General features: G+C 38.2%; 62 protein-coding genes and 1 pseudogene (2 of these 63 cut by a window edge). 49 read left to right on the forward strand and 14 right to left on the reverse strand.

Annotated features, from left to right (window positions below):
- The 6 genes and pseudogenes from AC0C45_RS15650 to AC0C45_RS15675 form a co-directional block, all read left to right on the forward strand.
- A protein-coding gene (locus tag AC0C45_RS15650; protein WP_173427152.1) for an AbgT family transporter crosses the window boundary here: on the forward strand, positions 1-1,218 show its 3' portion. Its footprint begins 321 nt before the window's first position; the window shows 1,218 of its 1,539 coding nt (coding positions 322-1,539); its start codon lies off the left edge, out of view; its stop codon occupies positions 1,216-1,218.
- A gap of 264 nt (positions 1,219-1,482) precedes the next feature.
- Entirely contained in the window at positions 1,483-2,709 is a 1,227-nt protein-coding gene (locus tag AC0C45_RS15655) for an ammonium transporter (RefSeq protein ID WP_034650955.1), read from the forward strand.
- 14 nt (positions 2,710-2,723) lie between these two features.
- Positions 2,724-3,086, forward strand: a complete 363-nt coding sequence (locus AC0C45_RS15660; RefSeq protein WP_013057611.1) for a P-II family nitrogen regulator — start codon at positions 2,724-2,726, stop codon at positions 3,084-3,086.
- 405 nt (positions 3,087-3,491) lie between these two features.
- Positions 3,492-3,770, forward strand: a pseudogene (locus AC0C45_RS15665) (ATP-binding cassette domain-containing protein); the annotation flags it as partial.
- 257 nt (positions 3,771-4,027) lie between these two features.
- Positions 4,028-4,936 (forward strand): hypothetical protein, encoded by a 909-nt coding sequence (locus AC0C45_RS15670; RefSeq protein ID WP_034650958.1) that lies wholly within the window; start codon positions 4,028-4,030, stop codon positions 4,934-4,936.
- A gap of 216 nt (positions 4,937-5,152) precedes the next feature.
- On the forward strand, positions 5,153-6,250 hold the full coding sequence (locus AC0C45_RS15675; protein ID WP_034650961.1) for an acyltransferase: 1,098 nt from the start codon (positions 5,153-5,155) through the stop codon (positions 6,248-6,250).
- 29 nt (positions 6,251-6,279) lie between these two features.
- On the opposite strand, the gene AC0C45_RS15680 is transcribed toward AC0C45_RS15675, so the two are convergent.
- Positions 6,280-6,567, reverse strand: coding sequence for a hypothetical protein (locus AC0C45_RS15680; protein ID WP_013057603.1), 288 nt, complete (start codon positions 6,565-6,567; stop codon positions 6,280-6,282).
- 221 nt (positions 6,568-6,788) lie between these two features.
- Between AC0C45_RS15680 and AC0C45_RS15685 the strand changes: the two genes are divergently transcribed.
- The 3 genes from AC0C45_RS15685 to AC0C45_RS15695 all read left to right on the forward strand — a co-directional run bounded on the left by AC0C45_RS15685 (position 6,789) and on the right by AC0C45_RS15695 (position 8,442).
- The gene (locus tag AC0C45_RS15685) at positions 6,789-7,277 is read left to right on the forward strand and encodes a GyrI-like domain-containing protein (protein WP_013083710.1); all 489 of its coding nucleotides are present in this window, start codon (positions 6,789-6,791) and stop codon (positions 7,275-7,277) included.
- Positions 7,278-7,368: 91 nt separating this feature from the next.
- On the forward strand, positions 7,369-7,659 hold the full coding sequence (locus AC0C45_RS15690) for a hypothetical protein (protein WP_013057601.1): 291 nt from the start codon (positions 7,369-7,371) through the stop codon (positions 7,657-7,659).
- 324 nt (positions 7,660-7,983) lie between these two features.
- Positions 7,984-8,442: a hypothetical protein gene (locus AC0C45_RS15695; protein ID WP_016764637.1), complete on the forward strand. Its 459-nt coding sequence runs from the start codon at positions 7,984-7,986 to the stop codon at positions 8,440-8,442.
- 41 nt (positions 8,443-8,483) lie between these two features.
- Here AC0C45_RS15695 and AC0C45_RS15700 read toward each other — a convergent pair whose 3' ends face one another.
- Positions 8,484-9,704 (reverse strand): DUF418 domain-containing protein, encoded by a 1,221-nt coding sequence (locus tag AC0C45_RS15700; protein ID WP_472928252.1) that lies wholly within the window; start codon positions 9,702-9,704, stop codon positions 8,484-8,486.
- Between the two features lie 165 nt (positions 9,705-9,869).
- Between AC0C45_RS15700 and AC0C45_RS15705 the strand changes: the two genes are divergently transcribed.
- The 6 genes from AC0C45_RS15705 (at position 9,870) to odhB (ending at position 18,211) form a co-directional block, all read left to right on the forward strand.
- Positions 9,870-10,766 (forward strand): NAD-dependent epimerase/dehydratase family protein, encoded by an 897-nt coding sequence (locus AC0C45_RS15705; RefSeq protein WP_171777037.1) that lies wholly within the window; start codon positions 9,870-9,872, stop codon positions 10,764-10,766.
- A 122-nt stretch (positions 10,767-10,888) separates the two neighbouring features.
- Entirely contained in the window at positions 10,889-11,335 is a 447-nt protein-coding gene (locus tag AC0C45_RS15710) for an OsmC family protein (RefSeq protein ID WP_013083706.1), read from the forward strand.
- 140 nt (positions 11,336-11,475) lie between these two features.
- Entirely contained in the window at positions 11,476-13,020 is a 1,545-nt protein-coding gene (locus AC0C45_RS15715) for an MDR family MFS transporter (RefSeq protein WP_237892472.1), read from the forward strand.
- A 66-nt stretch (positions 13,021-13,086) separates the two neighbouring features.
- On the forward strand, positions 13,087-13,674 hold the full coding sequence (locus AC0C45_RS15720; protein WP_013083704.1) for a PadR family transcriptional regulator: 588 nt from the start codon (positions 13,087-13,089) through the stop codon (positions 13,672-13,674).
- A 363-nt stretch (positions 13,675-14,037) separates the two neighbouring features.
- Entirely contained in the window at positions 14,038-16,899 is a 2,862-nt protein-coding gene (gene sucA / locus AC0C45_RS15725; protein ID WP_047932406.1) for a 2-oxoglutarate dehydrogenase E1 component, read from the forward strand.
- A gap of 16 nt (positions 16,900-16,915) precedes the next feature.
- Positions 16,916-18,211, forward strand: coding sequence for a 2-oxoglutarate dehydrogenase complex dihydrolipoyllysine-residue succinyltransferase (gene odhB, locus AC0C45_RS15730; RefSeq protein WP_014459542.1), 1,296 nt, complete (start codon positions 16,916-16,918; stop codon positions 18,209-18,211).
- Positions 18,212-18,252: 41 nt separating this feature from the next.
- On the opposite strand, the gene AC0C45_RS15735 is transcribed toward odhB, so the two are convergent.
- Positions 18,253-18,861, reverse strand: coding sequence for a TetR/AcrR family transcriptional regulator (locus tag AC0C45_RS15735; protein ID WP_047932405.1), 609 nt, complete (start codon positions 18,859-18,861; stop codon positions 18,253-18,255).
- A 196-nt stretch (positions 18,862-19,057) separates the two neighbouring features.
- Here AC0C45_RS15735 and AC0C45_RS15740 point away from each other — a divergent pair, with 196 nt between their 5' ends.
- The 7 genes from AC0C45_RS15740 (at position 19,058) to AC0C45_RS15770 (ending at position 26,830) form a co-directional block, all read left to right on the forward strand.
- Positions 19,058-20,233, forward strand: a complete 1,176-nt coding sequence (locus AC0C45_RS15740; protein WP_415762046.1) for a YhgE/Pip domain-containing protein — start codon at positions 19,058-19,060, stop codon at positions 20,231-20,233.
- A gap of 35 nt (positions 20,234-20,268) precedes the next feature.
- Entirely contained in the window at positions 20,269-21,783 is a 1,515-nt protein-coding gene (locus tag AC0C45_RS15745) for an FAD-dependent monooxygenase (RefSeq protein WP_230586539.1), read from the forward strand.
- A gap of 131 nt (positions 21,784-21,914) precedes the next feature.
- The gene (locus AC0C45_RS15750) at positions 21,915-22,607 is read left to right on the forward strand and encodes a response regulator transcription factor (RefSeq protein ID WP_043981650.1); all 693 of its coding nucleotides are present in this window, start codon (positions 21,915-21,917) and stop codon (positions 22,605-22,607) included.
- Positions 22,604-24,073: a sensor histidine kinase gene (locus AC0C45_RS15755; protein WP_047932403.1), complete on the forward strand. Its 1,470-nt coding sequence runs from the start codon at positions 22,604-22,606 to the stop codon at positions 24,071-24,073. Before AC0C45_RS15750 ends, AC0C45_RS15755 begins: the two co-directional genes overlap by 4 nt.
- A 25-nt stretch (positions 24,074-24,098) precedes the next feature.
- Complete coding sequence (locus tag AC0C45_RS15760; protein ID WP_095379382.1) at positions 24,099-25,166, forward strand: TolB family protein; 1,068 nt, start codon at positions 24,099-24,101, stop codon at positions 25,164-25,166.
- Positions 25,167-25,326: 160 nt separating this feature from the next.
- Positions 25,327-26,043 carry a M15 family metallopeptidase gene (locus AC0C45_RS15765; protein ID WP_047932401.1) on the forward strand — a complete coding sequence of 239 codons (717 nt, stop codon included), beginning with the start codon at positions 25,327-25,329 and terminating at the stop codon, positions 26,041-26,043.
- A gap of 115 nt (positions 26,044-26,158) precedes the next feature.
- Positions 26,159-26,830 carry a DUF421 domain-containing protein gene (locus AC0C45_RS15770; RefSeq protein WP_047932399.1) on the forward strand — a complete coding sequence of 224 codons (672 nt, stop codon included), beginning with the start codon at positions 26,159-26,161 and terminating at the stop codon, positions 26,828-26,830.
- Positions 26,831-26,857: 27 nt separating this feature from the next.
- Here AC0C45_RS15770 and AC0C45_RS15775 read toward each other — a convergent pair whose 3' ends face one another.
- From AC0C45_RS15775 to corA, 3 genes are all read right to left on the reverse strand, one after another.
- Entirely contained in the window at positions 26,858-27,592 is a 735-nt protein-coding gene (locus AC0C45_RS15775) for a polysaccharide deacetylase family protein (protein WP_053215320.1), read from the reverse strand.
- A gap of 84 nt (positions 27,593-27,676) precedes the next feature.
- Positions 27,677-28,954, reverse strand: coding sequence for a polyamine aminopropyltransferase (locus tag AC0C45_RS15780; protein ID WP_472928253.1), 1,278 nt, complete (start codon positions 28,952-28,954; stop codon positions 27,677-27,679).
- Positions 28,955-29,398: 444 nt separating this feature from the next.
- Positions 29,399-30,361 (reverse strand): magnesium/cobalt transporter CorA, encoded by a 963-nt coding sequence (gene corA / locus AC0C45_RS15785; RefSeq protein ID WP_257062186.1) that lies wholly within the window; start codon positions 30,359-30,361, stop codon positions 29,399-29,401.
- 130 nt (positions 30,362-30,491) lie between these two features.
- Here corA and AC0C45_RS15790 point away from each other — a divergent pair, with 130 nt between their 5' ends.
- The 7 genes from AC0C45_RS15790 (at position 30,492) to AC0C45_RS15820 (ending at position 35,327) form a co-directional block, all read left to right on the forward strand.
- Positions 30,492-31,367, forward strand: coding sequence for an STAS domain-containing protein (locus tag AC0C45_RS15790; RefSeq protein ID WP_372588392.1), 876 nt, complete (start codon positions 30,492-30,494; stop codon positions 31,365-31,367).
- A gap of 220 nt (positions 31,368-31,587) precedes the next feature.
- Positions 31,588-32,658, forward strand: coding sequence for an FMNH2-dependent alkanesulfonate monooxygenase (ssuD, locus tag AC0C45_RS15795; protein ID WP_047932396.1), 1,071 nt, complete (start codon positions 31,588-31,590; stop codon positions 32,656-32,658).
- Between the two features lie 121 nt (positions 32,659-32,779).
- Positions 32,780-33,553 (forward strand): alpha/beta hydrolase, encoded by a 774-nt coding sequence (locus AC0C45_RS15800; RefSeq protein WP_047932395.1) that lies wholly within the window; start codon positions 32,780-32,782, stop codon positions 33,551-33,553.
- Between the two features lie 79 nt (positions 33,554-33,632).
- Positions 33,633-33,833, forward strand: coding sequence for a DUF6501 family protein (locus AC0C45_RS15805; RefSeq protein ID WP_013057578.1), 201 nt, complete (start codon positions 33,633-33,635; stop codon positions 33,831-33,833).
- A 278-nt stretch (positions 33,834-34,111) separates the two neighbouring features.
- Complete coding sequence (locus AC0C45_RS15810) at positions 34,112-34,351, forward strand: YiaA/YiaB family inner membrane protein (protein WP_013057577.1); 240 nt, start codon at positions 34,112-34,114, stop codon at positions 34,349-34,351.
- A 126-nt stretch (positions 34,352-34,477) separates the two neighbouring features.
- Positions 34,478-34,999, forward strand: a complete 522-nt coding sequence (locus tag AC0C45_RS15815) for a hypothetical protein (protein WP_047932394.1) — start codon at positions 34,478-34,480, stop codon at positions 34,997-34,999.
- Positions 35,000-35,108: 109 nt separating this feature from the next.
- On the forward strand, positions 35,109-35,327 hold the full coding sequence (locus tag AC0C45_RS15820; RefSeq protein WP_013083687.1) for a spore germination protein: 219 nt from the start codon (positions 35,109-35,111) through the stop codon (positions 35,325-35,327).
- Positions 35,328-35,376: 49 nt separating this feature from the next.
- Here AC0C45_RS15820 and AC0C45_RS15825 read toward each other — a convergent pair whose 3' ends face one another.
- Positions 35,377-35,514, reverse strand: a complete 138-nt coding sequence (locus AC0C45_RS15825) for a hypothetical protein (RefSeq protein WP_160309924.1) — start codon at positions 35,512-35,514, stop codon at positions 35,377-35,379.
- Between the two features lie 209 nt (positions 35,515-35,723).
- Here AC0C45_RS15825 and AC0C45_RS15830 point away from each other — a divergent pair, with 209 nt between their 5' ends.
- The 7 genes from AC0C45_RS15830 to AC0C45_RS15860 all read left to right on the forward strand — a co-directional run bounded on the left by AC0C45_RS15830 (position 35,724) and on the right by AC0C45_RS15860 (position 39,091).
- A complete protein-coding gene (locus tag AC0C45_RS15830) occupies positions 35,724-36,065 on the forward strand; it encodes a DUF1033 family protein (protein ID WP_013083686.1) in 342 nt (113 codons plus the stop codon).
- 83 nt (positions 36,066-36,148) lie between these two features.
- Entirely contained in the window at positions 36,149-36,706 is a 558-nt protein-coding gene (sigY, locus tag AC0C45_RS15835; RefSeq protein WP_247645707.1) for an RNA polymerase sigma factor SigY, read from the forward strand.
- A complete protein-coding gene (locus AC0C45_RS15840) occupies positions 36,703-37,023 on the forward strand; it encodes a YxlC family protein (RefSeq protein WP_016764613.1) in 321 nt (106 codons plus the stop codon). Before sigY ends, AC0C45_RS15840 begins: the two co-directional genes overlap by 4 nt.
- Entirely contained in the window at positions 37,023-37,223 is a 201-nt protein-coding gene (locus AC0C45_RS15845) for a hypothetical protein (RefSeq protein WP_013057570.1), read from the forward strand. The genes AC0C45_RS15840 and AC0C45_RS15845 overlap by 1 nt, the downstream gene beginning before the upstream one ends.
- On the forward strand, positions 37,224-37,415 hold the full coding sequence (locus tag AC0C45_RS15850; RefSeq protein ID WP_013057569.1) for a PLD nuclease N-terminal domain-containing protein: 192 nt from the start codon (positions 37,224-37,226) through the stop codon (positions 37,413-37,415).
- A 12-nt stretch (positions 37,416-37,427) separates the two neighbouring features.
- Entirely contained in the window at positions 37,428-38,318 is an 891-nt protein-coding gene (locus AC0C45_RS15855) for an ABC transporter ATP-binding protein (RefSeq protein ID WP_472928254.1), read from the forward strand.
- The gene (locus AC0C45_RS15860) at positions 38,315-39,091 is read left to right on the forward strand and encodes an ABC transporter permease (RefSeq protein ID WP_095379392.1); all 777 of its coding nucleotides are present in this window, start codon (positions 38,315-38,317) and stop codon (positions 39,089-39,091) included. The genes AC0C45_RS15855 and AC0C45_RS15860 overlap by 4 nt, the downstream gene beginning before the upstream one ends.
- A gap of 27 nt (positions 39,092-39,118) precedes the next feature.
- On the opposite strand, the gene AC0C45_RS15865 is transcribed toward AC0C45_RS15860, so the two are convergent.
- Positions 39,119-39,922, reverse strand: coding sequence for a lipid II flippase Amj family protein (locus AC0C45_RS15865; protein WP_237892465.1), 804 nt, complete (start codon positions 39,920-39,922; stop codon positions 39,119-39,121).
- A gap of 108 nt (positions 39,923-40,030) precedes the next feature.
- Positions 40,031-40,177 (reverse strand): YuzK family famiily protein, encoded by a 147-nt coding sequence (locus AC0C45_RS15870; protein ID WP_014459567.1) that lies wholly within the window; start codon positions 40,175-40,177, stop codon positions 40,031-40,033.
- A 252-nt stretch (positions 40,178-40,429) separates the two neighbouring features.
- Here AC0C45_RS15870 and AC0C45_RS15875 point away from each other — a divergent pair, with 252 nt between their 5' ends.
- Together AC0C45_RS15875 and AC0C45_RS15880 are read left to right on the forward strand one after the other, a co-directional pair.
- A complete protein-coding gene (locus AC0C45_RS15875) occupies positions 40,430-41,077 on the forward strand; it encodes a VC0807 family protein (RefSeq protein ID WP_013057564.1) in 648 nt (215 codons plus the stop codon).
- A 133-nt stretch (positions 41,078-41,210) separates the two neighbouring features.
- Positions 41,211-41,483 (forward strand): hypothetical protein, encoded by a 273-nt coding sequence (locus tag AC0C45_RS15880; RefSeq protein ID WP_016764608.1) that lies wholly within the window; start codon positions 41,211-41,213, stop codon positions 41,481-41,483.
- A 57-nt stretch (positions 41,484-41,540) separates the two neighbouring features.
- On the opposite strand, the gene AC0C45_RS15885 is transcribed toward AC0C45_RS15880, so the two are convergent.
- Positions 41,541-43,241, reverse strand: coding sequence for an L-lactate permease (locus AC0C45_RS15885; protein ID WP_016764607.1), 1,701 nt, complete (start codon positions 43,239-43,241; stop codon positions 41,541-41,543).
- A 381-nt stretch (positions 43,242-43,622) separates the two neighbouring features.
- Here AC0C45_RS15885 and AC0C45_RS15890 point away from each other — a divergent pair, with 381 nt between their 5' ends.
- The 7 genes from AC0C45_RS15890 to AC0C45_RS15920 all read left to right on the forward strand — a co-directional run bounded on the left by AC0C45_RS15890 (position 43,623) and on the right by AC0C45_RS15920 (position 53,201).
- Complete coding sequence (locus AC0C45_RS15890) at positions 43,623-44,948, forward strand: FAD-binding oxidoreductase (protein ID WP_237892464.1); 1,326 nt, start codon at positions 43,623-43,625, stop codon at positions 44,946-44,948.
- Positions 44,949-46,310, forward strand: a complete 1,362-nt coding sequence (locus AC0C45_RS15895; protein ID WP_047932389.1) for a (Fe-S)-binding protein — start codon at positions 44,949-44,951, stop codon at positions 46,308-46,310.
- Entirely contained in the window at positions 46,294-47,745 is a 1,452-nt protein-coding gene (locus tag AC0C45_RS15900; protein ID WP_237892463.1) for an FAD-linked oxidase C-terminal domain-containing protein, read from the forward strand. Before AC0C45_RS15895 ends, AC0C45_RS15900 begins: the two co-directional genes overlap by 17 nt.
- Positions 47,746-47,917: 172 nt before the next feature.
- Positions 47,918-50,095, forward strand: a complete 2,178-nt coding sequence (locus AC0C45_RS15905) for a malate synthase G (RefSeq protein WP_257062204.1) — start codon at positions 47,918-47,920, stop codon at positions 50,093-50,095.
- A gap of 107 nt (positions 50,096-50,202) precedes the next feature.
- Positions 50,203-50,979, forward strand: coding sequence for a fumarylacetoacetate hydrolase family protein (locus AC0C45_RS15910; RefSeq protein ID WP_034651021.1), 777 nt, complete (start codon positions 50,203-50,205; stop codon positions 50,977-50,979).
- A gap of 51 nt (positions 50,980-51,030) precedes the next feature.
- Positions 51,031-51,825 carry an IclR family transcriptional regulator gene (locus AC0C45_RS15915; RefSeq protein WP_016764601.1) on the forward strand — a complete coding sequence of 265 codons (795 nt, stop codon included), beginning with the start codon at positions 51,031-51,033 and terminating at the stop codon, positions 51,823-51,825.
- Between the two features lie 143 nt (positions 51,826-51,968).
- Entirely contained in the window at positions 51,969-53,201 is a 1,233-nt protein-coding gene (locus tag AC0C45_RS15920) for an aminopeptidase (protein ID WP_257062207.1), read from the forward strand.
- 142 nt (positions 53,202-53,343) lie between these two features.
- On the opposite strand, the gene AC0C45_RS15925 is transcribed toward AC0C45_RS15920, so the two are convergent.
- Positions 53,344-53,724 (reverse strand): DUF4183 domain-containing protein, encoded by a 381-nt coding sequence (locus AC0C45_RS15925; protein ID WP_074894725.1) that lies wholly within the window; start codon positions 53,722-53,724, stop codon positions 53,344-53,346.
- Positions 53,725-53,864: 140 nt separating this feature from the next.
- Between AC0C45_RS15925 and AC0C45_RS15930 the strand changes: the two genes are divergently transcribed.
- Complete coding sequence (locus AC0C45_RS15930; RefSeq protein WP_234943437.1) at positions 53,865-54,227, forward strand: DUF4183 domain-containing protein; 363 nt, start codon at positions 53,865-53,867, stop codon at positions 54,225-54,227.
- Positions 54,228-54,284: 57 nt separating this feature from the next.
- On the opposite strand, the gene AC0C45_RS15935 is transcribed toward AC0C45_RS15930, so the two are convergent.
- Both AC0C45_RS15935 and AC0C45_RS15940 read right to left on the reverse strand, forming a co-directional pair.
- On the reverse strand, positions 54,285-54,419 hold the full coding sequence (locus AC0C45_RS15935) for a hypothetical protein (RefSeq protein WP_013083673.1): 135 nt from the start codon (positions 54,417-54,419) through the stop codon (positions 54,285-54,287).
- An 80-nt stretch (positions 54,420-54,499) separates the two neighbouring features.
- A complete protein-coding gene (locus tag AC0C45_RS15940; protein WP_016764597.1) occupies positions 54,500-54,991 on the reverse strand; it encodes a hypothetical protein in 492 nt (163 codons plus the stop codon).
- A gap of 407 nt (positions 54,992-55,398) precedes the next feature.
- Here AC0C45_RS15940 and AC0C45_RS15945 point away from each other — a divergent pair, with 407 nt between their 5' ends.
- The 3 genes from AC0C45_RS15945 (at position 55,399) to AC0C45_RS15955 (ending at position 57,614) form a co-directional block, all read left to right on the forward strand.
- Positions 55,399-55,818 carry a hypothetical protein gene (locus tag AC0C45_RS15945; RefSeq protein WP_013057548.1) on the forward strand — a complete coding sequence of 140 codons (420 nt, stop codon included), beginning with the start codon at positions 55,399-55,401 and terminating at the stop codon, positions 55,816-55,818.
- Positions 55,819-55,890: 72 nt separating this feature from the next.
- Positions 55,891-56,907, forward strand: a complete 1,017-nt coding sequence (locus tag AC0C45_RS15950) for a glycine-rich domain-containing protein (protein ID WP_047932376.1) — start codon at positions 55,891-55,893, stop codon at positions 56,905-56,907.
- 128 nt (positions 56,908-57,035) lie between these two features.
- On the forward strand, positions 57,036-57,614 hold the full coding sequence (locus AC0C45_RS15955) for an HAD-IA family hydrolase (protein WP_016764595.1): 579 nt from the start codon (positions 57,036-57,038) through the stop codon (positions 57,612-57,614).
- A 2-nt stretch (positions 57,615-57,616) separates the two neighbouring features.
- Here AC0C45_RS15955 and AC0C45_RS15960 read toward each other — a convergent pair whose 3' ends face one another.
- Positions 57,617-57,671, reverse strand: partial view of a mechanosensitive ion channel family protein gene (locus AC0C45_RS15960; RefSeq protein ID WP_016764594.1) — the 3' end only. It continues 542 nt past the right edge of the window; 55 of the gene's 597 nt are visible here — the last part of the coding sequence; its start codon lies beyond the right edge, outside the window — the gene reads right to left on this strand; the stop codon is at positions 57,617-57,619.

The following is a 57,671-nucleotide window of genomic DNA, read 5'->3' on the forward strand; positions in this document are numbered from 1 at the left end:
GGACTTGCAGAAAAAGTAGGTCTGCTTGAAGTGGCCATAAAGAAAACGATTTTAAATGCTCCAAAAGCTCTTATTACATACGCCATCATTTTTACAGGAATTATGGCCAACTTAGCGGCAGATGCTGCTTTTGTCATCGTGCCTCCTCTTGCCGCAATGATTTTTTATACAGTAGGAAGGCACCCGCTTGCTGGATTAGCAGCAGGATTTGCTGGGGTGGGATCAGGCTTTACAGCGAATCTTATTATATCCGGAACCGACGGATTGTTATCAGGCATTTCTACTGAAGCTGCTAAAACAATTGACCCAAGCGCTGCTGTCAGTCCTGCAGCAAACTGGTATTTCATGGCGGCTTCTGTATTTGTTTTGACCGTTATAGGAGCGATCGTCACCGAAAAGATTGTCGAACCTAGGCTGGGCAATTATAAAGGAAAAAAACGCAATGATTTTGGTGAAATTAGTGAGGCAGAAGCAAAAGGGTTAAAAAACAGTATCGTTGCTACATGTATTTATGTCGCTGTACTAGCTGTTTTCTTATTTTGGCCCAACTCTCCTCTACGAAATGAAGACGGTGGAATTGTTCCATCTCCTTTTTTAGATGGTATCATTCCGATCACGCTGCTGTTTTTTGTAGTAGTTGGCTCTGTTTACGGAATAACAGTAGGGAAAATCAAAAGTTCTAGAGATGTACCTGCTTATATGACTGATTCGATGAAAGATATGGCTAGCTATATTGTCCTTATTTTTGCGGCTGCTCAATTTATCGCTTACTTTAATTGGACTAATATTGGAACGTGGATTGCAGTAGAAGGAGCGGATGCATTAAAAGCACTAAATCTAACTGGACTTCCAGTTGTGGTTGGTTTTGTATTTTTAACTGTTGTTCTAAGCCTTCTTATTTTTAGCGGCTCCGCTCAATGGGCACTAGAAGCACCTATTTTTATTCCATTGTTCATGCTGTTAGGCTACAACCCTGGATTTATTCAAGCGGCATACCGAATAGCGGATTCTTCCACGAATGTAATCACTCCTTTAAATCCATATATGATTGTTATTTTAGCCTTTATGAAAGAATACGAGCCTAAGGCAGGGCTTGGCACAATTATTTCACTTATGCTTCCTTATACTCTAGCTTTTTTAGGGATTTGGATTGTTATGTTGCTTATTTTTGCTGTATTCGGTATTCCTCTGGGGCCTGGTGTATATATGTATTTGTAAAGAAAAATCCTCTTCTTGGAGTAGAAGAGGATTTTTTATGTCAGAAAATATAACACGAATAAAAATAGTTCAGCTTATGTGTACGTAGGAGAATACATAAGAAAAAGAAAACACTATAAAAAACAAAAGTTTTCTGAATAAATTTGCAAAAAGTAGTTGCTAAATACATATAAATCAAATATGATAGTAAACATAACAAAATATGTTATATAATCTAACATTAGATTTAGGGGTTATTTATTCGTACTTAAGGGGGAAATCATCATGCAAATGGGCGATTCAGTATTTATGTTTTTTTCAGCATTATTGGTTTGGATTATGACACCAGCTATTGCATTGTTTTACGGGGGCATGGTTCGAAGTAAAAACATGTTAAGTACCGCGATGTATAGCGTAGGTTCCTTAGCTGTTATATCCGTTCTTTGGATAGTAGCAGGCTATTCGTTAGCTTTTTCGACCGGTGGCAATGCTTTTATTGGTAACTTGGACTGGGTGGGATTAAAAGGAGTCGGGTTCACTCCAAACGGGGACTACAGTGCTACGATCCCGCATAATATGTTTATGATGTTTCAGCTGACATTTGCTGTACTAACAGTAGCTATTATCTCTGGGGCTTTTGCAGAGCGCATGAAGTTTTCAGCATTTATCTTATTTGCTATCCTATGGTCATTATTTGTATATGCACCAGTTGCACACTGGGTTTGGGGAGTTGGCGGATGGCTTCGTGAACTAGGAGCTATTGACTTTGCCGGAGGAAACGTCGTTCACATTTCGTCAGGTGTAGCAGGATTAGTTCTAGCTCTTGTTGTTGGAAAACGAAAAAATGCCGATGCCGCAGCACCTCACAATTTACCGTTAACTCTTTTAGGCGGAATGCTGATTTGGTTCGGGTGGTTTGGTTTTAACGTTGGAAGTTCTTTAACTATTAACAGCGTTGCAATGACGGCTTTTATTAACACGAATACAGCGGCAGCAACAGGAATTATCGGCTGGCTTGTAGTAGAGTGGATTATCAATAAAAAACCTACGCTGCTTGGAGCCGTTTCGGGAGCAATTGCTGGACTTGTAGCTATCACACCAGCTTGTGGATTCGTTACACCGTTTGCTTCTATTGTAATTGGTTTTATCGGCGGAGCGGTTTGTTTCTGGGGTATCTTCTCACTTAAAAAGAAAATCGGTTACGACGATGCGTTAGATGCATTTGGTCTTCACGGTATTGGGGGAACGTGGGGAGGTATCGCAACAGGTTTATTTGCCACAACTTCTGTAAATGACGCCGGTGCGAATGGTTTATTCTACGGAGATCCAAGTCTACTTTGGAAACAGCTGGTGGCTATCGTAGCAACGTATCTATTTGTCGGCATTGCTACATTCATTATTGTTAAAGTGGTTGGATTAATCGTATCTCTGCGTGCGACACAAGAAGAAGAAACGCTTGGGCTTGATATTACGCTGCACGGTGAAAGAGCGTATCACGAATCGAATATGTAAAAGGGGTGGGCACAGTGAGTGATGTTTTAACAAAAATTGAAATTATTACACGCCCTTCAAAGTTTGAAGAGCTTAAGCAAGAACTAGCGAAAATTGGCGTTAGCGGTATCACAGTTACAGATGCGCTGGGATGCGGGTTGCAAAAAGGCATTACGGAACTTTATAGAGGCGTTAAAAAACAAGACAATATGCACGCACGAATTAAAGTAGAAATTGTGGTGTGCGAAGTTCCAGTATCTGACGTTGTTGATAAAGCAAGAAAAGTACTAAATACAGGTCAGCCTGGAGATGGGAAAATATTTATCTATGAATTAAAAAATGCGATTAAGATCCGAACAGGGGAAGAGGGATCACAGGCATTACGAAATAATAGTTAAAGTCGGGGAGAAGTAGAAAACAAAGGGTCACATATAAGAGGCTTGGACAAAAGTATGTTAGCCAAAGTGAAAAACGAACCGTTAGTCAACATGTTTGATTAACGGTTCGTTTTCTTTGTTATGTTAAACATACATCTGTTTCGTTCCTTCTAGCAGCTGATTGGAAAGAAAGGCGAAGACTCCTGTAGGAAAAGCGGAACAGACGAGACCCTACAGGAGCGCAAGCGACTGCCCGCGGAAAGCGAAGTCTTGCGCAGAAATCAATGGCGGTGTCACAAGCAGTTCAGCTCACGTATCTCATTTGTTAGCCTTTAGATTGGATTCATTTCGTTATGTCCCAGCCTCTTTTTTAGGTTAAATAGGTGCAAAGCATGTTTTCGTAGGGTGACATGCTTTTTGTTCCATGTACTAGCCATTGGGCGAACGCTTATGATGAACCCTACTATGCTTATGCTAGATGAACCTTCTATGGGTCTTGCTCCTATCATTGTAGAACAAATATTTGAAATCATTATAGAATTAAATAAAAACGGAATGACCATTTTACTCGTTGAACAAAACGCTTATCAAGCACTGCAAATCGCACACCGAGGCTATGTGATTCAAACGGGAGAAATTATTCTACAAGGAAAAAGGACAGAATTAATTCATAATGAAAAAATAAAAGAAGCTTATTTAGCTTAAATAACAAGGGATGATTTGGATAAAGCAGGCAAGCATTGCTATTATCTGGTTTAGTTTCTTAATTAAGTAGGGAACATTTAAAATAAGATTATTGAATAAGTGAGTAATTAGGCAACCCCCTAGATGAAAGAAATGATTCAATTTAAAGCTTTTTTATAAAAAACAAAAAAAGTTGAAACTTTTTTCATTAAAAAACGTTTATAAAGTAATAGAAAAAAATGGGTACGGTTATTTACACTCAAAAAGGAAGTGAGAGCGTGGCGACGCTGAAAACTAATTATTTGACTGACTTATGCTTAATCTATAGAGAAAGTCAATTTTATGTACTGCAAATACCTAGTTTCTACAAAAAAATGGCTAGCAAATACTTTCAGTTTCAGCCTCAAGAAAAAATTATCGCGTATTTACACAGCTCTTTTATAGCAGGCCTAGATAAAAGGGGAATTTGCCTTACAAATAAGGGGATTTACTGGAAAAGCAGAGGGATGAAAAAAGGAAAAATGTTATGGGAAGAGTTCGCTAACATTCAATCCATTACCATTCGAAAAGAAGAAATGATTTGTTTTAATGACGTGGAGAAATTTCAAGTCAATCAAAACGATTACTCAGCTAGAAAGCTAGTATCTCTATTAAAAAAAATCAAGAAATTTATTCGCACTCATTCCCATGAATATATGTGTCAAGACTATATATATCCGTGTGTATCCTCAAAAGAATTAACTTCTATTTGTTCATCTTTTCAAATTCATCAAACTCCTGATCCAAAAGATGTGTTGTCGGTAGAAGGACAGCTATGTGAAGAAGTTGAAAAAGAGATGCGGAACAGGCTCTACTTACCTGCTAAAGAAAAAATTGTAGCTCATTTAAATACATATCCTCTTCAAAAAACCGAAGGGATTACCGTTTGTTCTAAAGGAATTTATTTCTCAAAATCTTTTAAAACCGTTTACTACCCTTGGCACTTATTTCGCCACGTGAGTATTTCAGTGGAAACCGAGGAATTAAAAATTGCTAAAAAACATTCGTTATCTCTCAACTCAGCTGCCGTGTCAAGCGGGGAAGTAATGCTGTTTCTGAAACAGATTAAACAACATGTGCAGGCTTTGCATGAAAAAGAAGTCGACATTAAACCAGATAATAAGTTTGCATGGAAAATGTTAATTTAAAAAACAGGTTACGCGTAATCTGTTTTTTATTTTGTAGTTCTTTAGAATCATTTATTTAGAATGTTGAAAGACATCATACAAGTAAACAAGACTAGAATATTGGAAGTTAAGAAATTTTTTCCATGACTATAAGGTTAATTTTACCAAAAACTCTTTCCTGTTTGGATAATTATGCTAAAATAGAGCTCGAGTTTATTTTAAGGAGCTGACAACAAGATGGAACGTAATTATTCAATTGATTTTATTAAGTTTTTTGCTACAGTGTTTGTGGTTTGTATTCATGTTAATCCATCACATGACGATTTCTTTTTAGGGAACCAGGAAAATGTGCTAGATGTCATTGTTGACACATTTGCACGATTCGCGGTTCCTTTTTTCTTTATTGTATCAGGTTATTTGTTTATGAATAAAATCCAAAAGCATCCAAAGCCTTCTGCATACTTAAAAAAATACACGTGGAATATTTCAAAGCTTTATGCATGTTGGTTCATCTTTTATTTATTGTTTGGTGTAGTTCTGCGCTTATTTCAGAACCACGGAACATTAGCAGAACGAAAAGATGCAGTAGCTGATTATTTAACATCATCCATCACATTCAAAGATATTTTTTATTATGGAAGTGACACAAGCGGATTTCAGCTTTGGTACTTGATTGCATTAATTTGGGCTGTTGTCATCGTTTTCTTATTTCAACGATGGAAAAAGATTGGCTTATTAATGTTTATCAGCACCGTATTATATGTAACTGGGTTATTTGGGCAGTCTTATTCTTTATTTTTTCCACTTTCTTTTCAAACGAGAGATGCCCTGTTCTTTGGTTTGTTCTATACAGTATTAGGAGCTATGTTTGCCCTTTATGGTAAGCAAATTCTGTCAGTATTAAACGCAAGGCCAATGATTTATTTAGCCAGCTTTTTTGTGTTTTCAGCGTTAGAGATCGTCGAACGTTACTGGTTGGTTAATATCCAGCATAGCAAGCCCGGAGACTACTTTATTTCTACGATTTTTTTATCGGCATCATTGTTTTTATTCGTATTGAGCAGTCCAAGTCTTGGCAAAAACTCATTTTTTTCAAAAGTTGGGAAAAATTCAGTTGGCATTTATGTAGTGCATATATGTATATTAAATGAGACCTATCGATTGCTTCGTTCTATAGATTCTTCTTTCTTTACGAATAGTGTCGTTGCCTACGTACTCATCGTTCCAGCAGTTTTTTGGTGCTCGTACTATTTATATAGAGGAATTCAATGGACAAAGGGAAAATTACATGTAAAGCCGCACAAACATTCATTTACAAAGCTACAGCATAAATAAAAAGAGCTGGCTAACTAAGCCAGCTCTTTTTATGATGCAATAGCGTACAAAAGCTGCCTTTGCAGTTGAGGGGATAAAGAAATATTTTGATACAATTCGTAAATATGATGTTCGTTCCGGTGATAACAAATCCAATCCTTGTATGTTCCTTTTAAGAAGATGCGAAAAAACACGATTCGCTTATTCGTGCCACCTGTTTTTAATTCAATTTTCAAATCATCTGTTTCTAATGTATACTGTACTGTAGAAGAGGAAAGAGCAAGTTTAGTTGTTTTTTTACTTGTTTTAATGAATTCGGCAAGTTCAATGATCTTCATTTTTTTACCTCACTCTATTGTAAATTAGGGGTATCTTATAGGTATGATGTGTACAAAGAAAATAGAATCGTTTTTTTATAGTTTAGAAGAATGATCTTCAGCCCCTTCGTTAAGGGATTTGTATAAAAGGTTGACGTTTTCTTTGAATACAAATAAAATGCATATTAAGAAGTATTTCCCTCATTGTAACTACAGAAAAAGAAGAATTAAGGGGGCTCAATATGTTGACTGACTTAGTTGTAAGTCAAAAAGTAGTCAAGGTAAATGAATTTACTGTTGTAGGAGTGCCTATTCGAACAGATGAACCTGTGGAAGAAACGGGCACAGGTCTTATTCCAGAGCACTGGCAGACTTTTTATAAACAACAGTTAGCTAATAAAATTGCCAATAAAGTAAATGGTAATACATTTGCTCTTTATACAGAATTTGAATATGATCAAAAAATGGATTTTACATTTGCTCTCGGATATGAAGTTTTACCCGGCGGCGAACTGAAAGATGATATGAGAGAGTTCATCATCCCGGAAGGTGAATACATGGTGTTTACAACAGCTGTTGGGCCAGCTAGACAGGTAGTCGTAGAGGCTTGGGCTTATATTCGCGAATGGGCTAAAAAAAATCATCGTGCCTATAAAATAGATTTTGAATTATATGATGAACGCTGTATTGATCCTGAGTACAGTCAAGTTGATATTTATGTTTCAATTTAATAGCTAGTTTTGCTAAGTAGTTAAGATGCAGAGAAACGTTTTTGCTGCGTTCTTACTTTTAACGATAGGAATAAAAAGGGGTTTAGCGAGAGTGATCAGCAACGATTTATTACAAGCTTTAAAAGACGGATATAAACAGAGAATTAAATGGGTACTTATAAGTCAAATGGCACTGTTCATCACCGTAGCAGTCATACTTGTATCAAATTTTGTCACTAAATTTTCGTTTAACCAATTAAGCTTTATTTTTGTTTTGGTTAGTATAAGTTCGCTGTTATCAGGGGTAGAGCATGTATTGTTAAAACGTGAGAAGTGGCAATGGATTTTTGATTTTATTTTAGCTGCTTTTTTTATTGGTTTATCTATTTTTTTACACCGTTAAAGCGCCTGGTTCAGCGCTTTTTTATTTTGAGCAGCTCGGCACGCAATTTTCGGGCCTTTCTAGTATAAAAAAAACAAAAATAGGTATTTATGACGAAAATAGTCAGAAAATTTAGTAAAAAAGTCTTGTATCTTGTCTTTATTTCGATTATGATAAGTTTACACCCTTCGTATTCACTCCTTTGGATGTCAGTACCTCTATTTTTACACTACAGAAAAGAGGTGAAGTCATTTCTTCAGTTTTCTTGCTAGCCTGCATACTAACCCTTTTAGCTATTTTATTTAGTAGCAACTACCCTCAAAATTAAAGGAGAGATCCGCGCTTATGTCAAAAGCTCCTGTAAAAAACGAAATTGAACTTCAACTATCTGAAACGCACTTTTTTCAACTGCTTGATTTAATTTATTTAGGTAACTGGATGGTCACAGCATGTTCTGGAGTGGAAGATGAGCATGCACAAGAATATACGGATGTAGAAAAACAAATGTTTTCTCATGCAGAGCCTTTCCTTGAAAAAGGACCTTTTCACACGCTAAACAGTGAGGTTATGTTTACAGAAGAACATGAGGATTCTCTTCAAGATATTATTGGAGAATACGATAACGAAGTGTTTTGGGAAGCGCTAGCCTATCGCATGGCTAAACGAGATGTGATAGAACAAATAGGACCCATTAAAGAAATAAAAAATGAAGTTTTTATGCAAATTTTTCATCGAGAAATGGAGTATATACGAGAGTTTGAGACAAATGGAATTAAACGAATAACCATACCTCCTTTGCAGTAAAGGAGACAAATCGGCTTTCAAATTTGAAGGCCGATTTGCTGTTAAGCTGAAGCTTTTCTATTCCGTCTGAAAGGCGGGAAAGATCGGTATGTAAAGCTCCGCCATAACCATTCACACGGACCGTAATAGAAATAATAAAGCCACCACTTATTAAAAAAAAGCTGGAGTGTATATATAATGAGACAAATAATCGTGCTTTCTGTTAAAGTAAGAGTTCCGTATAAACCAAAGTCTCTAACCATCCACAGGCAAATTAAAGTTTGGCTAAGGTAAGTTGTTAATGCCATTGTTCCACTATACTTAAAAAGACCCAGCATCGAAGCGTAAGGAGAAAATTGCAGGAATAACAGTAAGGTGGTAAGATAAAAAAAACATAGAAAAATGCCGCTCAAACTTGTAAAAAGGTGAATGGCCGACTGCTGATAGAGTCCATATTTTAAAATTTCTAGTTTTAAGATAGCGAGAATGATAGTTAAAGTAAAACCTGCTGCACCTGTTATTAACTGAATTTTCTTAAAAAAGGAACGATTTTGTTCGATACTATGTACTAATTCTTTTTTAGCAGTATATAAGCCAAATAAAAACATAGAAAATACGGGAAAGATAGAAAACGGTAGATTTAATAGCATAGGTACCACTTCAATATTCAAACGATAAAACAGCCAAGATAAATAGTCTGCTTGCCTGTAGGTGGATAAATATTGGACTAAGGCATGTTCATGTAAAACCTTATACTCCAACTGAGCCTCCTGCAAGACGTGGGCTGTAATAAAAAACTGCATGCAAGCCAAAAGATAAAAAAAGCATAGCAAGCCTATTGCCCACAGCAAAATCGTCTTGGTTTTTTGATTATAAAAAAACAACAATAAAAAACCGCCAATAGCATACACATGCAAAATGTCTCCATACCAGAAAAAGACAAGATGAAAAAGCCCGATTAATAGCAAAGAAGCCATTCTTCTTGACCATAAAGCAGCGGCAAAGTAATGCTTTTCTTCAGCTCTACGCAAAAAGATTCCGCATCCAAGTCCAAATAAAAAAGAAAAAATCGTAAAAAACTTTCCTTGAACAAACAGCAGCAGGAATAAATCAATATAAGCATCGATTCCTTTATATTCATAAGGAATATCGTACATTTGAAAAATAAATATCGGATAAGCAAAAGCAGGGATATTTACTAAGAAAATGCCTAGCAAAGCAATACCCCGAATAATATCAAGAACAACAAGGCGTTCGTTAAGGGGAAGTGGAGAAGGATTCATCACTGTCGCTCCTTTTTGTTAGATATGTACATCTTAACACGGCAGTGGCGAAAAAATAGGGGGGAATATAAAAAAATAAGCGGAAAGATTCATAGCTTTATGAACAAAAAAGTTGGATAATAATGGTATGGTTACTCATATCAAATACGAAAGGTGGAGAAAAAGATGAAAACAGCACTTGTGTTAGGTGGAACTCGTTTTTTTGGAAAAAATTTAGTCCAGACATTGCTCTCTAAAGGAGTTAAGGTTACGTTAGCAACGCGAGGTAAAACACCAGATGATTTCGGCGACCGAGTTGAACGGATTTTTCTTGATCGTGTAGAAAAAGATTCTGTAATCGAAACAACACGAGGAAGAAAATGGGATGTTATCTTCGATCAAATATGCTATTCTTCACACGGCGCAGCTGTGGCTGTTGAAGCTTTTCGTCATAGTACGAGTCACTATGTACTCACCTCGACTCTTTCAGTATACGGTTCTTTAGAAAAAACGTGTCATGAAGAAGATTTTGACCCATACAAGTATCCTATTTCATATACACGCCGTGAAAATATTTCCTACCAAGAAGGAAAACGCCAAGCTGAAGCGGTATTTTTTCAAAAAGCACCGTTTTCGGTAACGGCTGTCCGTTTTCCAATTGTAATGGGAAAAGATGATTATACGGATCGTTTACGTTTTCACGTAGAAAAAATTATGCATGAAGAAGAAATTGGTGTACCGGCTATCGAAGCGGAAATGAACTTTATTTCACAGGAAGAAGCTGGTGAATTTTTAGTCTGGTGTGCAGAGCAGAAGCTAAAAGGGCCGATTAATGCTTGTTCAAATGGTACCATTTCACTCAAAAATTTATTTTCATATATTGAACAGGCAGCGGGTAAAACAGCAAAAACAACCTCTCGTTTAACAGACGAAAATAGTTCTCCGTACGGAGTAGATCATTCTTGGACAATGAGCAATGAAAAAGCTAGCTTTTGGGGATATTCATTTACAAATCTGCAGGACTGGCTGCCATCATTAATCAAAGCTTACGTTGAAAGCGAAAAGAAAGTACCTTTAAGTTAAGAGAAAACAAAGACTGCGCTGTTTAGCAGTCTTTTTGCTGTTACAAGCAGAACATTTTTATTTTATACATAAAAAGGGTACGCTAGGTACACATCATTATATAGAAGGAAGAAGGATAAACTATGGCAAAACACCATTTTCACCTGCAAGCAAATTGGCCAGGAGGTCGAAATGAAGTAGGTACAATTGAATCAGGACAATTAAAAACACAAATTTCTATTCCGCCAGAAATGGACGGGCCAGGAGTAGGAACAAATCCAGATGAAATGCTGCTAGGAGCAGCAGCCACTTGCTATATTATCACGCTTGCGGCGATGTTCGAAAGAAGCGGAATCCGTCAGGAAGCTTTAACGATGGAATCAGAAGCTGTTGTGGACGTAACGAATGGTGTATTCACATACGAAAAAATTATTCACAAACCTCACGTTATCATCACACCTGAACTTACGGCTCAAGAAGAAAAAATCAGTCGACTTATAAAAAAAGCAGAAACATCCTGTATGATTTCAAGAGCTATCCAAGGAAATGTTGAAATTGAATTAGAGCCCCGGCTCACAGTAAAAGCGTAATGAGTTCATTACGCTTTTTTTATGTTTATTTCTAAAAAATAGCACATTTAAGATTGTAAAATACTCAAATTTGAATATAATAATTTAAGTAGTTATCATTTCTGTTCATCAAGAAAGATGATGCGAAAGGAGGAACTGAAATGGTTTCATCGGAAAAACATATTCGTTTTATCGTAGCAGGATTGCTGCTCGGTATTTTTATGTCAGCCATGGATAATACCATCGTAGCGACGGCTATGGGGAAAATCATTTCTGATCTAGGTGGGTTAGATAAGTTTGTTTGGGTTACGTCCGCCTATATGGTTGCCGTGATGGCAGGTATGCCGATATTTGGTAAACTGTCTGATATGTACGGTCGTAAACGGTTTTTTATTTTTGGATTGACGGTATTTTTACTTGGATCTGCATTGTGTGGCCTAGCGCAAAGCATTGTGCAGCTAAGTATCTACCGGGCGATTCAAGGGATTGGAGGAGGAGCGCTTCTTCCGATTGCTTTTACCATTGTATTTGATATTTTCCCTCCCGAAAAGCGCGGGAAGATGACTGGATTACTAGGTGCTGTTTTTGGCTCAGCAAGCGTATTTGGCCCGCTTCTTGGTGCCTACATTACAGAATATATCAGCTGGCACTGGGTGTTTTATGTGAACGTGCCGATTGGACTTTTGTCATTATTTTTTATCGTACGCTTTTATAAAGAGTCAAAAAGTCATAAAAAGCAAAAAATTGACTGGGCTGGTGCAGCCACTCTTGTAATTTCAGTAGTCAGTTTAATGTTTGCTCTTGAGCTTGGAGGAAAAGAGTATGAGTGGTCTTCTCCACAAATTTTATCTCTTTTCGTTATCTTTGCTGTGGCGCTATCATTCTTCTTTTTTGTAGAAAAACGGGCGCAAGAGCCGATTATTTCGTTTTGGATGTTCAAACGCCGTTTATTTGCAACATCACAAATTCTCGCTTTCTTATACGGAGCAACGTTTATTATTTTAACGGTATTTATTCCTATTTTCGTTCAAGCTGTTTATGGAGGTTCTGCTACAAATGCAGGTTTAATTTTAACTCCAATGATGTTAGGGTCGGTAGCAGGAAGTGCGATCGGCGGGATTTTTCTTACAAAAACAAGCTTCCGAAATTTAATGGTTATGTCCGTTTTCTCATTTGCAGTAGGAATGTTTTTATTAGGAACAATGGAACCTGATACACCTCGTTGGATGCTAACGGTATTCATGATTTTGACTGGGTTTGGCGTAGGATTTAGCTTTTCTCTTTTACCAACTTCGTCAACGCATAAGCTGGATCCACAGTTTAGAGGTTCTGCCAACTCAACGAACTCATTTGCGCGTTCTTTAGGAATGACGCTGGGAGTTACGATTTTTGGAACGATTCAAAGCAATACATTTACAAATGAGCTGCAGCGCAATTTTCAAGGTATGGGAAATGGATCACAAGGAGCATTTTCTCAAATAGGAGATCCGAGTGCAGTTTTTCAATCAAGTGCCCGAAACAGCATTCCGCCTCAAATATTAGATAAGATTGTTGATGCTATGTCTACATCGATCACGTATGCCTTTATACTTGCTCTTATTCCAATTGCAGTAGCTATCATTACTGTCTTTTTAATGGGAAATGAACGAGTGGAAGTTCCCCCTAAAAAGCGGGTAGAAGCTAAGGAACCTGCAGCTCAAAAATAGAAAAAGCACGAAGATTTTCGTGCTTTTTTTACTAAATAAGATGCATGTCAAGAGGTGAAAGGTGTTATGAGTGTTAAATTAGTCATATTGGGTTTATTAATGGAAGGAAACAAGCACCCTTATGAAATTCAGCAAACCATTAATGAAAGACAAATGAAGCACTATATTAAACTGGCAAGCGGCTCTTTATATTATGCTTTTGATACGCTTGAAAAAAATCAGCTGGTGAAAGTAGTCGATGTGATTCGAGAGACGAACAGACCTGAAAAGACCGTTTATTCTATCACGGATGCAGGAAGAGAAGAATTTGAGCGCCTTTATTTTGAACAGCTATTAAAAAAAGAGCATATGCATAGACCAGTTTATGCTGCGCTTTCATTTACTTCTTACGTCGATCAAGAAAAAGTGGCTTCTTCTTTAGAAAAAAAGATTGAGGAAACGGCAGCTTATTTAGAAAAAATGCAAAATTTGTACCAAGTTAAAAAGGTGGATCATTCCATTGCAAATCTGTCGATCATTATGCGCACGATTATGCATTTGAAAGTAGAACTAACTTGGTTCACTCATTTACTCGAAGCGGCGAAAAGCAACAAGCTTACAGAAGTAGATGATGGTTATTTTGAAGACGTTGAAAAAATCGTAGATGAGTTTTAAAAAAGAAGCAAAACGCTGCTTCTTTTTTTTAATAGTCATAAAATATATTTCAAGCAATTTAATTTTGCCAAAAGCTAGGTCAATAACAATTAATTAACACCTGATTCGACCTTTAATCAGCTTTACTTATAAAACGCTTTCAAAAAGTAGTAAGACTATTAAAAAAGTAAAAAAAATTAAAGAAATATAGCGATTTCATTTTGATTGACGAGTAAAAGAGTGGTAAAATATAAGCAGATATCAGATACACACGCAGTGAGATTTATCACTCGTTGTAAAGATGTCAGACGATAAGGTAATCGACATTCAAAATGGAAAGATTGTTGAGTACGACAATTATTATAACTCGTTGGGGGTTTTATCATGGGTAACGAAACGTCGAATAGAGGGGAGCCTTGGCAAGGATTTTTGGGTCCGAACTATGGCTATGTATTAGAACAGTATGAGTTATATGAAGAGCAGTCAGATCTAGTAGATCCAGAGTTAAAGGAATTATTTGATTATTGGGGTGCTCCTCCATTAAACGAAAGCGAGCAGGTTCAGAAAGCTGAATACGCACAGGCTGCACCTTCAGCTAACACATCTAAAATTGCATCGGCTATTAAGCTAGCGGAAAACATCCGTGCTTATGGTCATCTATACGCATCAATTAAACCTCTTGAAAGCGAGAAGAAAGATCCTGTCTTGCTTCACTTGGAAGATTACAATTTAACGCAAGAAGATTTGAAATCAATTCCGGTTGATATTTTATGTACGAATGCGCCATCACACGTCAAAAATGGTTTAGACGCAATTAACTATTTAACAGATGTCTACACAAAAACCATTGCGTTTGAATTTCATCACGTACATAACATGGAAGAGAATAAGTGGCTGACTGATATGGTCGAGTCAGGTGCTATTTTCCAACCTCTTTCAAATGAGAAAAGAACTTCTGTATTAAAGCGTTTAACAGAAGTAGAAGGCTTTGAACAATTTTTACACCGTACATTTGTCGGACAAAAACGTTTTTCTATTGAAGGCGTAGATATGTTAATTCCACTTGTAGATGAATTGATCGCACGCTCAGTGGAAACAAGCCCAAAAACGGTTAATATCGGTATGGCTCATCGTGGACGCTTAAATGTATTGGCCCACGTATTAGGCAAGCCGTATGAAATGATTTTTGCAGAATTCCAGCATGCACCTAATAAGGAATTAGTTCCTTCAGAAGGTTCAATCGGTATCAACTACGGCTGGACGGGAGACGTAAAATATCACCTGGGTGCTGACAAACAAATTAAAGCAGAAAACACAGTTCGAGCTCGTTTGACATTGGCTAGCAACCCTAGTCACTTGGAGTTTGTTAATCCGGTTGTGGAAGGGTTTACAAGAGCGGCTCAAGATGAGCGTGATGTGAATGGATACCCAAAACAAGATGTAAAAAAATCGTTCGCGATTTTAATTCACGGAGATGCTGCGTTCCCTGGTGAAGGTATTGTACAAGAAACGCTGAACTTAAATCAATTGACTGGTTATCAAACAGGTGGAACAATCCACATTATTGCTAACAACATGATTGGATTTACAACAGAAAGCGTCGATTCTCGTTCAACGAAATATGCAAGTGACTTAGCCAAAGGGTTTGAAATTCCAATTGTTCACGTAAATGCGGATGATCCGGAAGCCTGTTTAGCTGCTGCTTATTTTGCTTATGAGTATCGCAGACGCTTTAACAAAGATTTCTTGATTGATTTAATTGGATACCGTCGATTTGGCCACAATGAAATGGATGAACCGTCTGTAACGCAGCCGAAGATGTATGAAATTGTGACAAAACGTCCAACCGTTCGTGCTATGTATGCAAAGCAGCTTGAAGAACAAAACGTGATTCAAAGCGGCCAAGCAGATCAAATTAATGAAGAGTTACAAGCGAAGTTAAAAGCAGCTTATGAGAAAGTACCGCCAAAAGCTGAAAAGCAACATAGAATTATGGAAATGCCACAAGCAGTCTTCAAAGGAATTTCAGATATTGATACATCGGTTACAAAAGAAGAGCTGTTTGAAGTGAATCAAGAGCTGGTGAAATACCCTGAAGGATTTAACGTATTTCCAAAACTTGATCGCATCTTATCTAAACGTGCCAAAGCGTTTGAAGAAAATGAAAGCGTAGATTGGTCATTGGGTGAAGCATTTGCATTTGCTACGATTTTAAGAGACGGCACGCCAATTCGTATTACAGGCCAGGACTCTGAACGCGGTACGTTTGCACATAGACATCTTGTTCTGCATGATCATAAGACAGGGGATGTTTACTCACCACTACACGCAATGAAGAACGTAAGCGCTTCCTTTGATATCCGTAACAGTCCATTATCTGAAGGATCCGTGCTTGGATTTGAATACGGCTATAATGTATTTGCTCCTGAAACGCTTGTTCTTTGGGAAGCACAGTTCGGTGATTTTGCCAATGCAGGTCAAGTTATTATTGACCAGTTTATTGCCGCAGGCCGTGCTAAGTGGGGACAAAAATCTGGAATGGTCTTATTGCTGCCACACGGCCATGAAGGTCAAGGGCCAGAACACTCAAGCGCTCGTCTAGAACGTTATTTACAGCTAGCTGGAGAAAACAACTGGACAATCGCAAACGTAACAAGCGCTGCGCAATATTTCCATTTACTTCGACGACAAGCTGCCATTTTACAGCGCGAAGAAGTAAGACCGCTAGTAGTTATGACACCAAAAAGTTTGCTTCGTAATGCTTTTAGTGTGTCAAACCTTGAAGAGTTTACAAAAGGCTCTTTCCGCTTAGTAGTAGAACAGCCTGGATTAGGCAAAAAAGAAGATGCAGTTGAACGAATCGTTCTGTGCAGCGGAAAAATCAGTAGTGAATTAACGGAACGCTTGAACAAAGCAGAAGATGATAAAGATTGGCTACACGTCCTTCGTCTAGAACAAATTTATCCGTTCCCAAGACGCGTAATTGCTGAAATCTTTGCTCGCTATAAAAATTTAAAAGAGATTGTCTGGTTACAAGAAGAGCCCGAAAACATGGGCGCATGGAACTATGTAGAAGATCGACTGCGTGAAGTAGCACCAGAAGGAGCTACGGTTGACTACATCGGCCGCACAAGACGCTCAAGTCCAGCTGAAGGAGATCCAACAGTTCACAGACAAGAACAAGAACGTATTTTACAAGATGCATTAACTAAAAATGAAATTGCTAACGACGTTGTTACACGATAAGGAAGGGGAATGAACCATGGGAGAGATTAAAGTACCGGAATTAGCAGAATCAATTTCTGAAGGAACAGTTGCACAGTGGCTAAAACAAGTAGGAGATTTCGTTGAAAAAGGCGATTATATCGTTGAACTTGAAACAGATAAAGTTAACGTTGAAATTACAGCTGAAGACTCTGGTGTGTTAACGGAACTTCTTGCTGGCGAAGGCGACACAGTGCAAGTTGGTGAAACAATTGCACGTCTTGAAGCGAAAGAAGGAGCTTCAGCACCAGCAGCACCAAAAGCTGAAGAAAAACCAGCAGAGGAAGCACCAAAGCAAGAAGCGGCTCCAGCTCAGCAAAAAACTGTTGAAGAAGTAGCGCCAGCAGCTGAAGCGCCTCAGCAAGGAAATCAAAAACAATGGCTAATTGCTTCTCCTGCAGCTCGCAAAGCAGCAAGAGAACGCGGGATTAAGCTAGATCAAGTGCCAACTACTGATCCTCTTGGCCGTGTGCGCAAACATGATATTGATTCGTATGCAGACCAAAAATCAAATGAGCAAAAGCAGCAGGCACAAGCAAGTAAGCCAGCTAACCCGGTATCTCCGTCTCCAGCGGCAAGTGAAAATAGCGACAAACCTGTTGAACGCGAACGTATGTCACGTCGTCGTCAAACAATTGCCAAACGTCTCGTTGAAGTTCAGCAAACAGCGGCTATGCTAACAACGTTTAACGAAGTAGACATGACTGCTGTTATGGCTCTTCGCAAACGACGCAAAGACAAATTCTTTGAACAGCACGACGTAAGACTTGGCTTTATGTCATTCTTTACAAAAGCAGTAGTAGCAGCACTTAAAAAGTATCCATTATTAAATGCTGAAATTCAAGGAAACGAGTTATTAATTAAGAAATTCTATGATATCGGTATTGCTGTGTCAGCTCCAGACGGTCTTGTTGTTCCAGTTGTACGTGATGCTGACCGCAAAACATTCGCTGGTATCGAAGGATCTATCGTTGATTTAGCGAAAAAAGCGCGCGACAACAAATTAGCATTAAAAGATTTACAAGGTGGAACGTTCACAATTACAAACGGCGGCGTATTCGGTTCATTAATGTCTACACCAATTTTAAACGGGCCTCAAGTTGGTATTTTAGGAATGCATAAAGTTCAGCTTCGTCCGGTAGCAATTGATGAAGAGCGTATCGAAAATCGTCCGATGATGTACATTGCACTTTCTTACGATCACCGTATCGTTGACGGCAAAGAAGCCGTAAGCTTCCTAGCTACTGTTAAAGAACTATTAGAAGATCCAGAATCTTTATTACTAGAAGGTTAATAAAAAGAACCTGCTATTTTCTTAGAGAATAGCAGGTTCTTTTATGTTCTTTTAATGCCTGCAACATAAGCAGGACCCAAAAAAGTCATGCTAGCGAGTGTCAGGGCCATTTCTTCCGGTGACTGCTTCATACCTTGTTCTAACCAGTGCTGAATAACTCCAAGATGCGCTGACGTTACGTAAGATATTAAATGTTCAAGTGGAACAAGCGGAGGCGTTTTATTATCAATGAGCTCTAATTTTTCGAGCATATTGGTTTTCATAACTTCTTTAATTTTAAGATGAAAGCCAGGGTTGCCTTTTGGACCAAGCATAACCTGCATAAAACGTGCATTTTCTTGAATATATTCAAAAAGTGTAATAATAAACGGCAAAGGCTGTTCTTTCAAATTAGCAGACACAATCTCATTGGGATTTGCTTTTTTGATAAATTCTTTTATTTCTTGAATAACTTCATTTTCGCTTTTTTCAAGCAAATCGTATTTGTCTTGGTAGTGTAAATAAAAAGTTCCGCGATTAATATCCGCTTTGTTCGTCAAATCCCTGACCGTTACGCCTTCAAACCCTTTCTCTTCCATTAATTCTGTCAAAGCATCTCGGATAAATCTTTTCGTTCGAATAATTCTGCGATCTGTTTTTGAATTCCCCACGGCTTTTAAACACCTACTTTTTCTTTAATAATGAACAGTTATATGCTTTGTGTTAAGTAATCGACATTCCCGCTATTATTGCATATTGAGAATACAGGTAATTTCATTATAATTTACATAGTGACCACTAATCAACATCATGTACATTATCTTTTCGTTAACGTGTATATCCTTAAAACAAAAAGGAGAGATCTATATGAAATTAGGGAATCAAAAGCTTATATATTTTTCACCAATTATAGTAGTAGCTGTTATTTTTATCTTTATTCTAACCTTAATTCCTTCGGCAAGCTCAGCACCTAAGAATTTGCCAATCGCATTCGTAAATGCTGACGAAGGAATGACAGTTCCAGCAAAGGGTAATGTAAATATAGGAAATCAAATGAAACAAAATATGAAACAGGCAAATACCGAACAGTCTTCGGTTAAATGGATCTTTGTCTCAAATACTAAAGAAGTTGAAAAGGGGTTAAATAATCAACAATACTACGGGGCGCTTATCATTCCAAAAGATTTCACAAAAAAACAGGCGACTCTTCAGACGGCTAAGCCTGATACACCTGCTGTTAAATTATTAGTGAATCAAGGAATGAATACAGCTGCTTCAACCCTAGCAAGTCAGGTGCTAAACGGGGCAGTTGATAAGATGAATGAAAATATGCGCTTGCAGCTAGTGAAAAGATTTGAACAAAACGGAACGCAACTAAGTGCAAACCAAGCATTAGCACTCGCTGCACCGATTCAAAAGACAGTGATAAACGTAAACGAAACAGGGACTCATAGTGTCAACGGAAATGCCCCCGTTTCATTATTTCAGCCGCTGTGGATGGCAAGTATAGCCGGTGCTGCAATGATCTTCCTCAGCATTCAAAAAATCACGTTTTCTTCTCGTAAAGAGAAAATCGTTAACCAAGTAGGACTCGTAATCATCGGGGTTATACTTGCTTTAGCTGCAGGTTTCGGGCTAGCGTGGCTGGCTGAAGTAGTTAGAATAAACGTTCCTTCATTTTTGGATACAGCACTATTCTTAGCTATTGCTTACTTCAGTTTTTTCACCTTGATATCAGCCGTACTTTCATGGCTAGGACTAAAGGGACTTCCGATTTTTGTTATTGTTCTATTTTTTGGCGCACCTTTGCTTTCAATAGCCCCAGAAATTATGCCTGATTTTTATAGAGAGTTGATTTATCCATGGCTGCCAATGAGATTTATGGTAGATGGCGTAAGAGAACTATTTTTCTTTGGAGAACATCTGACATGGAATCCTTCTGTATCTGCTCTAGCTCTTATCTCTTTAATAAGTTTGTGTGCTCTGTTTACTTCTGCTTTACCTGCATCTTCTATAAAAAAAGAGAAGTTTCGCTCAATATAAAAGATACTGTAACTGAATGAAAAGGAGAGATGATGATGAATCCACAAATCCTAATCGTTGGTGCCGGCCCTACTGGCCTCGTTATGGCCTACAATTTAGCCAGACATAACATTCCTTTTCGAATTATTGATAGAAGCGACGGACCTGGGCAAGCCTCCCGGGCAATGGCTATTTTACCGCGAACACTTGAATTTTATCAGCAGTTCGGTTTTGCAGATGAAGTCATAGACAGCGGGATTAAGATGGAAGATGTATACATCCGAGTGAAGAATAAAATAAAAGCAAAAGTTCATCTAGGATCTTTAGGAGAAGGATTAAGTCCTTTTCCTTTTGTTCTTACATTTCCACAGGACGACCACGAGCGGTTTCTGCTTGGAAAATTAAAAAATTTTGGAATCGAAGTAGAATGGAGGACGGAGTTACTATCTCTAGCTGAACACGGAGAAGGGGTAAAAACTTTATTAAAAGCCCAACAAGAGGAAACCGCTTATTTTAAGTATATTTGTGGATGTGACGGAGCACACAGTACCGTTCGCAAGCAAATGAAGATAGAGTTTAAAGGAGAAAAATATAAACAGCATTTTTATGTGATGGATGTTCACGGCTCTGGTGAAGTGATGAAGGATCAAAAAATCAGTATTTCCTTTAGCAATGAAGAATTTTTGATTTGTATGCCGGTTAGAAGTAAAGGAACGTATCGAATGATCGGCATTATTCCTTCAGCTTTTAGAGATCAAAACGATGTAAAAGCTGAAAACATTCACGCTTTTATTCAACGAACATTTGGTGTTCAGATTGAGGGTATAAATTGGTTCTCGACATATCATATCCATCACAGAGTAGCAAATCGTTTCCGACAAGGGCGTATTTTTCTAAGTGGAGATGCAGCCCATATTCATAGTCCTGCAGGCGGACAAGGAATGAACACAGGAATTGGAGATGCAATCAACCTTTCATGGAAATTAGCAGCTGTCCTTCAACACAAAGCGGCACTTTCCATATTAGATACATACGAAGAAGAAAGGTTGCCTTTTGCAGAGCTGCTTGTAAATACAACTGATCGCGCTTTTAAACGAATGGTGGCACGAGATAAAACGAGTCAATTTTTTAGGAAGCATATCTTTCCGCCTGTACTATCCTTTTTATTTCGTTTCCCTTATCCCCGTCACAAAGCATTTACGATTTTATCTCAAATCCGCATTAAGTATCGAAATAGTGACCTAAGCAGCGGGCAAGGGACAAATGTGCAAAGTGGTGATCGATTACCCTATGTAGAAGGGAATTTTGAATCTTTACAGTCTTTAAACTGGCAAATACATGTCTATGGAACAGCAGCAGAGAAGCTAAAAAAAAGCATGCAAGAAAAAGACTTCTCCTTGCACGAGTTTTCTTGGAACCCTTACTTGAAGAAAGCAGGGCTTCAAAAAGATGCTCTGTACGTTATTAGACCGGACGGATACATTGGTTTTATTAGCAGCGAGCAGCGTATAGATCTGCTTCATCAATATTTGAATACGCATAAAATCCTTCCTTTTACAAATGAATATTAGATCTAAAAAAACGCCATCTTATATGGTGTTTTTATTTTTGTTTACAATTTCGAAACAACTTGGAGATGTTTTTGGGAAAGCTGTTTGATAAGATAGACGAATAGAAATATCAAATGAAAGTACGTGATACATTGAATAAAAAGATTTTAGTAGTTGATGATGAAAAAAGTATTGCTACAGCAGTATCCTATGCTTTCAAGCGCGAAGGATATATTGTAGACACCGCATCTGACGGTGAAGAAGCACTTGAAAAAGTAAAAAGCTTTCAACCTGACGTGATGATATTGGATGTGATGATGCCGAAATTAACCGGCTATGAAGTATGCCGAAAACTTGAGAATCGAAGAGGAATGGGGATTATCTTGTTAACAGTTAAAAATGATATCGTCGATAAAGTTCTAGGCTTAGAGTTAGGCGCAGATGATTACATGACCAAGCCTTTTGACGTAAGAGAACTTGTAGCTAGAGCTAAAGCACTTGTTCGGCGAATGGAAAAAAATGAAGCTCCTGAAGCTGTGGGAGAAATCACGGTGGGAAAAGTGAAGGTGAACTTAATTCAGCGCACGTTACATGTTGCCAATGAGTTAGTTAAGCTTACACCAAAGGAGTTTGATCTTATTGCTTTATTACTTGCCAATTTAGAGAGAGTGTACACACGAGAAGATTTACTAGATCTTGTCTGGGGAATGGATTATGCAGGCGGTACACGTACGGTAGATATTCACATGCAGCGCCTTCGAAAAAAAGTAGGAGAAGCAGAGCCTTATTTGCTTCAAACGGTATACGGGGTTGGATATAAAGCGACAGCAGGGATCAATGAATGAAAATCAGCCTAAAAGCTAAGATGGGACTCGTTCTTGCTTTTTTAATTATTTTAACAGTAACTGTACTGAGCGTACTTGTGTTAAAAGGAATTGAGACAAATCAGCGTGATCAGCTAGAAAGTGAACTTATTCAAAAAAGCAAAGCAGCCGAGCAGACGATTCATCAAAGTTATATAACCGGTGACCCGTCTCTGAATACAGATTCTTTTCTTCAGCAAAAAGGACAGCGCCTTGCATCTTCGATTGCATCACAAAGCGGAATGCAAACAGTCCTATATAATCAAAAAGGACAGGAAGCAGGAAGCTCTATTCCCATCGGCCAAAAAGATGTGGATGTTTCTGATACGCTTAGCTATGCTTTGAAAGGAAAAATAGCCTATCAAATCTCGGGTTCTTCCCTTATTTACTTCGCACCTGTGTCAATCGATAATCAATTTATTGGAGCCATTCGTTTTGACCATTCCCTAAAAAATAATCAGCAGTTTATAGCTGATATTAGGCACTTATTTCGTATGGGAGGAATGATTGCAGCAGCAGTAGCTTTTTTAATTGGCTACGCTTATTTTTACCGCATTGCTTCGCTCATCGCTACGCTTCAAAAAACTTCACAGCAGATTCGAAAAGGCCATTATTTAACTGATGTACCGTTCAAACGACGCGATGAACTTGGAGAGCTCAGTCAAGGCTTGTTTTTTATGAGTACGTCGATTGAAAAAAATATCGATCAAATGAATGAAGAAAAAAGAAAGCTTGAGTTTGCTATTTCGAAACTGCAGTCTCTTGAACAGCAGCAAAAGCAGTTTATCGGTAACATCAGCCACGAATTTAAGACGCCTTTAACATCGATCAAAGCTTATGTTGACTTACTTGATATGTATCGAGATGATCCTCAGCTTATGGAAGACGGCGTGCAGAATATTCGTAAAGAGACGAATCGCCTTCATGAAATGGTAGATAAAATCTTAAAGCTTTCAGCGCTTGAAAAATATGATTTCGAGCAGCGGCCAGAGCAAGTTGAATTGAAGCGGCTTCTAGAAGACATATGCGATCGTATGAAAGGAAAAGCAGCTAAATTTGATTTGACTCTTCATACAAATATTAAAGAAGCAGTTGTTTGGGCTGATCGTGAAAGTTTAATACACATTTTTATCAATTTAATTGACAATGCTATTAAATATAATGAACCAGGCGGAAAAGTGGAAGTAACGTCTTACACTTTAGAGAATTCTATTATTGTGGATGTAGCTAACACCGGAATAGGGATTCCACCCGAAGCAGAAGAGAAATTATTTCAACCATTTTTCACCGTAAATAAAGATCGGTCGCGTTTATCCGGAGGTACAGGCCTTGGCTTAGCATTAGCCAAAGATTTAACTGAAAAACAAAAAGGCGTTATCAGGCTGCATCATTCTGACTCTAAATGGACGATTTTTAAAGTGTCGTTTCCTTTGAAAACAGAGAAATGAGTTAGCTAAAAGGAGTGAACCGTTATTGAAACGGTATAGATTAATGATATGTATAGCAAGCACTTTTCTTATTTTAACATCATGCGGACAAAAAGAAAGCCATAGAGAAACCGTTGAAAAACCCGACAAGAAAATTACTATATTGGACCAAGTAGATAAAGATGGAAAAATAGAAGTGAAAGATGTTCAGGATATTAACGGCGTAAGGGCGTTTCAATTTTTAAATGAAAACACAATGATTGTTAGTAAAGAAAATAAACAATTTCGTTCGCACGATTTCGGTCCCAAAGAGGTATATGCACAGAATCTAGCTACTTATAATCTAAAAAACAAGTCTACTTTTGTGTTGCATCCAAGCAATGAAATTCAACATGCGGCGAAGCTTTCTCCGAATGGTGATTATCTTTTTTATAAAGTAGCAAAAGGCGAAGATACATTTGGTTATATAATGAACCTTCAAACAAAAAAAACGGTTAAAATAAAGAATGTTCTTCTCTATCCATCAAGCGGAGAGTGGCTTAATAATTCAGAAGTAATGTTTATTACAATGGAAGGAAAGCTTTCTAAAGCAAATGTAAAAGGAGAAGCAGAACCTCTGTTGCACAGAGACGATCGAATCTTAGATGCAGTTAAAGGAATAGGTGGCATTTATTATATTGGTGTAAACAACCAGCTTTTTTTTCTTCATAACGAACAGACGAACCCTGAAAAAATCCGAGATAATGTGATTTCTATTATCCCGTCTCCAAACGGAAAACAATTAGCACTCGTTCAGCAAAAAGATGCCCAAACGAGAACGTTGTCTATCACAGATTTAAAAGGATCAGAGGCCTTTCAGCTTGCTCTGTCCACTCAAATTTTTGGCGTAAGCTGGTCTCCCGACGGTTCGAAATTAGCCTATAACTTTATTTCTGAAAAAGAGGGAGATAAAGGGATATTCATAGCAGATGGATTAACAGGAGATGTTACACACTTAAACGTAAATTTAGACTATGCCGCTGATCAGCTTGCTTGGAGTCAATCAGGAAATAAACTAGTTGCATCGAGCTTTACGCAAAATCAAGTTCATACGTATATTATCTTTTTGAAATAGACTGCTTAGGCAGTCTATTTCTATTTTTTTCACACCTTACTTTTTTTAGAGTGTTTACAAGTTTGAAACAACTGAATAACAGACAGAAACATTTATATTTTATCCTTTCTTTATAGGCTTTTGTAGCGCATCAAAAGCCGCTTGAAAGGAGTAAGACATCATGAAATACTTTTTATTCATTTGTTCTTTAGCTTTTACGCTGATGATAGCAGGGTGCGGCACAAACAATTCTTCATCAAAGCCTGCTAGAGAATTTACAAAAAATGGACAGGCTCAAGTAGACGAAACAGTGGTAATAGCCAATCCAGAATCGGTTACAGCTTTAGTTAATAAAAAGCATCAGCTTCCTGAATCCTATCAGCCTTCCGATTTAGTCTATGCCGACGTTCCGTTTATCTTCAACGAAAAAATAGAAAAACGAATGCTTAGAAAGCCTGCAGCACAAGCGCTTGAAGAACTTTTCCGAGATGCTGAAAAAGAGGGAATCAGCTTACTTGGTGTATCCGGTTATCGATCTCACGAGCGTCAAAAAGAGCTTTTTGCATTTTACGCAAAGCGAGACGGAGAAGAACAAGCACGCACCTATAGCGCCTACCCTGGAACAAGTGAACACGAAACGGGACTAGCAATCGATGTCACGGGAGGAAGCGGAATGTGTGCTGCCGCAGACTGCTTTGCTGCTACATCAGAGGCTCATTGGCTTTCAAAAAATGCGTATCAATACGGATTCATTATTCGATACCCTGAAGGTGAAGAACAGGTTACCGGCTATAAATACGAACCATGGCACCTTAGGTATGTAGGGAAAAAAGCAGCTGCATCCATTTTTAATCAATATGCAACGTTAGAAACCTATACAAGTAAGAAAAAAGCTTAATCAAAAGTTCTATAACTGGAGAAAGAAGGAAAGAAAAATGAAAAGTCAGGTTTATCACTCTCACATATGATACAAACTGATACTATAACATGCTTGCTATAGAGGAAGGGTATCGATGTATAAAGATATTGCGATTGAACTGATATGTGGATTTTTAGCGCTATTTATTATGCTGAAGCTTTTAGGTAAGACGCAGTTTGCTCAAATCACCCCGTTTGACTTTATTACCACGCTTGTCCTGGGAAATATTGTGGGGGACGCAGCTCTTGAAAAAGGAGTAGAGTTAACTGAAATTCTTTATAGCGTTTTGATTTGGGGGCTTCTGATCTACGCAGTGACAAAGCTATCTCAAACCTTTACAGGATTTAGAGGGATTCTTGAAGGAAAGCCTTCAATGATTATTTATAAAGGGAAAATCCTTTATAAAGAGCTTAAGAAAAACAACTTGGACTTGAATCAGCTTCAGCATCTAATGAGACAGCAAGGGTATTTTTCACTGTATGAAGCAGAATACGTCATTTTAGAAACAAATGGAGAGGTGAGCGTCGCTCCTAAACACGAATTCGGCCCTCCGACGAAAAATGATTTAAATATCCCTTATTCTCAAACCAATTTACCTATTGCCTTAATCATGGATGGAAAAGTAGTGCCTGATAATTTGAAAGAAGCAAACGTAGATGAAAAATGGTTGAAAAAACAGCTTGCAATCAAGAAAATTAAAAAATACAGCGAAGTTTTTTATGCTGAATGGCAGCAAGAGCGAGGACTAGAAATAACAAAATTCTAAAAACCCTTTCCTTAAAAGAAAGGGTTTTTAGCTTTCTTTTAATAGCTTAGCAAAATCTTCAATCGTTGTAGAATACGTGACGTAAAGACGGGGAATAAGATAGTTTTCATTTTTTTGTCCGCTCTCAGTGAAAGATTTTGGAATCGTTGAAAGGCCAAATGTATAATTCTTTTTTGTTTCTTCCACTACGCGGCTATTGACCTTTCCGTAAGGGTAAGCAAGAGCAATAACGGGCTGGCTCGTAATGGCTTCAATTTTTCGTTTTGAATCAGCTAGCTCGTAGGATAAATTTTTCGTCTTAGTTAAATCCGGATGAGTAGCGGTATGAGACTGAATAGAAAAAAATCCTGAATCAACAAATTTTTTTAAATCCGCTGGCGACAAACGGTTGGGACGGCCGATAAAATCTGAAATCACAAAAATTGTAGCCGCTGGATGAAATTGAGGGCTGGCTGCTCTTTGAAAAATGGGCAAGATAGTAAGATTATTTTTATATCCATCGTCAAATGTAATAAATATAGGTTTTTTCACACGCTTTAGTTCCTGCCATTTTTCAAATGTTAGCGGCGTATATCCTTGCTTTTTAAGATAAAGAAGTTGTTTCTCAAAATTTTCAGGCGTCACATACAGTTCTTTTTCCCCGTGGCCTGTGTAGGCATCAATAGAATGGTAAATCAAGACAGGCACTTTCACTTGGCTAAAAGCGGGGGAAGGGAAAATAACAGTTAGCACTAAGATAACAAAAATCGAAATTTTTCTCATAACAATCCTTTCTATTGCACAGTGGTGACGAGACTGTTTTAGTATGTCAAAAGAAAAGGAATGTATAAGCCAAGCTTTCCTTTTTTACAAATATAAGCCTTCTTTTTTAAATATTTTATGCAGAACCAAGTGCTCAGCAGAGTTCACAACTGCAAACTGTTTTTTGGAAAGAGAATGGGGAGAAAAACGCATTAACTTAGTAAAGTCTGACGGCAGCGTAGTAGATGAAACATCCGTAGAGAGTATAGGGGCAGACAAAGGTGTTTTCGAGCCGATGTGAAAACCCCAATCTCCAAAAGAAGGAATAATGGTGTGGTAGCTCAACGTATAAAACTGAGAAGCTTTCATCGTCTTATTAATGCTCCAAAAAACGATAGGTGTGTCTCTAGGAGAATTTGACTGACATACGACCAAGCCGCTGCGCGATAGTGAACGATGGAGAAGTGCGTAAAATTCTTTTGTATAAAGAGCACTTATTTTTTTGTTAGTAGGATCAGGAAAGTCAATAATGATGATGTCATAACACGCTGAATTCAAAGAGAGGTAGTCAACAGCATCTTGAATATGAACGGTGACACGAGAATCTTCAAATGAGCGTTGATTTAACTTCTTTAATTCTTCTACATTCATCGCAGCATTTACAACGTCAGCATCTATTTCCACAAGGTCTATTTCTTTAACTTCTTTATATTTAAGGACTTCTCGTAAAGCTAAACCATCTCCACCGCCTAGAATAAGAATGCGGTGAGGACGTAAGGAAGCTGCAAAGATAGGGTGTACAAGAGCTTCATGGTACGCATGTTCATCTAATGAACTAAATTGCAGCTGTTCATCCAAATACATTCGAATATCAGAGGCTTTGATCAGCTGAATATCTTGAATACGGTTTTTTTGATGAAACAAAATGTCATGCTGGCCTGATAAGAGTTGCTTTAGACTAACGTGATCTGAGTCATCTCCACGATTGAGAAGACGAGTGTTTTCAGCATGCTGACGATTTTTTGTTGGAGTTTCGGCGTATTGAATTCCGCGAGAAATCGAATACACAACAGCTTTTTTTGAAGCTAATTGCTTCAGCAACGCATAACCAATTTCAATTATTTTTTTGTCTCCGCACGTATAAAAATCTAATGAAGCGTAGTTTTCCTCCGGCCACGTATGAATAGACAAGTGAGAGGTAGCTAATACGAGAATGCCTGTAATGCCTTGGGGCGTAAACTGGTGAAAATAACAGTGCAAAACTTCCATCTCTGCATCTAGTGCAGCTTCAACAAGAATTCTCCTTAAGAGTGAGGGGGCGTTTAATATCCCTTCATCGCATTCGAACGCATCCATTAGCAAGTGTTTGCCTTTAATATCCACTACTTCAGCCTCCTTTTTGAGCATTATTTTCACTATCTTATGAAACTTTTTCAAAAAAGAAACGTAAGCACGTTATTTTATGAATATTTTCGGGAAATAACTAGTTACCTTCCCATAGAAAAGAAGCTGGGACAGACGTATTTTCGGTGAAGGAAGATCCGAACGATCAATCGAGATTCTTAACGGAGAATTCAACTCGTTCGGATTTTTTCATTGTGATGGTGAACGTAGATTTACCGTATGTAATAGCTGTTAATTAGAGGGCAAGGCAAAGACTCCTGCGGGAAAAGCGGAACAGGTGAGACCCCGCAGGAGTCTAAGCGAAGAGGAGGCTCATTGGCCGCCCCCTGAAAGCGAAGTCTTGTGCGGAAATTGACAGCACTAGCTTACTTATCCAATTTGTTCGTCTTTACATTGGATTGATTTCGTTATGTCTCAATCTTTCTACTCTTTATCAGTATTAAACCAGCCTTTTCGCTTGAACCATAAAATTAACCCCAGCGTTATCAGTCCCATGAAGCCAAGCACAAAGAAATAGCCATAGTGCCACTTTAGCTCAGGCATATTTTCAAAATTCATTCCGTATACGCCAACGATAAAGGTAAGGGGAATAAAGATAGATGAAATAACAGTCAGTGTCATCATGATTGAATTCATCCGGTTTGAATTAAGAGAAAGATAATTATCGCGCATATCAGACGTCATTTCCCGATTTGATTCAATCATATCGGCTAATTTTAATAAGTGGTCATAGACATCTTTAAAATACCTTTTTTGTTCCGGATGAACATCTAGGCGTTCAGAATTTATAACACGGTACAATAAGTCGCGCATGGGCAAAATGGTTCTTCTGATTTTTAGCAAATCACTTCGAAGTTTGAATACATCTTCCATTAAAACAGAGATGGATTTTTTTGCATCTATGTTTTCTATATCATTCAGCTCATCTTCAATCTGATATACAGTGGGGAAATATTCATCTACCACTTTATCCATCACAGAATACGCAAGATAGCTTATCCCTTTTTCTTGAATCGAAGGTGTATGAAGCAGCTTTTCCCATACTTTATCAATTGCAGCTGACGGGTGAAAATGAAAAGTAACCATATAATTTCCGCCGATAAAAAGGTCAACTTCTTCAGCTTCTAACGTTTGACGATTTAATGAATGAAGGACAAAAAAACTGTATCCTTCATAATAATCGAGTTTTGGGCGCTGCAGAAAATGAAAGCAATCTTCAATCGCTAACGGATGAAAGTGAAAGGATGATTGAAGCAGCAGCGCTTCTTCTTCAGATGGGCAGTTAAAGTCAATCCAATAGTACTGAATAGAGGGATCGTGAATATGACCTAATTGTATATGCTTCACAAGTATGTCATCGTTCGTAAGAGCTAACGTTCGTATCATTTGAAAACTCCTTTGTGTTTTTATAACTATTTTCAATGTAGCATAAAATCATAAACTACACGTATTTAAAAGAATAATTTTCTTTCTTCTCTTTTTATAAAACTAGTAAGGGTGAAAAAGTTGAATTATAATGATAGCAGTAGCTGGTATGGAAAGGGGAATCGTTTTGAATAAAAATGAAGCACTTCGAATGTTTTTTTTAAAACATGCGGATCAACTGACGGAAGAATGGTATGAAAGCATTGAAGACAATGACCCAGAATCAGTTTATGCATCTACTCATCCGGAAGTCATTTCAGTATTAAAAGATCAAAATAATGAATTCCATTTATACATAGCCGATGTATTTATAAAAAGTGAAAAAGAATTTTTTGATTCATTTGAAACGTGGATTTTAAAGATTGCGGAAGACGGAGAGCATGTAAGAACGCCTATTCATTATATTATTCGAGAATTTTTCCGAGTTAGAAAGCAGTATTTAACGTATTTAAATCAATTTATAGAAGAGTACGAGCAAGATATTACGCAAGAAGAACTAGACGAATGGAACGAATTGATTGTACGCGTGTTTGATATCACCGTTTATAAATTTGTAGAAGAGCACCATCAGCACGCAAAGAAGTTGCTTGAAGCACACAAAGAGCTGATCAATGAGCTGAGCTCGCCAGTTATTCCATTAAGCGATCATATTGCGATTCTTCCGCTTGTTGGGGATATCGACACAGCAAGAGCGCGCCGAATTTTAGAAAATACGTTAACTCGCTGCGCTGAACAGCAAGTGAATCACCTTTATATTGATATTTCAGGAGTAGTTATTGTTGATACGATGGTTGCTCATCAGATTTTCCAGCTGATTGATGCATTAAAATTAATAGGTGTAGAATCAACTATCTCTGGGGTACGCCCTGAAATCGCGATTACCGCTTCTCATTTAGGTTTATCGTTTGAAAATATATCAACAAAATCAACCCTTGCTAACGCGATGGCTTCACGTATGAGGAAATAAAGCAAACAAGAATTACTTTTACTTCTTGTTTTTTTTATTCCAATTCATACTTGACATATAGGTTAAAGAGGCATTATGATTTTACTAATTTAATAAATAAAAAGAGTCGTATTACATACGCTACTATAAAAATGCATCTCTATAATTAGCGGACAAGAATTAAACAAACAATATGAAAACGCTTTATATAGAATACGAGAATATTTAGGAGGAAATAGAAATGAACATCTTATGGTTTTTCCCTACAGCAGGCGACGGACATTATCTAGGCACAACCGAAGGAAGCAGAACAAGCGACATTCACTACTTAAAGCAAATCGCACATGGACTGGATTATCTAGGATATGACGGCGCTTTGTTGCCCACTGGTTCAAATTGTGAAGATTCATGGGTGATTGCATCGGCACTTGCTTCCGTTACGAATCGACTGAAGTTTTTAATTGCACTTCGCCCGGGTGTAATGTCTCCAACACTTTCAGCACGGATGGCTTCGACATTTGATCAAATGTCAAACGGCCGACTTATGTTAAATATTGTGACGGGAGGTGATCCCGTGGAGCAAGCAACGTACGGTAACTATTTAAGCCACGATAAACGCTATGAGTTAACAGATGAATTTTTAACGATTTGGCGAGATGTAATGGAAGGAAAAAAAGTGGATTATAAAGGAGAGCATGTTGATGTAACAGGCGCGTACATTCCATCGCCTCCTATCCAAAAACCGTATCCTCCGCTGTACTTTGGCGGGTCTTCTCCAGCAGGAAAAGAAGTAGGAGCAAAGCATGCAGATGTATATTTATTATGGGGAGAACCGCCTGCGGTGATTAAAACAAAAATTGATGAGATGAAAGAAAAAGCTGCAAACGAAGGCAGGGACATTCGCTTTGGTATTCGCCTGCACGTTATTGTAAGAGAATCGGAAGACGAAGCATGGGAATCTGCAGATAAATTAATTAAACATGTTAATGATGATACGATCAAAGCGTTTCAAGATAAGTTTGCCTCATTTGACTCCACTGCCCAAAAAACACAGTCAAGTTTGCACAGCGGCACAAAAGATAGAGGTGCACTGGAGATTGCTCCGAATCTATGGGCGGGAATTGGCTTAGCACGAGAGGGTGCTGGCACTGCTCTTGTTGGAAGTCCTGAAATTGTAGCGGATCGGTTAAAAGAGTACAAAGAGCTAGGAATTGATACATTTATTTTATCAGGCTACCCGCATCTAGAAGAAGCATATACGTTTGCTGAGCTAGTATTCCCACATATCCAAAAAGAACGAAGCAAGAGATAATTCTTGCTTCGTTCTTTTTAAATCGTAAAAAAACAAATATCCCAGTTGACTTATAGGAATTATAGGTGTATTATAAAGATAGTTCATTTAGTCAGAAAATTTGTGATAAAGGGTGAAGAAAATGGAACGTTATGACGTAATTCAAGGTGCAGAATCTTTTTATTATAAAGGCAACGACATTGGTATACTTGTTTCTCATGGATTTATGGGGACTCCTCAAAGTATGGAATATATCGGAAAAGAATTAGCTGAAAAAGGTTTTACTGTGTACGGTTTGCGACTAACGGGACATGGTACTCACTACTATGATATTGAACAAACAACGTACCAGGAATGGAAGCAAGACTTTTTAACTGGGTATCAGCGTTTGAAGCAAGAATGCCGTCATGTATTTATCTTGGGTCAGTCCATGGGAGGCACTCTTACCTTTCATACAGCAAGCCAAGGATTAAACCTTGACGGAGTTATTGCAATCAATCCGGCTATGACGTCCATTCCTTCAATGGAGCCTTATCGCTCTCGTCATACGCCTCGTTATTTAAAAGAAGAGCATCCTGATATTAAAGATCCAAACGTACATGAAATTACGTACGATAAAGTACCCGTGCGCTCTATGCGTGAGCTGCTTTCTTTAATGGACGAAACAAAAGAACGCTTATCTTATGTAACGTGCCCTGCTTTAGTACTAACATCAACAGTTGATAACGTAGTACCGCCTGAGAATTCAGCTTATATCTTAAGCCATATTCAATCAGCAGAAAAAAGACAGCACATGCTTCGAAACTCTTACCATGTTGCGTCGATGGATTTTGATAAAGACACAATTGTTGCACAAACGGCACAGTTTGTACAAGCAACAGTTGCCAAAAAAAAAGTGCATGAGCGAATTTTTTAATTTTTAAATTCGCTCCGTTTCTTTTTTACTTCAAGTAAGATAAAATGAATCTTGAATGAAAACAAAGGAGTGTACATACATGATTCATTTAGAATGGAACGATCGTCCAACAATTAAACAAGTAAAATGCATACATACAGATGCAAAAAAATTCGTGGTTGAAAATGTCTTAACAGCAGGAAAAACATATGATGTGAAAAACGAAACAGAAGAGTTTTATTTTGTTGTTGATAACACTGGCCAAGTCGGCGGCTTTTATAAAGAATACTTTGAAGGCTAAACAAAAAATCATCGTCTCGGCGATGATTTTTTTATTACAATAATTACTTGGAGCTTTTCTTAATGAAAACGAATGAACATACTTTTAAAGAAAAATTCCATATATCTAATCATTTCGAAAAAAAGCTTTATGATAAAAATAGGATGTAAGACCCGAATTCTTCCGTTTCTTGTTCTGATTAAAAGGGTAACTGACTATAAATACCCATGACAACAATTATTTTACAATGTAAAATGAAAGCGACGCTTAACAGAAAAAGGAAAAGAGGAGGTCATACGATGAAAAAGCGTAATACAGCAGCTTTTACATTTTTAGCATGGACAGCTTTTATTACAGCACTATTAGCTATGTTTATAGGAATTTATACCTTAGATGCATCATTACCGGTAAAAGGTTATTATGCCGTTGGAACTTTATACTTAACAATGTCTGCTTTTGTGCTCCAAAAAACCATTCGTGATAACGAAGAAGATACGGCACACGAACGCAAATATGACAAAGCAGAAGAAGAATTGTAGAGCTAAAAAAGAGCATTTTTCTAGCTCCTTGAAAAACATCCCCATTTTTGGGAGATGTTTTTTTATATAAAAAAACAGGGAACTTGTCACTCCGTGTCGTATTAATAAAAGAAGGAGGCGATTGAATTGACACAACTAATGATTAATAACGTAAATTTTCACGTTGATATGTTTGAAGAAAAAATGATTACTGATGCGAATACAGGTGAAGAGTTGAAAAGGCTAAACTTTTCTTTTTCGGTTGTAGGCAAAGCAGCTTATGATAAATATGATGCATTTTTTGAGGATCCTTATTTTGAAGTAACAAATATGGAGACAAAAGAAACGCTAACACTAAAAAACATTTCGCATAGCACATTTTATCAGTCACCTGAAATTACAGATCATACGAATATTGTTTTCAGGGTGAAGCTGCAGCAAGAACCTGTTAAAGCAAAAGAACAAGTGAAAAATGAACAGCCAACAGAGAGCACCGTAAACGAAATGCTTTTATCTAGAATAAAGTTTAAGGCTCTTGTCGAAATACTTGAAGAAAAAGGACTTCTAACAGAGAAGGAATTGTATACTAAAATTGAAGAAGTAGCAGAACGAGATTTTGATATTCTGCGAGATGAATTAAGTCATTCTAAAAAAGAGGTAAAAGCGTAAAAATACCCCACTCTGCAGGGGGATTTTTTATTTATATCCATTAATGTATAACCCTTTTGATAAATCGTTCATATATTACATCATGATGAAAATAAAAAGGGTGAGGATAATGCCGATTGTTATTAATCATGTAGTGATTCCAAACGTTACAGGAGGAGTCGTTACGTTTGGCGATACGTACTATGTTTCTCCAAAAAGTAACAGTAAAACTGCACAAGGTTCAGGGTCTTCAAATACAGGAATTTGTGTAAATACAAATTCAGGACTTTCTAATACAAATACGCTCGATCCCGATGGTTCTGATCAAAACGGATTCGGAAACGGATAAAGAAAGAGATATTTTACTCTTCTTTCTATACGCCTTTTCAGTATTCGTTCTATCCGTATTTTATGCCTTCGTTTGCACGTCCAATTGGATTTGTCGTTTCACCTGATGGAGCGATGGACAACTGGCGGGGCAAAAAACCATCTTGGTGGGGGGAAATCACGCCTTCAGCAGGCGTTTTTCCTCCCATTACCCAGTATTATACGGGCAGTTTAGTTCCTTATAGTTTAAGGAGCTATTATTAATATAAAAGAGAAGTTCAGATTAAGCCACATTGTTAGCGTCTATTTCCTGAAAATAGGCGTTTTTTCCGTTTTACTTGATTCAAAGTTATTTTTGCTGAATAATAAGGAAAAGAGAAATTTTAGAAGTAAGCTGTAAGTAAGGAGATGTTCTATCATGACAGATAAATGGAGAGTTCATAAAATAAAAAGCGATTGTGAACCTTGGCTATTTTTAGAAGGCTGGGAAAAAGATATTATTGAAACTATTGAATTTGAAAAAAAAGAAGAAGCGCTTCGCTACTATGCGATGATGATTTATGAATTTCATCAAAAATATGCAAGCGTGCGTAGCGATGAACTAGCGCTTTTTAGCTTTTGGAACGAAGGCGAAAAGGAATTTTGTGAAGCGTGTGATGATGACCTTCAAATCTTCCACGGTGTTTTATTCGCTAAAAACGACGAAGTCTATCCCTTAGAAGAAGATGAAGAAGGATTAAAAATACTTCGTACTAAATAAAAACGTCCAGCTGGGCGTTTTTTTTATATAAAATTTTTATATAAAAAATGAACGATTTCAATCGCTAAAGCGTCATATAGGTGATGAAACAAAAAGGAGGGGTGACCGCTTTGGAAGAAGATGATTTCATCCTTGTCCAAAAAGCATTACAAGGTGATGATGATGCCTTTTCATTATTATTTCAGCGCTATCATTCATTTTTATATAAATACCTTTTAAAGCTGACATTAGATGAGGACTTATGCAGTGAATTGTGTCAGGAAGCAATGATGAAGTGTTACGTGAATCTTTCTTCATACAAAAATGAAGCAAAGTTTTCGACTTGGATGATATCCATTGCTTCAAGACTGTACATGGATTATTTGCGTAAGCAAAAACGGGAAAAAAGCAGTCTCCAGCGAATAAAGCAGTCTTTATCGCACCAGCTTCAGTGGAAAGCTAAATACAAAGGAGTGGAATGGAGCGAGATGTTTTCCGATTTTAACGAACTCGATTCGCGCTTTCGAATTCCTGTCTTGCTTCGACATTATTACGGATATACATACGATGAGATTGCCCATATGCTGAATATGCGAGCAGGAACCGTCAAATCAAGAGTAAATAAAGGAGTAAACATACTGAGAAAGGAGTGGAAAGAATGAGAGAAGAAAATAACAATCAGTCCTTACATTCTTTAAAAAAAGATTGGGAGCAGCTAGAGAGTTTAGCAAGTCATGAACGTATTTCTCTTCATGCAATTCAAGAACAGCTTCTCATTCAAAAACAAAAGCAGAAAAAAGCTTTCCGGAAAGAGTTATGTTTATTTACATTAACAGCACTTGTTATTTTAACGGTAATGGCAACTGCTATTTTACAAATACCTGCCTTATTTATCGCCATTGAAGTAATTGGGATCATTGTTGCTCCTATTTCTTTTATCGTCTTTCACTATAAACGAAAAAAGGAGATGTTTTTATAATGAATGAAAAATGGATTCTTGTGCTGTTTATTTCACCATTTCTCCTTCTTCAAAGCTTTCTACTTTTTATCAATGCAAAAAAACGCGGCGCTCATCCATGGTTTTGGGGAATATGGGGACTGATTCAAATTCCAATGCCAACGCTGTTTTATTGGTTTTTTATTATTTGGCTGCCAGCACGAAGAAAAAGGGGGATGTAAATGAAGGACATTAACTGGTTGTTAATTGCTCCAATTCTATTCTTACAATTGCTTTTAATGATTCCAGCATTGATAAGCTGCATAAAGCAAGAAGAGACAAACGGGCCAAAATGGTTATGGGGACTCATCATTTTATGTGTAAGTACAGTTGGCCCCGTTTTATATTTTGTTTTAGGACGTAAAAAACAGTGAGGTGGAGCTAAGATGTTTATGCAAGTAGAAAGACTGACAAAAGCGTATCGTAATATAACTGTTGTGAATAACCTTTCATTTAATCTCGACAAAGGAAAATGTGCAGCGTTGTTAGGCCCTAATGGTGCAGGTAAGACGACTACTTTGCATATGATAGCAGGTCTTACTGCACCTAATAAAGGGAAAATTTCTTTTGAAGATAAACAGCATCAAGACGTACGATCATTTATTGGCTTTCTGCCACAGCATCCTACGTTTTTAAATTGGATGACGCCTCAGCAGTATTTAACTTTTTTAGGTCTTTTATCTAACATTTCAAAAAATGTGCTTTCCCACCGAATAGATGAAGTACTTGAAACTGTAGGTTTAAAAGGAAAGGAAAAGCAGAAAATTGCTGGCTTTTCTGGAGGAATGAAACAACGTTTGGGCTTGGCGCAAGCCTTGTTACATAAACCTGAACTGCTAATTCTAGATGAACCGGTTTCGGCTTTGGATCCTGAAGGCAGAAAAGATGTCCTAATGATTATCGAAACATTAAAAAAAGATACGACCATCCTTTTTTCAACTCACATTTTGCATGATGCAGAACAAATATGCGATAACATTATTATGATTAAAAACGGACGTATGAAATGGAATGGAACAAAGAGTTCGCTGCGCCAAGAGTTTACGACTCCTGCTTTTACGATTGAAACAGAAGAAAGGCTCCCTGGATCACTTAGCAGTCTGCCAAGTGAACAGGTGCTGTTTCATTCTCCTTATAAAGCCACTGTAGGTGTAAAAGATACATCTCAGCAGCAGCAACTGCTTCAACTGCTTGTTGATCAACAAGCAAACCTTGTTTTATTTGAACGAAAACAGCATTCTCTCGAAGATATGTATCTAGAGGTGATGAACAAATGAACACATTTGGAGTCTTATTTAAAAAGGAACTGCATGAATTATTTGCGAACGGCAAAGGAATTTGGCTGCCAATCTCTTTAATTTTACTAGGCATCACACAGCCTTTAACGAATTATTATATGCCACAAATCATTAACATGGCAGGGAATTTACCAAAAGGAGCAATTATTCAACTTCCTACGCCCACCGGTCAAGAAGTAATGCAAGGTGTCCTTTCACAATATAGCACAATAGGAACTTTACTGATTGTACTAGCAAGCATGAATATAATTTCAAATGAACGACAAAATCATGCTGCTATACTTGTTATGATGAGACCGGTGAGCGTCATTCAATACATTATGAGTAAATGGGCTGCGCAAATCGTACTGGTCATTGGCTCAACGTTTATAAGCTATATAGCAGCATGGTATTATACAAATCTTTTATTTTCATATGTGGATTGGACTCATATGCTAGTTAGCTTTCTTTTATACAGCCTGTGGCTGATTTTTATCTTGTCCGTTTTAGTGGCAGCAGGAACATTTCTTTTACAAAGCGGAGGAATTGCTGGAGTAAGTATTTTGATCATTGCGTTACTTTCATTTTTGAGTACTTTGTTTACGAATCAATTAAAGTGGAGTCCTGCAGCGCTGTCACAATACGCCGCTCGTCTGCTTGAACAATTGCATTGGTCACAAAGTGTCACCTATACCGTAGTTGTTACGTTAATGAGCAGTTTTTTTCTTTTAATCGCTGCTGTTCATAGATACAAAAAAGTGGAATATGTATAAAAAGACTTCTTTAACGAAGTCTTTTTTCTAAGGGATTAATTTGCAAATCCATGCAATATAAAGAGCAGCAGGTACTAAGAGAATTTGGGCACATACTGTCCCGAACAAACGAGAGATGACGAGTGTACCAACCATTTTATTCATAGATTGCTTAGTAGATTCACCTTTCATTACCTTTTCAGTTAAAATGGCTACTTGCGGATCTACAAACACAGCAAGGGTAATCATCGCTAGTCCGTTAATAAGACCAGAAGACATCAAAATTGATTTAGAAAGAGTAGGCTCGAGCGTAGAAGCATAAAGAGTGGAAAGAACACCTACTGTATAAATGGTCGTAGCCATTAAATTTAAAAGAAGCAACCGCTTGGGCACTCCGCCTATTCGCAGCTGAGACAGCATAATCCACCTAGGACGCTTCACGTGTTTTTTTGCTTTTTCCAGCGTATGTATGGAAGTAATGTTTTTCATCATTTTGGGTACAGATCCCGCTACTTCTAAATGTGAAATCATTCGGGAGAAAATTGATACAAAGCTAGGAATTAAAAGAGCACCTGCGATTGTACCAATAGAAGCCGCGAGCAAGATAGTTTGAAGCTGATGAAGCAGAACGGGCAAATCTTCTTTAGACTGAACTGCATCTCCTAATTTACCGGTCAGCGGAGCTTGCACCATATTAGCTGTTCTTGACACAATGACAATAATATTAAAAAGAGATAAAGCCACGACTAGTTTTCCAGTTTTTAAGCCCGCAAGTCTCACAGAGTAGGCTAGTGTTTCAATCATATGAATAATTCCTACAAACACACAAATAATCAGTAATTTTTCCATCATAATAAGCAAGTTCCTTTCTTTGGTATACGCACTTCCTTATTATGTATAAATTTGGTTCATTTGTAAATAAAAAGCCGCTTGCTACCAAAAGTAGCAAGCGGCTTTTTATTATCGATGCTGGTTAATATCACGCAGTATATCTTTGCTAGCCTGATAATCTTTTTCTCGTTCTTTTTCCACCTGTAGACGTTTGTCTAGTTTACGGCTATATTCAGCATACCCCACGCCGTGAGAAAGCTGCATGGCCTTTTCCATTTCTGACGTGTACGTTAGGTGAAGTGCGATAATGAATCAATCCTTTCAGCATTTTTCACTTGTGGCACATGTATTGCTGCTCAAGTGTTTGGATGTTTATGATTCTTAAAGTCTTTCTAGAAATCTTTTTCCCTGTCGCTCTGGATCTAAACATCAAATGATTAAAATTTCATAACATTCCAGGTAAAAGCCTTTTTTTCTTGCGTAGTATCCCATATAATAGCAAGAACAACGTTTTTAAAGGAGTTATATATGAACAATACAAAACGAGTATGGTTTGATTTACTTTTTTATATCGCTATTCCTTACCTAATATGGAACCAAGGAAAAGACATTATTGGTGATTACTATGCCATTTTGCTTTCAACAGCACCAGCATTTGTGTATACCATTTATACATTTATTAAAGATCGCCAGTTTAACGTAACAGGATTGTTTATTGTCATTACGCTGCTGGCACGTACTATTATTGATTTAATTTCAGGGAACGCAGCAACGATGTTAAACAATCAAGTATACTTTATGATTGGACTGGCTGTAGTTGTCCTTTTTACCATTGTGATAAAAAAGCCAATTGGTTTGTACTTTTTTGTAGATACGGCTTACTTAATGGGCTATAAGCGAGAAGACTCTCTAAAACTCTTCCACCAGCCTGATTTATTCAAAATGATGAACTGGCTTACAGTACTGTTCGCAGGTCGCTATGTATTTTTAGCAATTGTAAAATACGTATTGATTCAAAAGTACGGAGTAGAAGGGTACGGGAACATGATTGTATTCCGTCAGGCTGTTACGTGGGCATTCTCCATTTTAATTGCCGTCTACACGTATTTTATCTATAAAAAAATTCAAGATAAAACAGGGATGGATAATCCAATGAATCCAAATGTAAATGAATGAAAAAGAAGCGTGCGTTTAACTAACGTACGCTTCTTTGTTACAAAACAGTGAACAGTGCACGAAACGCTAACATCTCATTTAAAATTAATAGTAAAATAACGCTATTAAGAACGGGATGAAAGTAGGTCAAGAAATGAAACTGTTATTAGCATGTCAAAAGCAACCTTATCGGATTTTAGAAATGATTATGGTGTTTTTTACCTTAATTTTTGTCGTACTGTCGTTCTTCGATTACCGTCAGCTGTTTTTTCTTGTGTTTACACTTGGAATTGTATTTGCTATTCGAGCGTTTGAAATGCAAGAAGGAGAGAAGAAGACTCAAGGAAACGTCTGGCTGCTTTTTGGTGTTGTAATGATTTTGCTAGATATTGTTTTATTTGTTGTATATGCCATTAATCGATCGTAAATGAAGAAAAAAAGCTTCCGCGCAGAGGGATACCTCTAGATACGGAAGCTTTTTTGATTAAGGAATCATCCATGATAATACATTAGATTGTAAAAATGTTAGTACGCAGACAATCAGCAGTAAAAATAAACTGTGTTTCACCGTAAAACGAAGCAAATCGGACTCTTTTCCAGCCAACCCAACCGCAGCACAGGCAACGGCGATGGACTGGGGGGAAATCATTTTCCCGGTTACTCCCCCTGAAGAATTTGCTGCAAGAGCAAGAAGCGGGTCCATTCCAATAGACGTGGCCGTAATTTTTTGTAAGTTGCCGAACAATAGGTTGGCCGATGTATCTGATCCTGTAATAAAAACACCGAGCCAGCCGAGTACAGGAGAGAAAAAGGGAAATAACGCGCCTGTTTTAGCTAGCAGTAGTCCTAAGGTTGTACTCATTCCAGAAGCATTTGTCACGTAAGCAAATGCCACAACGGACATAATGGTAAGCAGCGGCAACGCTAATTCTTTGCACGTCTCGTTAAACGTAATGAACCAGTCTTTCCAAGAGATGTTGACGATAAATTTTGTGACAACAGCAGACAACAGGATAGCTGTGCCGGCAGCGCCTAGTAATTCTAACTTATACACTGCCGCAATCGGTTCTCCATTTCCATTTAAAATTAAATTATTTAACCAAGGTACTTCTGGCATAAACGTTAAATAATGTCCGATGGAATTGATAGCGCTCAAAAAAGCGTTAGCTCCTTCATAATGTCCTGTCAAAGCGGTTTTAATTTGAGGAATTCCCCATATAGAAATAAAGATCGTTAAAATTAAAAAAGGTGACCACGCCTTTGCAATTTGAGCCCCCGTGAATGTAGGTTGATCTTGAGTTTCTCTTGGCTCAGCCGAAGCGGAAGCTACTTCATGTGCTGCTTTTTCAGATTGAAAGCGAAACGTTGTTTTCGGTTTCCAGAATTTTAAGAAAATAGCAAGCGCAAAAAGTGAAACGAGTGCCGATAAAATATCGGGAAGTTCCGGTCCTAAAAAGTTAGAGCTGACAAACTGGGTAAGGGCAAAAGAGATGCCAGATACTAAAATAGCAGGGAGTACTTCTACTGTTTTCTTAAATCCTGCCATTATAAAAACCAAATACAGCGGAATAAATACAGAAATAAAAGGAAGCTGGCGGCCTACCATTTTAGAGATTTCCATTGCCGCTACTCCAGTAGGACCTTCCATAGCCGTGATAGGAATACCAATTGCACCAAAAGCAACGGGTGCTGTGTTTGCTAATAAACATAAGCCAGCAGCATACAGTGGATTAAATCCTAAACCTACCAGCAGAGCTGCTGAAATAGCAACAGGTGCGCCGAAACCAGCGGCCCCTTCAAGAAAAGCCCCAAACGAAAAAGCAATCAACAAAGCTTGAAGTCTGCGATCTTCTGTAATAGATACGACAGAGGTACGAATAATATCAAACTGACCGGTTTTTACGGTTAGTTTGTAAAGAAAAACGGACGTAATGATAATCCATCCAATCGGCAGTATACCGTATACAGCTCCTTGACTAGCCGACATAAAAGCCATGCTAGCCGGCATTTTGTAGGCAAGTATTGCAACAGCAAGTGCGACCAGTAAAGTTGTAACCCCAGCCATATAACCTTTCATTCGTTTAATAGCCAGAGCCCAAAAGAAGTAAAGAATAGGAATCAAAGCGATTAATGAAGACCAAATGACGCTGTTTCCTACAGGAGTGAACTGCTGTGTCCATGTCATAACTAACACCTCATTTTCAAATTAGTGAACTACAAATTTAGTAAAACAAAACAATCAAAACTACGATGATAAGGTCATCTGATGACTTATGTAAAAATGAATTCGCTTACATTATATTCTAATCCTTTTAGGATAGGCAAGTGCCAAAAGAAACTTTTTTCAAAAGAAGGGACATTTTTTTATTGATATGAAGAAAATATTGGTTGAAAATCCCAAGAATAGGTGATTTAATGATTGTAAGCGCTTGAAATATATCTTTTCATCTATTCTACTAATTATCCTTCTTATTAATCTACTACTTTTAGTCGTATTATATGGAGCACTTCTTTCTGTTACTAGTGAAACGTTGTTTGCTATTACAAAACGAGAGGAGTCAATTTATTGAGTACGTTAGAGCTTCCAGGTCATTTAAAATCCATTTTATTTAATTCTTCCACACTTGAAGAACAGCATATGAATCCCTTCCTTGGAAATAACGGATCCCTTCACGTTAAGCCAACTACAGAGCAAGAAATAGCAGCCGTTTTAAAGTATGCAACGGAACACGGAAAAAAAGTCATCATTGAAGGGAACGGTACAAAAAAAGGGTTTGGCGGGCTTATGGAGACAGCTGACCTTTTACTTTCACTGACTGAATACAGCGGAATTGTTGAACATACAGTAGGAGATATGACGGTTACTGTAAAAGCTGGTACACCGTTTGGAGAGCTCCAAACGTATTTAAAAACCTATAATCAGCAAGTTTCACTTGACCCAGCTCTAGGAGAATACGCTACAATCGGCGGAGTTGTTGCAGCAAATGAAAGTGGTCCAAAGCGCTTGTCTTATGGATCAGCTCGAGATGCAGTAATCGGTATGAGAGTCGTATATTCAGATGGAACCATTGTTCGTTCAGGGGGAAAAGTCGTCAAGAACGTGGCTGGCTATGATATGAATAAGCTGTTTATTGGTTCAATGGGAACGCTCGGCGTTATATCCGAAATAACGTTAAAGCTGCGTCCGCTGCCCAAGTATCAAAGCATTGTCTTTATTTCTTTTTCAACAGGCAATATCGAAGAAATTCATGCGTTTGTTAGCAAAGTCTTAGATTCCATGATAGAGCCCGTTGCTTTGGAATTATTAAATCCTTCTCTAGCTGAAGATGTAATAGGGCAGCATCTGTTTACACTTGTAATCAGCTTTGAAGATGTGGAAAGTTCCGTTCATTATCAAGAGAATTACATCAAAAGTATTCAGCCGCCTGATACGATTTTAAAAGTGCTGCATGAAAAAGAAGCCGAAGTATTTTGGGGATTTTTTAGTAACATTAGTCCAAATGGTGCATGCTGTTCTTCCGAAGAGGAAACGGAAGCCGCACTAAAAATTGGCGTACCAAATATGAATGTACTCGATGTAATAAACAAAAGTACTGCATTAAAAACGTCCTGTCCAATGCTGATAAAAGCACATGGAGGAGTTGGACATGGTCTTTGTTCGGTCTACATAAAAGGCTCAGAAGATGCCATTCTTTCCGTTATTACTTCATTTACTGAAACTGCTAAAACGTACGGAGGATATGTGATCGTTAACCATTTGCCTTTTATACTCCGCCAAAAAGTAAATGTATGGGGAGAAGAACCTTCTCATTTTCCGTTACTAGCAGGAATTAAAGCAAAGATGGACGCTAAAAACGTGCTTAACTATAAACGATTTATAGGAGGAATCTAAGTGAATTCAGCGAAAGCGGATATCAAAGATGCTCCATGTCAAAGCGTTAGCAATTATTTGTGGAAAGACGCGCCAGACGAAAAAAAATGGGCGGATTGTGTACACTGCGGAATGTGCTTGGAGTCTTGTCCTACTTATGAAATAACAGGGCAAGAACAGCATTCACCAAGAGGACGCGTGCACCTTATCAAATCGGTAGCAGAAGGAAAAATAAGCGTGAATGAGCAGTTTACAGACCCTGTGTTTGCCTGTTTGGATTGCCGGGCCTGTACAACTGCTTGCCCTGCAAATGTAGACGTTGGCGGACTCATTGAAGAAGCTCGCGGCCAAATTCGTCAGGCAATGCCTTTGACGGGATGGAAAGGCATGATCAGCAAGTTTTTTCTAAAAGAACTTTTTCCTCACTCTCATCGCTTAGAAGCTGCAGGAAGCTTATTGAAGCTGTATCAAAAAAGCGGAATGCAAAAAATGATGCGCACAACAGGCATGTTAAATATGATGCCGACACATCTAGCGGAAATGGAACATGTAATGCCTAAAATTACCCGTTCTGTTCGAAAAAAATATAAAAAGAAACGCGTTCTAAAAGCAAAAGCCGAAAGAAAAGCAGAAGTTGCTTTTTTAACCGGCTGCATCATGGACGTCATGTTCAGTGAGATTAATGAAGCGACTCTTAATGTATTACGAAGAAATGGAAACGACGTCGTTATTCCTCCATCTCAAACGTGCTGTGGTGCTTTGCATGTTCATGCAGGAGACCGAGACATGGGAAGACAGCTTGCAAAAAAAAATATAGAGGCGTTTCAGCATGCGGACACTGTTATTGTAAACGCTGCAGGATGCGGCTGCATGTTGAAAGAGTATCCTGAACTATTTAGAGAAGAAGAGCAAGAGTGGCTTGAAAAAGCCGAAGTCTTTGCTGAAAAAGTCCAGGATATTTCAAAATACCTTCACGATACGGGATATCGAGCCCCGCAGACAAAGCTGCATAAGCGTATTACGTATCACGACGCTTGCCATTTAGCTCATGGTCAAGGAGTTAGAGAAGAACCAAGAGATATTTTGCTTTCTATTCCGGGAGTGGAAATGGTTCATATGGCTAATGCGGACCGATGCTGTGGAAGTGCAGGAATTTATAATTTAACAAATCCTGATATGGCGGGAGCTGTGCTTCAAAGTAAAATGGAACATGTGCCTCATGACGTAGAAATGATTTCAATGGGAAACCCGGGATGCATGCTGCAGATGGCAGTAGGAGTGAAAAAATATGGACGAAGTCAGCAAATTGTTCACACGGTACAGCTTTTGGAGTGGGCCTATCAAAAAGAAGAGGAGGAAGCACATCGTGTTGAAGAAAAATAGAATAAAAGATCTTCACGTAAAAAATCTTTCTCAACTAGTAGATGCTCATTCTATTTTGCATCATAAAGAAGATTTGCTTGCGTACGACTGCGATGGATTTACCATTCATAGACATTTGCCTAAAGCGGTGTTATTTCCTCAAAATACGAAAGAAGTTTCTAGCATTGTTAAATACTGCAATGAACATGATTTGCCTTTTCTCGCAAGAGGAGCAGGGACAGGACTGAGCGGGGGAGCGATTCCTCTTAATAACGAAGTGGTTATTAGTTTAGTGAAAATGAAGCGCCTTCTTAGCGTCGACTATGAAAACAGGCGTGCCGTTGTAGAGCCGGGATTTATTAATCTTAAATTAACCAATTCAATCTCTGAAAAAGGATATTATTATGCACCTGATCCTTCGAGTCAATATTGCTGCACCATTGGTGGAAATGTAGCGGAAAACGCAGGAGGGGCACACTGTCTTAAATATGGAGTAACTACCAACCATATTTTAGGGCTAGAGGTCGTGCTTCCAAATGGAGATGTGATTGAGCTTGGCAAGCAAGGTATTCCAGATGAACCGGGATATGATTTATTAGGGCTTTTAACAGGATCAGAAGGGACGTTAGGAATCGTTACAAAAATTACGGTACGCATTTTGAAAAACCCCGAAGCAAAACAAACGGTTCTTGCCTATTTCGACCGCGTAGAAGACGGCAGCCAAGCGGTATCGGACATTATATCAGCCGGCATTGTGCCTGCTGCGCTTGAAATGATGGATAAAACCGCCATTGAAGGAGTGGAAGCTGCTGCGTTTCCAGTCGGACACCCTAGAGATATTGAAGCTCTTTTATTAATTGAAGTAGACGGCATTTCAGCCGGTATCGAAGAGCAAATCCTTCGTATTTTAGACGTATGTAAAAAACAAAACGTACGGGAAGTGAAAGTAGCTGAAAGTGAAGAAGAGCGCGCGAGGTGGTGGGCAAATCGTAAAACAGGATTTGGAGCGATGGGAGCTATATCCCCTGACTATCTCGTACAAGACGGCGTTATTCCAAGAAGTAAACTGCCTCAAGTGCTGAAGCGAATTAACAAAATTAGCGAAGAATCTGGCCTTCGCATTGCCAATATTTTTCACGCCGGAGACGGGAACTTGCATCCGCTTGTATTATTTGATGCTAGAAAGCCCGGGGAAACAGAAAAAGCACTCGACGCCGGAAGCGCATGTTTGCAAGTATGTGCAGAAGCAGGAGGAACGATTACCGGCGAACACGGCGTGGGCATTGAAAAAAAAGAAGAAATGCGATTTGTTTTCAATGAAGAGGAAATTCAAGCACAAACGAATATACGAGAAGTATTTAATCCTAAAAATCTATTAAATGCAGGAAAGCTGTTTCCAAGTCCGAGCCGCTGCGCTGAAGTCAAAAAAGAAATGAAAAAAATAGAATATTTTTAGAAAATTCTTGAAAATATATTCGCTCGATGATATGATTTTTTTAACAAAAATAAAACGCTGTTTCGTAATAAGAAACAGAACCGCATATGTTCGTCTTAACCATTTTTGGCAAAAAGAAATGAAAGCGCGTCCAAATTTAAAAATGTAAAAGAGTAAGAGGAGGAAACAGACGGTGACAAACTATAAACAAGTTGGAAATCTGAAAGTAGCTCCAGTTCTCTATCAATTTATCAATGAGGAAGCTCTTCCGGGCAGCGGCCTAAGTACAGAAAATTTTTGGTCTGATTTTGAAGCGTTAGTAACCAAGTTAACACCCGTAAATAAACGTTTGTTAGAAAAGCGTGATCAGCTGCAAGCTCAAATTAATGCGTGGCATCAAGAAAACCCTGACGGTGACTTTAGCGAATACAAATCGTTTTTAACGAGAATTGGCTATTTAGAAGACAAGACAGAGGATTTTCTTATTGGTACAGAAGGAGTAGACAGCGAAATTGCCTATCAGGCAGGACCGCAGCTTGTTGTACCAGTAAATAACGCCCGGTACGCTATTAACGCTGCTAATGCACGTTGGGGAAGTCTCTATGATGCTCTTTACGGCACTGATGCAATCAGTGAAGAAAATGGAGCTTCGCGCACGAGTTCTTATAATCCAATTCGAGGAGAAAAAGTTATTGCGTTTGCGAAGAATTTTCTTAATGAAGTTGTTCCGCTCGTTCAGTCTTCTCATGCGGAAGTGGTTCAGTACAGCCTTGAAAATGGAAAGCTTGTCGCTCAATTAAACGATGGCAGTTTAACCGAATTACAGGAAGAAGAGAAATTTGTAGGGTATCAAGGGGAAGAAGAAAGCCCTGATGCTCTTTTATTCAAAAACAACGGCCTACATTTTGAAGTTCAAATTGACCGTACGGATTCGATTGGTAAAACAGACGATGCGGGTGTAAAAGATATTTTAATGGAAGCAGCTCTTACGACGATTATGGACTGTGAAGATTCAGTAGCGGCAGTAGACGCAGAAGATAAAGTAGATGTTTACCGCAACTGGCTGGGATTAATGAAAGGTGATTTGACGTCTACTTTTAAAAAAGGAAGTCAAAACATGACAAGGCGTTTAAATCCAGACCGTACCTATATTTCTCCGGACAAGAAAAAGATTTCACTGTCTGGCCGTTCGCTTATGTTTGTTCGAAACGTTGGGCATTTAATGACAAACAGCGCTGTTTTAGATCGAAATGGCAACGAAATCTATGAAGGTATTTTAGACAGCGTGATTACTAGTTTAATTGCCAAACACACCTTGCTTAAAAACGGTACGTATCAAAATTCTAAAAAGAGCTCTATCTATATCGTTAAACCGAAAATGCACGGCTCCAAAGAAGTAGCTTTTGCCAATACGCTATTTAATTCAATTGAAGATATGCTAGGGCTTGAGCGTCATACAATTAAAATTGGCGTAATGGACGAAGAGCGCCGCACGACGCTTAATTTAAAAGCGTGTATCAAAGAAGTAAAAGAACGAGTGGCTTTTATTAATACTGGATTCTTGGATCGAACGGGTGACGAAATTCATACCTCAATGGAAGCGGGCGCTGTTATTCGTAAAAATGATATGAAAACGTCTAAATGGCTTCAAGGCTACGAGCAGTCTAATGTAAATGTAGGATTAGCAAGCGGATTCCAAGGGCGCGCTCAAATCGGAAAAGGAATGTGGGCAATGCCTGATATGATGGCGGAAATGCTTAAACAAAAAGTGGGACATTTAAAAGCAGGAGCGAATACGGCATGGGTGCCTTCACCAACCGCAGCAACGCTTCATGCTCTTCACTATCATCAAATTGATGTAAGAGATGTTCAAAACGAATTGCTTACTCAGTCTACTGATTTACAAGATGACATTTTGCAAATTCCTGTGGCAGAAAAACCAAATTGGAGCAAAGATGAAATTCAGCAGGAGCTCGACAACAACGCTCAAGGAATACTTGGTTATGTAGTAAGGTGGGTCGACCAAGGAGTAGGGTGCTCAAAAGTACCGGATATTAATAATGTAGGGCTAATGGAAGACCGGGCAACGCTTCGTATTTCTAGTCAGCACGTGGCTAACTGGCTTCATCATGGAATTTGTACAAAGGAACAAGTAACGGAGACGCTCAAGCGAATGGCAAAAGTAGTGGATCAACAAAATGAAAATGATCCTCTGTATCAGCCAATGGCACCGAACTACAGCGCATCCATTGCTTTTCAAGCAGCCTGCGATTTAGTATTTCAAGGCTATGATCAGCCAAACGGCTATACGGAGCCCATCTTACACCGCAGCCGTATAGAAGCAAAGGCAAAAGCAGCTATAAAACAGTAAAACAAACGGCCTGTCAGCATAGGGATGGCAGGCTGTACTTACACCTTCAGAATCTGACTATCTACTATTCTTATTAAAATTAAGCAAATGGGAAAAGGAGCTATGTTATGAAATTTGTAAGGTTCGCTGTACAAGATAGCCGTCATACAGGTGTACTAAAAGAGAATACGATCAGCGTCATTAAAGGAAATATATTTGAGAAATGGGACTATACAGGGCAGACTTTTTCACCGAGTGAAGTAAGGCTTTTGGCTCCTTTAGAGCCGAATCAAATTATTGGAATAGGCGCAAATTATGCGGCTGCAAAGTCGGAGCTGCCAAGAGAAATGCCTTCTATTCCTGTCTTCTTTTTTAAGCCCACATCCTCTGTGATCGGTCCAAACGATGCCATTGTCATTCCAACCGCGATTAAGCACGTCAAGTTTGAATCCGAGCTTGCGGTTGTTATTGGAAAAGAAGCGAAGAACATCGCAAAAGAAGACGTGCTGGACTATATATTTGGGTATACAATTGGAAACGATGTAACGGCTCCGGATTATTTTCATGAAGACGGGCACTGGACCATTGGAAAATCCTTTGATTCATTTACCCCTCTTGGCCCCGTAATCGAAACGGAGCTTGATTTTAAATCCATTCATGTAAAAGCGTTTTTAAATGGCGTTGAAAAACAAAATAGCTCGACAGATTTAATGATTATTTCCGTTGAGCAAATGATCGCTTACCTTTCTACTGTTATGACCCTTAAGCCGGGAGATGTGGTTTTAACAGGAAGTCCGGTCGGCGCGGAGCTGGTAAGCGCAAACGATATCATTGAATGCACCATCCGAGAAATTGGAACCCTCCAAAATCCGTTTGCTGCAGAGAAAGAACGTGTAAACGTATAAGAGTGATAAAAAATGCCCGGCAGTAACACGACACATAAAGGAGAGAAAAAAATGGAGAGAGAAAATATGGTGAAGTCTGTAAGCCGGGCGTTGGATATCGTCACAATTGTCAGTATGGAAAGAGAAGGGGTAGGCGTCACAGAAATTGCAAAGCAAATGGACATCAACAAAAGCTCCGTATACCGTATTCTAACTACTCTTGCTCAGTACGGCTATATTGAACAAGATCAAGAAACCGGGCGGTACAAGCTTGGGTATAAGTTTTTAGAAGTAAGTTCAAAGCTTTTAGATTCTATTGATTTACGAACGGAAGCAAAGCCGTTTTTGCAAGAACTTGAAAGTGAAACAAATGAAGTTATTCATCTTGTTGTCTACGATCAAGGTGAAGTAGTGTATATTGAAAAATTAGAAGGCAATCAGACGCTGCGCATGCATTCAAAAGTGGGGAAAAGAGCCCCTATGCACTGCACGTCTGTCGGTAAAGCTATCCTAGCTTTTTTACCGCTTAACACGGTAACAAGCATTCTTGAAAGAAAAGGCTTACCCGCTCATACCGATCACACCATTACAGATGAAGAAAGCTTTCTTCGAGAACTTTCAGAAGTAAAACAAAAAGGATATGCGCTGGATTTAGAAGAAAATGAATATGGAATTACCTGCATCGCAGCGCCTATTTTTGATCACCTTGGTCAAGTCGTTGCCGCAGTCAGCATTTCCGGTGCTACCATGCGTATGACAAATGAGCGATTAACGTATTTTCAAGAACGCATGGTTGATATAGGCAAGAACATTTCGGAGCGGCTCGGCTACAAAACTGAATCTGTGAAAGACAAAAGTTTGTTCTGATTCTTAGAGAACAAACTTTTGCTATATAATAATCTGTAAAATAACGTAATTATATTATGTAAACTATAGGCTAGGATTTTTAATTGATGTTTTATTCATGATACAATAAAGTCGTTAGAATATATACGTAAAGGAGATAAATTATGGAACAGTTTGAGCGCAATATTGAAAAGTATGCCGAGCTAGCTGTAAAAGTCGGTGTAAACATTCAAAAAGGGCAAATATTAAACATTAATGCCGATATTTCTTCCGCTGATTTTGTTCGTGAAATTGCGAAAAAAGCATACGAAACCGGAGCAAAGTCTGTTGATGTAGACTGGCATGACGATCATTTAGTTCGTTTGAAATATGAAAAAGCGGATGAATCTGTATTTAGTGAATTTCCTGCTTGGAAAGCTCAAGCAAGAGAAGAGCTTGTGAAAAACGGAGGCGCTGTTTTATCTGTGATTTCAAGCGGCCCTGACTTACTAAAAGGAGTAGATGGCAAACGTATTGCTGCTTTCCAAAAAGTAAGCGGAAAAGCAATGAAAAAATTCCGTGAAGCGATCCAATCCGATAAAATCAGCTGGTCCATTGTAGCTGTTCCTTCAAAAGACTGGGCAGCAAAAGTATTTCCTGACGTTCCAGAAGAACAGCAGCAAGAAAAACTGTGGGAAGCTATTTTTAAATCTGTGCGCGTAGACCAAGAAGATCCAGTGGCTGCATGGGAAGAGCATAATGCTTCATTACATACAAAAGTAGACATTTTAAATGAAAAGAGATTTGCTAAGCTTCACTATAAAGCGCCAGGAACAGATTTAACAATTGAGCTTCCTGACAAACATATTTGGGTTGGCGCAGGCAGTATTAATGAAGACGGCAACTCGTTTATGGCCAATATGCCAACAGAAGAAGTATTCACACTTCCAAAAAAAGACGGCGTAAACGGGCAAGTAACAAGCACAAAACCGCTTAGCTACGCAGGAAACTTAATTGAAAACTTCACGTTAACATTTGAAAATGGAAAAATTGTTGATGTAAAAGCAGAAGAAGGTGAAGAAACGTTAAAGCACCTAATTGAAACAGATGAAGGTGCTAAATACTTAGGAGAAGTAGCCTTAGTACCGCATCAATCGCCAATTTCTCAGTCAAACATTATCTTCTACAACACGCTGTTTGACGAAAATGCATCCAACCATTTAGCGATCGGCAGCTCGTACTCTTTCTGTCTAGAAGGCGGAAAAACGATGTCTAAAGAAGAGCTGTCACAAAACGGAGCAAATGACAGCATCACCCACGTTGACTTCATGATTGGCTCAGCTGAAATGGACATCGACGGCATTAAAGCTGACGGCACAAGCGAGCCTGTGTTTAGAAAAGGGAACTGGGCGTTTTGAATTAAATAAACAACAATAATAAAAGCTTCTGCGCTACATCCGCAGAAGCTTTTGTTATGACCACTAAATTTCTTTAAAACTGAGACTTTATATATCTTACACGCGCGATTTCGCTTTAAAATAAAACGATAGCAAGTTATTTTTAAGTTTGTACATCAGTATCAGAATCAGGAGCAAAGTTAACAACTTCTAAAACTATAGGAGAACCTGTTAAAACGCTGGATCCTGCAGGAACCGTAATAGCTAAAGAACCGACACCCGTAGCTCCTGGCGTATATGTGGAAAGGCCAGCCATTTGTAAAACGCCGTTGATATACACATTGTAATAGCTGTTATCCGTAGCTAAAGCAGGGAGTGCAGTAGCCGCGCCACCTGTGTCACCAAAAAAGTCAGCCGCATCGATTGTTAGAGTAGCTGCACCCGTAGTTGTAGCAGTGGCTGCATAGAAAAAGCGTGAGACGGTTGGGCTGGCTGTTACAGTGGTAGTAGCGGCTATAGCGAGTTTCATAATTTGAAGAGGAATAAATGTGTTACCTCCTTTCATGTTCTATCCTTCAATATATGCATTTGTTCCTTCTGAGGAATAGGTTTAATGGCATAAATTTAATTCTTAAAGACTATAACTAAACTAAGTACATCTACATCTGTGAAGGAGAGTCTTTCTTGAAAAAAAAATCTTACGGCTGCGATCAGTATGCATCCTCTTGTTCAACACCTTTTATTAAGCTTCCCGTGTTGCCTCAGCAGGAATTCAGGTATATATTTCCGAAAAAAGTTCGCATCTTTGAATACTATACGGTAGCCGGAGGCAGCAAGCGCATCTTTACAGATCAAGATGCATTAAAAGAATACGGCACTCAGCATATATTGGATCCTGAGAGCTACTCGTACAGTAATCTATTCATAAACGGTGTGTTACAGCCTTCCTCCAATTACAGCGTCCAAAAAGGACTTCTTATCATTAACACAGAGGATATTCCTTTAGAAAAATCACCCGTGATTTTACAAATGATTAAAGTAATCTAACTTTCAACCACAAAATGCGAAGTACACATGCCTGCACATAAAAAAACAAGGTGAACGTTAGTCAGTTCCACCTTGCTGTGATTCTTCTTTTTTAACCGGAGCGTCACGCTTGAACATGTGATAGTAGGTAAACCCTAAGCATAGAGCGCCGGCGATTGAACAAAAATATTGCAAAAAACGGACGAAATCCATTGGAATGACCTCCCATTTTCAGTTTCGCTTCTAGTATGTACAGGGAAGTGAAATAATATGTGAAAAAGGGAGGTTTTCTCTTATAGTTCGTATGGTTCTTGAAGAGTAAGGTAAGGCTGCAGATCTTCAAGACCCAGACGCTTATTTAATTGTCTTTTCATTAAATCGTACTGGTAGATGAGGTGAAATTGATTTTTTTTCGGTGTTTCACAGCTAATGTATGTTTCTTGCCCGTTCTTGTCTGTGAAATGAATGGTTAATTCACCGAAATAGCGTTGAACAGGAGCTCCGTGAAGGCCTTTTTCATTTTTGACAACTTTTGAAAATTCTGCTCGTTGAATACGGTTAAATGGAATAATAGCTACTTGATTGATAACAAGACGCTGATCGTACATGTCAATTTTAGATATGGAAATTTGATTAATTCCTTCTGCAAATTTAACATGCCCGTTTACAGAAACAAGCGGTTTGCGATCCTCAGGATCAACAGCGCCTTGAGGCCGCTTAATGACGTAGAAGCTAGCTACGCCAAGTGCTACGATACCAACCACAACAATAAGTGCAAACATCATTTTGCATTCCACCTCCTGAGTATAGATGTGTAATCTGAATTTAACAGCAAGCTGTTTCAGTTGCCATATTGCCTCAACAATGAGGGTAGAGAAAAGCAGTTCGGCAGTTCATTATAAGTATATACATACGTTCGACAATATGGTGTGATATTCCTTCTTATTATGACTTTTTTACGACAAAATGGTCAAAACTCTTTTCGAAAATGAAGTGAATCAGTTACAATTTAAGGATAAGGTACCAAATTTCTTTTTTATCTCAAAAAAGTGCAGAAAAGCGTAAAAAATTCTAGGTACTTTCTCATATTTTTACTATTTTTATAGAATTTATTCCAATTTCTAATCCTTTATCGTGTATAATCTCTTGTGTGCAGCATGATATACATAAAGGTGTAAGGAGGCACAGTTCATTGTCTTTATCAGCAAAAAAGATATTATTATTAGTTTTAGTAGTTATATGTTTAGTGTTAGTTGTGATGCAATTCATAAATCGATCAGCAGAGCCGACTTCCGAACAGGCCCAAGAAACACTGAGTAAGCTCCCTGAACAAGAAACCGTTAAAGAAAAAGCAAAGGGCGACGAGGAAGCGCACAAATATCGAGTGTATTATATTACTATTGAAAAAATCGAAAATGGTACATACAGCGGAACAACAAAAGAAGGAACGGGCATTAAATTTTCCGATAAAAATTTAAATGAACCGATTCCAAGCAATTTGAAAAAAGGGGATATCGTTAAAGCATACTTTGATCTTGAATATAGCACCAAAGGTCTAGTCAAAGTAGAAAAGGTAGACGAGATGCCCGATGATGACGAGAGCTCAAGTTAATTGAGCTCTTTTTTTGTATTTTACGAATGTGGTAAAATATTGAATATATAGACACCGTATAGGGGGAAAAAGATGATAACAGCAATTATAGTAGGAGCGGTAATTCTTTTAGCTTTGATTATTAAAGGGATTGGAAAGCCAAGGGGATTTCGCTTGTATAAAGAGGAGCTTCCAGATGAGCTCGGAATACATGAAGGTAATGGTTTTGAAGATATTGTTCATTCACTAGAAGATTCTTTACCGAAAGCCTATGTTCAACAGGTGAAACAGCGTATGCAAGGGCGAAATACAAAAGACGATGAAGTAGAATGGACGTTTTTTGAGATGAAGCGCTACTTTTTATTAAATGCAGTCATCAAAGACGTACCGATGTTTAGTGCAAAAGTAGATGAAGTGTGGCACGAAATGATCATGTTTACAGTGGATTATGGGCGTTTTACAGACCGTTTTTTTGACCGTTTTTTGCATCACCAGCCAAATGTAGACACTACGCCATCACCACAGCCGGATAAGCGAGCATTCTTCGATTGGATGTATGCTCATTTGTTTGACATAACGGGCAACAGCCGACTGCTTTGGGGGAAATTTTTTCAGCATCCGCTTGATAAAAGTACACTTCAAGATTTTCAAAGATTGTCAGAAGATGAATTACTAGATCGCTATTTTTTAAGAAACGGCAAATGGGAAAAACTGCAGAGAGCCCTGATTCAAACGTTAAAAGAAGAAATCAATGCTGCTCGAAAAAGAAAAAAAGCAGGCGGATCAACTTATTTTAAAAAAACGGCTAAAAAAGGAAATGTATCAAACGAACTTCTTCTTCAAGGTTTTGTTTTTTATTCTCTCTACAAAGCCACCAACTTTTCAAGCCATATGAATGAGCTGCTGCTATATAAAAAAACGATGTATGCGGGAGATACAGCCTCTTACAGCGGCTATAGCTGTTCAAGTCCATGGGAAGACAATCGCCACCATCACCAACACGATGGAGGACATCACCATCATGACAGCGGCAGCAGCTGTTCGAGTTCAAACTGCAGCAGCTCTAGCTGTTCAAGCTCCAGCTGTGGGAGTGGGTGCAGCAGCAGCTAATAAAGTAAAAAAACTCGTATAAAACGAGTTTTTTTACTTTAAATGCAACGACGACAAAATGGTTCACTGACAAGCAATGAAAAATTTGGTATAATCGTTACGTTTTTAAAAAAGGAGAGACAGTGAAAATGAATATTTTATGGGACTTTGATGGAACCATCTTTGATACCTATCCAACGATTGTAAAAGCATTCAAAGAATTACTAACAGATCAAACGATTTCAGAAGACGATATTTTAAAACAAATGAAGATATCTTCTGACATAGCAATTAAGCACTTCGATATTGAAAAATCTTTGTTTGATAAACACTTCCATGTGCTCGAACAGAAAATCAATCCTAAAGATAAGCCTGCTTTTCCTCATGTAGAAGACGTACTGAGCTTTGCGGATACAAATGTAATTGTTACGCATAAATCTAGACAGTCTACTCTTGATATCCTGGCATTTTTTAATATGGAGCACTATTTTACGGAGATTATTACAAAAGATGATGGCTATAAACGAAAGCCTGATAGCGGCGCTTATGCCTATCTCCACGATAAGTATCAGCTCGATTTAGTGATTGGAGACCGCGAGCTTGATTTAAAACCTGCCCGTGAACTGGGAATCAAAACATGTGCATTTCAAAATGACGACATTGAAGCAGATTATCACCTTACATCATACGATCAATTTTTTACAACTGTCGTAAATAAAAACTCGTGAAGCTATTCTTCACGAGTTTTTATTTGTTCAGGCTTATGTACTTCGGGAATTTCACCG

The sequence above is a fragment of the Priestia sp. VA7 genome, assembly GCF_055710015.1.

Bases quoted from the DNA above. Each gene is read 5' to 3' on its own strand.
- AC0C45_RS15655 (WP_034650955.1), top strand. From the start codon at position 1,483: ATGCAAATGGGCGATTCAGTATTTATGTTTTTTTCAGCATTATTGGTT.
- AC0C45_RS15675 (WP_034650961.1), top strand. From the start codon at position 5,153: ATGGAACGTAATTATTCAATTGATTTTATTAAGTTTTTTGCTACAGTG.
- AC0C45_RS15680 (WP_013057603.1), bottom strand. From the start codon at position 6,567: ATGAAGATCATTGAACTTGCCGAATTCATTAAAACAAGTAAAAAAACA.
- AC0C45_RS15685 (WP_013083710.1), top strand. From the start codon at position 6,789: ATGTTGACTGACTTAGTTGTAAGTCAAAAAGTAGTCAAGGTAAATGAA.
- AC0C45_RS15695 (WP_016764637.1), top strand. From the start codon at position 7,984: ATGTCAAAAGCTCCTGTAAAAAACGAAATTGAACTTCAACTATCTGAA.
- AC0C45_RS15700 (WP_472928252.1), bottom strand. From the start codon at position 9,704: ATGAATCCTTCTCCACTTCCCCTTAACGAACGCCTTGTTGTTCTTGAT.
- AC0C45_RS15705 (WP_171777037.1), top strand. From the start codon at position 9,870: ATGAAAACAGCACTTGTGTTAGGTGGAACTCGTTTTTTTGGAAAAAAT.
- AC0C45_RS15710 (WP_013083706.1), top strand. From the start codon at position 10,889: ATGGCAAAACACCATTTTCACCTGCAAGCAAATTGGCCAGGAGGTCGA.
- AC0C45_RS15715 (WP_237892472.1), top strand. From the start codon at position 11,476: ATGGTTTCATCGGAAAAACATATTCGTTTTATCGTAGCAGGATTGCTG.
- AC0C45_RS15720 (WP_013083704.1), top strand. From the start codon at position 13,087: ATGAGTGTTAAATTAGTCATATTGGGTTTATTAATGGAAGGAAACAAG.
- sucA (WP_047932406.1), top strand. From the start codon at position 14,038: ATGGGTAACGAAACGTCGAATAGAGGGGAGCCTTGGCAAGGATTTTTG.
- odhB (WP_014459542.1), top strand. From the start codon at position 16,916: ATGGGAGAGATTAAAGTACCGGAATTAGCAGAATCAATTTCTGAAGGA.
- AC0C45_RS15740 (WP_415762046.1), top strand. From the start codon at position 19,058: ATGAAATTAGGGAATCAAAAGCTTATATATTTTTCACCAATTATAGTA.
- AC0C45_RS15745 (WP_230586539.1), top strand. From the start codon at position 20,269: ATGAATCCACAAATCCTAATCGTTGGTGCCGGCCCTACTGGCCTCGTT.
- AC0C45_RS15755 (WP_047932403.1), top strand. From the start codon at position 22,604: ATGAAAATCAGCCTAAAAGCTAAGATGGGACTCGTTCTTGCTTTTTTA.
- AC0C45_RS15765 (WP_047932401.1), top strand. From the start codon at position 25,327: ATGAAATACTTTTTATTCATTTGTTCTTTAGCTTTTACGCTGATGATA.
- AC0C45_RS15770 (WP_047932399.1), top strand. From the start codon at position 26,159: ATGTATAAAGATATTGCGATTGAACTGATATGTGGATTTTTAGCGCTA.
- AC0C45_RS15775 (WP_053215320.1), bottom strand. From the start codon at position 27,592: ATGAGAAAAATTTCGATTTTTGTTATCTTAGTGCTAACTGTTATTTTC.
- corA (WP_257062186.1), bottom strand. From the start codon at position 30,361: ATGATACGAACGTTAGCTCTTACGAACGATGACATACTTGTGAAGCAT.
- AC0C45_RS15790 (WP_372588392.1), top strand. From the start codon at position 30,492: ATGATAGCAGTAGCTGGTATGGAAAGGGGAATCGTTTTGAATAAAAAT.
- ssuD (WP_047932396.1), top strand. From the start codon at position 31,588: ATGAACATCTTATGGTTTTTCCCTACAGCAGGCGACGGACATTATCTA.
- AC0C45_RS15800 (WP_047932395.1), top strand. From the start codon at position 32,780: ATGGAACGTTATGACGTAATTCAAGGTGCAGAATCTTTTTATTATAAA.
- AC0C45_RS15805 (WP_013057578.1), top strand. From the start codon at position 33,633: ATGATTCATTTAGAATGGAACGATCGTCCAACAATTAAACAAGTAAAA.
- AC0C45_RS15810 (WP_013057577.1), top strand. From the start codon at position 34,112: ATGAAAAAGCGTAATACAGCAGCTTTTACATTTTTAGCATGGACAGCT.
- AC0C45_RS15820 (WP_013083687.1), top strand. From the start codon at position 35,109: ATGCCGATTGTTATTAATCATGTAGTGATTCCAAACGTTACAGGAGGA.
- AC0C45_RS15825 (WP_160309924.1), bottom strand. From the start codon at position 35,514: ATGGGAGGAAAAACGCCTGCTGAAGGCGTGATTTCCCCCCACCAAGAT.
- AC0C45_RS15830 (WP_013083686.1), top strand. From the start codon at position 35,724: ATGACAGATAAATGGAGAGTTCATAAAATAAAAAGCGATTGTGAACCT.
- sigY (WP_247645707.1), top strand. From the start codon at position 36,149: ATGAAACAAAAAGGAGGGGTGACCGCTTTGGAAGAAGATGATTTCATC.
- AC0C45_RS15840 (WP_016764613.1), top strand. From the start codon at position 36,703: ATGAGAGAAGAAAATAACAATCAGTCCTTACATTCTTTAAAAAAAGAT.
- AC0C45_RS15845 (WP_013057570.1), top strand. From the start codon at position 37,023: ATGAATGAAAAATGGATTCTTGTGCTGTTTATTTCACCATTTCTCCTT.
- AC0C45_RS15850 (WP_013057569.1), top strand. From the start codon at position 37,224: ATGAAGGACATTAACTGGTTGTTAATTGCTCCAATTCTATTCTTACAA.
- AC0C45_RS15855 (WP_472928254.1), top strand. From the start codon at position 37,428: ATGTTTATGCAAGTAGAAAGACTGACAAAAGCGTATCGTAATATAACT.
- AC0C45_RS15860 (WP_095379392.1), top strand. From the start codon at position 38,315: ATGAACACATTTGGAGTCTTATTTAAAAAGGAACTGCATGAATTATTT.
- AC0C45_RS15865 (WP_237892465.1), bottom strand. From the start codon at position 39,922: ATGATGGAAAAATTACTGATTATTTGTGTGTTTGTAGGAATTATTCAT.
- AC0C45_RS15870 (WP_014459567.1), bottom strand. From the start codon at position 40,177: ATGGAAAAGGCCATGCAGCTTTCTCACGGCGTGGGGTATGCTGAATAT.
- AC0C45_RS15875 (WP_013057564.1), top strand. From the start codon at position 40,430: ATGAACAATACAAAACGAGTATGGTTTGATTTACTTTTTTATATCGCT.
- AC0C45_RS15880 (WP_016764608.1), top strand. From the start codon at position 41,211: ATGAAACTGTTATTAGCATGTCAAAAGCAACCTTATCGGATTTTAGAA.
- AC0C45_RS15885 (WP_016764607.1), bottom strand. From the start codon at position 43,241: ATGACATGGACACAGCAGTTCACTCCTGTAGGAAACAGCGTCATTTGG.
- AC0C45_RS15910 (WP_034651021.1), top strand. From the start codon at position 50,203: ATGAAATTTGTAAGGTTCGCTGTACAAGATAGCCGTCATACAGGTGTA.
- AC0C45_RS15915 (WP_016764601.1), top strand. From the start codon at position 51,031: ATGGAGAGAGAAAATATGGTGAAGTCTGTAAGCCGGGCGTTGGATATC.
- AC0C45_RS15920 (WP_257062207.1), top strand. From the start codon at position 51,969: ATGGAACAGTTTGAGCGCAATATTGAAAAGTATGCCGAGCTAGCTGTA.
- AC0C45_RS15935 (WP_013083673.1), bottom strand. From the start codon at position 54,419: ATGGATTTCGTCCGTTTTTTGCAATATTTTTGTTCAATCGCCGGCGCT.
- AC0C45_RS15940 (WP_016764597.1), bottom strand. From the start codon at position 54,991: ATGATGTTTGCACTTATTGTTGTGGTTGGTATCGTAGCACTTGGCGTA.
- AC0C45_RS15950 (WP_047932376.1), top strand. From the start codon at position 55,891: ATGATAACAGCAATTATAGTAGGAGCGGTAATTCTTTTAGCTTTGATT.
- AC0C45_RS15955 (WP_016764595.1), top strand. From the start codon at position 57,036: ATGAATATTTTATGGGACTTTGATGGAACCATCTTTGATACCTATCCA.